This window comes from Ruegeria sp. BHSC043, from assembly GCF_059612985.1.
Genome location: NZ_JBXWRS010000016.1, coordinates 1 through 49,203 on the forward strand (window position 1 = coordinate 1; position 49,203 = coordinate 49,203).

The following is a 49,203-nucleotide window of genomic DNA, read 5'->3' on the forward strand; positions in this document are numbered from 1 at the left end:
TCCACCTCGGCGCCCAGACCCGGCGTTTCACCGTGCTGATAGAATTGCAGCCCGAAGATGTCGTTGCCGTTCTCTTCCAGCGCGATGAAACCATACAGTGTGGACCACAACCCGTAGCCGTGGACCGGCAGGATCACCTTATCCAGCGCGCCGTTCTCGTCGCGCAGCAGGTAAATCACGCGGTATTTCGCCTTGCGGCCGATCCCGGCAGGGTCGTTTTCCAGAGGTTCGCTCAGCTCGGGGTCGCTGGCGGCGGCAATGTCGTCGAACGTGGCCGGGTCGAAACGGTCGTCGACGAATTCACCCGACGCCAGGTCCAGCACGTGCGGCTCGAACGCGGCAAAAGCCTGGGCCACGTCGATGCCGGGTTCATAGATACCCGCGACCTGCAGAACGTTGATCTGTTTGTCCTTCAGCTTGTTCGCTTCTTGCACCGGGCGCAGGCTGACCGCGGCGGCCGACACGATCATCGAGGCCACGAGGCACACGGCGACAGCGATGAAGATCGTCTTGCCCACCGAATCCGGCGAGGCCGCCAGGAACCGCGCGATGGCGCCTTTGGGTTCAGGGGATTGCGTATCAGACATGGCGACGCGCCCTCCGTTTGATGTTTGCCTGCACGACGAAATAGTCGATCAGCGGCGCAAAGACGTTGCCGAACAGGATGGCCAGCATCATGCCTTCGGGGAAGGCCGGGTTCACCACCCGGATCAGCACGACCATGACACCGATCAGCGCGCCATAGATATAGCGGCCCATGTTGGTGTGGCTGGCCGAGACCGGCTCGGTCACCATGAAGGCCAGGCCGAACGCATAACCGCCCAGCACGACGTGCCAGTACCAAGGCATCGCGAACATCGGGTTCGTGTCTGACCCGATCAGGTTCAGCAGCAGGGTAAAGCCGATGGTGCCGGCCAGACAGCCCAAGATCAGACGGTAGTTGGCGATCTTGGTCATCAGCAGGAAGGCCAGGCCGACCATCGCCGCAAGGGTCGAGGTCTCGCCAAAGCTACCCTGGATCGTGCCAAAGAAAGCATCCCACCAGGTGATGCCCTGAGCGGCCAGCGCCTGATACCCGTCAGCCGCCGACACCGCCAGCGCAGTCGCGCCCGAGAAGCCATCTACCGGGGTCCAGACGGCATCGCCCGACATGGATGCGGGATAGGCGAAGTACAGGAAGGCCCGCCCCACCAGCGCAGGGTTGAGGAAGTTCTTGCCGGTGCCACCAAACACTTCCTTGCCGATGACCACGCCGAAGATGATTCCCAGCGCCACCTGCCACAACGGCGCGGTGGCCGGCATGATCAGCGTGTACAGCATCGAGGTGACAAGAAAGCCTTCGTTCACCTCATGCCCACGCACGGTGGCAAAGATCACCTCGAAGGTGCCGCCGGCGACCAGTGTCACGATATAGATCGGCAGGAAATACATCAGCCCGTGCATCACGTTGGCAAAGATGCTGGACGGGTCCAGCGAAATGCCCAAGGCCTGCAGGATGGCGATGCGCCAACCGGTTGCCGACTCCGGGCCCAGCGTCGCGATGGCCGAGTTGGCCTGGAACCCGGTGTTGTACATGCCCCACAGGATGCAGGGGATGGTGGCGATCACGACATAGGTCATGATCCGCTTCATATCCACGTAAGACCGCGCATGCGGCGCCACGGTGGTCACGGTTTTCGGAGTGTAGATGAAGCTTTCCACCATCTCGTAGATGGGGAAGAACTTCTCGTACTTGCCGCCCTTGGTGAATTGCGGCTCGATCCGGTCAAAGAAGTTGCGCAAACCCATGTGGATCAGCCCTCCTTTTCAATCTTGGTCAGGCAGTCGCGCAGCGCCAGCCCGTATTCGTACTTGGCCGGACAGGCAAAGCCCACAAGGCCCATGTCCTCTTCGTCCAGCTCCAGCGCGCCCAAGGCCTGCGCCGTGTCGGTGTCCATCACCAGCAGCGCCCGCAGCAGTTGCGTCGGCAGGTAATCCTGCGGCATCAGTTCTTCGAAGGTGCCGATGGGCACCATGGCGCGGCGACCGCCGTTCAGGTTCGACGTGAAGGCGAACAGCTTTTGGGCAAAGGCCGAGCCCAGAACCGGCTGCACCGCGTATTTCGACGGCATCGGACGGATCCAGCCCATCGGGATCTGGTCGTGATCCTCGCGGATAATGCAAATCTGACGCGCAAAGCGTCCCAGATAGGCGAACGGCCCGGTGGCGTGACGGCCCGACAGAACCGAGCCGGAAATGACGCGGGCTTCGCCGTCTACATTGATCTCGTCGCGTGTCAGATCCTCGGTCGAGGCCCCCATGACGGTGCGGATCAGACGCGGCTGACGCGCGCCGGGACCGGTCAAGGCGACCACCACGTTCGGGTCCAGATGGCCCGATTGCAGCAGCCGCCCGATGGCGATCACGTCATGATAGCCGATGGTCCAGACGGTTTTCTCGGCGGTCACGGGTTCGAGGAAGTGGATATGCGTGCCGGCAAGGCCCGCCGGATGGGGGCCGCTGAAGGCCGCGGCCTCGACGCCCGGCGAATCGGCGCCTGGGATCGTATCGCCATCCTTCTGGCACAGATAGGTCTTGCCTTCGGTCAGCTTGGCCACGGCGGCCAGACCGGCGGAAAAGGCCTCCGCCGCGTCGTTGATGATCAGCGCGGCATCGGCGGCCAGCGGCTCGCTGTCCATGGCGGTTACGAAGATCGCGGCGGGCTGAGTGCCCGGCTGCGGCATCTTGGAATAGGGCCGCGTGCGGAATGCGGTCCACAGGCCGGCGGCGCACAGCTTGGCGGTGAGGCCCTGCGCGGTCTCGGCATCGCCCACGCCCGCGAAATCGATGCCGGGGTCGTTGGGGTCCGACACTTCGATGACGACGCTCTGCAGCACGCGCCGCGCGCCGCGGTTGATGGCCACGACCTTGCCGGTCAGCGGCGCAACCATCATCGCCTCGGGCGCGTCCTTGTGGCAGAACAGCGGCGTGCCGCGCTGGACGAGGTCCCCTTCCTGCACCAGCATGCGGGGTTTCAGACCGATGTAATCGGCACCTAGAACGCCCACGGTTGAATAGTCCGGACCCGGCTGGATGCTTTGCTCGGGCGCGCCCAGAATCGGCAGATCCAGCCCTTTTTTCAGTTTGAAAGTTTGCATGTCGCTACGTTCTTCCAAGCCTTTTTCTTGCGCCCGCCATGCAGGCCCGATGATCCGAGCACTGAACAGCGCGGAGTTCCGCCCGCCCCGTCGCAAAAGCAACGCAGACCGGCCGAAATCCGCAGGCGTCTTTCCGATTACGGCCCCTTTACGCGGCACTGCGTCCAAACGCAAACCTGTTACCGCCAAAATCGCCACCGAAACCAAAAAAATCTGCGAAATCCAGCGCCGAAATACCCAAAACCCGGTACGCGCAAATTCCTGTCGCACGCCCACAAGCGCTGGTGTATGCACCCGGGATGGACACAGCCGAGCTTGAAATCTTTCTGGTGGCCACGCCCGGGTTGGAAAAGCCCTTGCTGGCCGAGACCATCCGCAACGGATTCGCCGGTGCGAAGCAAGTGCCCGGCGGCGTCTTGCTGCGCGGCGGCTGGCCCGAGGTCTGGCGGGCCAACCTGATGCTGCGCGGGGCCAACAAGGTTCTGGTCCGGCTGGGGTCTTTTCCCGCCGTGCATCTGGCCCAGTTGGACAAGCGCGCGCGCAAGTTTCCCTGGGGCGACGTGCTGCGCCCGGACGTGCCCGTCAGGGTCGAGGCCACCAGCCGCAAATCCCGTATCTACCACGCCGGTGCGGCGCGTCAGCGCATCGAACGCGCGATCTCGGACACACTGGGCGCCCCGCTCGCCAAGGATGCGCCGGTGCGGGTGCTGGTGCGCATCGAGAGGGACATCTGCACCCTGTCGGTCGACAGCTCGGGCGATCCGCTGCACAAACGCGGCCACAAGGCGGCGGTGGCCAAGGCGCCAATGCGCGAGACGATGGCAGCCATGTTCCTGCACGAATGCGGTTTTGACGGGTCCGAGCCGGTACTGGACCCGATGTGCGGGTCTGGCACCTTCGTGATCGAGGCGGCCGAAATCGCGCTTGGCCTTCCGCCCGGCCGGTCGCGCGACTTTGCCTTTCAGCATCTTGCGACGTTCGATGCCGCCGAATGGGCCCGGATGCGCCAACCGCACGACGCCGCCGGGACCGGGCTGCGGTTTTACGGCTCTGACCGGAATGCGGGCGCAATCGAAACCGCAACGGCCAACGCGCAACGCGCCGAGGTCGATACGGTCACGCGGTTTCGACAGGCAGCGGTCAGCGACATCAAGCCGCCTGCCGACCAAGCCGGGCTGGTGATCGTGAACCCGCCCTATGGCGCACGGATCGGCGACGAAAAACGCCTTCGGTCGCTCTATGGCAGCCTGGGCAAGGTGCTAATGGCACGGTTTTCGGGCTGGCGGATCGGGATCGTGACCAGCAGCCAGTCGCTGGCGCGGGCGACGCGCCTGCCCTTGGTCGCGCCGGGGCCGGTCGTCGATCACGGCGGCACCAAGATCCGGTTGTACCGAACCGACCCCTTGCCTTGACCACGGCGGTGTCCGGCGAAGAGTTTTGAGCGCATTGCCCCAAGAATCCCTCTTGCACATTCAAATCGCCGGGTATAGATCACGCGCCACGGTCGGAGTGTAGCTCAGCCTGGTAGAGCACTGTCTTCGGGAGGCAGGGGCCGGAGGTTCGAATCCTCTCACTCCGACCAATAATTCAAGGCGCCCTGTGGCGCCTTTTTTGTTGGCAAGACAGAGCTCCAAGGTTCGTTGAACCTCATTGCTATTCGAACTCCAGAACTCTGGCAGCCTTCCGCAGATGCTCGGGACTGAACCGAGCGTAGGTCGACGCCGTGATTCTGGTATCGGTGTGGCCGAGATACTGAGAGCTATCTAATCCATCGCAGTCCTCGTGCACTGCTCCCGAACATTGGGCCGTCGGAAGCTGGAACTTCCCGGCTGTTTCACGATAACGGGCTGGTAACGCCACCGGGATAATGCATGGCAATCGTAAAGGTGCCGACAAGGTCATTCATGCCTCCGCTATCATAGTCCGTGGTCTCAGGTGTGACTCGGCATGCCAGAACAGGGAGGCTGGCGGTCGAGAACGGCATTTTTGTCCGAAGGGCCTAAAAAAATGAGCCCGGCCAGGAAGAAAAGCATGATCCGCCGCGACCAGACCGATCTGAGCATTGCCCAGCAATACCGGTTCGTGAAGCTCACCGGTCAGCCTTCAATTACAAGCCAATTGACGTTGATGTGGCGACGCGGGGGTTGATGAGGCAGATCGGCCGGCTGTTGACCAAATACCTGTTCTACGGCTCACGCCAGATAGCCGCTTCTCGCTGGATGGCCGGTGCCGGTGCATGGGAACCATCTCCATCAAGCGGCTATGGCGGTCAGTCAAGGAGGAGACGGTCGATTTCGAAGAAATCGCCAACAGAGGCCAAGCCTGGCGGAAGATCGGAAATTGGATGGTGTCCTAAAACCCCGAGCGGCCCCATTCTCCCGTTCAGCGCAGAACGACAAGGGCGGCATTTTGGAACCTCATCGCCCGGCATTCGACTATTTGCCGGGATCGCAGGATAGGTGTGCGCGGTAGGTCGCTGGCGCTGGCCGTTCCAAACATTTACGACACAACCCTTGCCGGAGCGTGGCCTCAGACCGCGTCGCCCGCCTCCATTCGGGCAAGGAAGGTTTCAGCCTCGGAAAGGATCTGCGCCCGCGTCGCCGGCGCCCGTTTGTTCCAGCCGCGATAGATCGGCCCCATGCGCGGGTTCTGCGCGAAGCGCTCTCGGTGACGGTCTAGAAAGTGCCAGTAGAGAAGGTTGAAAGGACACGCATTCGGCCCCGTCTTTTCTTTGACGTCATAGGCGCAACCGACGCAATAGTCCGACATCCGGTCAATATAGGCGCCGGACGAGACATATGGTTTTGACGCCACCACGCCGCCATCGGCGAATTGGCTCATGCCTAGGGTATTCGGTGCCTCGACCCATTCAAAAGCATCCGCATAAACCGCAAGATACCATTCATGGACCTCGGCCGGGTCAATCCCGGCCAAAAGCGCAAAGTTGCCCGTCACCATCAGCCGTTGAATGTGATGGGCATAGGCGAATTCGCGGGTCTGCCCGACCACCTCGGCAATGCAGCGCATACGCGTCGGTGCCCCCCAGTAGAATTTGGGCAGGCTGCGTTTATGGGCCAGCACGTTGTTGTGAATGTATCCCGGCCCTTCCAACCACCAGACTCCACGGATGAATTCCCTCCAGCCGATGATCTGTCGGATAAAGCCCTCGACCGCATTGATCGGTGCCCGGCCCGCCCGCCATTCGGCCTCGGCAGCCCGGCAGACCTCTAGCGGAGACAGGAGCCCAAGGTTGAGAGCTGGCGAAAGCAGAGAATGGAACATCGTCGGGGCCCCGGTGACCATGGCGTCCTGAAAATCGCCAAAACGTGGCAGAGCATGGCGCAGAAAATGCTCGAGCAGTTTCTGCGCCTGATCGCCGTCGGTCGGGAGTGAGAAAGGTTCGACCGTACCGAAGTGGCCGGAAAAGCGCTCCCCCACCAGGTCGAGCACCGCGCGCACGGTGGCATCTGGCGCAAATGCGGGCGGATCGGGAAAAGCAAGGCCAGACTTGGGCGGTTTTCGGTTCTCGGCATCGAAGTTCCAGCGCCCCCCGGCGGGTTGCTCACCTTCCATCAAAAGGCCCGTCTTGCGGCGCATCTCGCGATAAAACCACTCCATGCGTAGCGCCTTGCGGCCTTTGGCCCAAGCGGCGAACTCCTTGGTCGAGCAGATGAACCGGTCATCTTCGAGGAGCAGCATCTCCAGCGGAGTCTCTTCCAGCGCGGCTGCAAGCCGCCAGTCGCCCGGTCGGATGGCAATGACCTCGGTTGCACCAGTCTCATCCGCACGACGCAGCAACTCGCCCGGAATCGAGCCGGCATTCTCGGGGTCGTCCAGCCGGCCGTAAGCCACGCGCCAGCCGTCCGCCACCAGCCGCGCGGCAAACTTGCGCATCGCGGCGAAGATCAACGCGATCTTTTTGGGATGGTGGGGCACACTTGTGGCTTCGGCCAATACTTCGGCCATCACCACGATATCGCGGCGCCGATCGGCCGACCGCAGCGCAGCGCCGTCCACGCTCAACTGATCCCCCAAGACCAATACAAGCCGCGGTGTCAACATGGAACGGCCTTGCAGATGACGTCGAACAAGTTACCGGAACGTCCGGCGACACAGGCTCTTGTGCTCATTTCTGTCTCTCCTTTTTCCTGCGTGCACGACGGCACGCATCGGAACAATGGCGTACCTCATCCCAAACCCGCGCCCATTTCCGCCGCCACACGAAAGGCCTGCCACAGGTCGCGCAGGTCTTTGCGGGCAAGTCGCCCTTTCGGCGCATCTTCACAGGCCCAAATCCAGTTTGAGTTGGCGGTCGTCGGCCGTGCCGCGCCCGGCTTTGCGGTGCCGCCGCGCCCCGCGCCTGCTGCCGTGCAGCGCGAGGACCTTCGCCTTCGCCGCTTGAAACCCGGCACCGCGCCGGGCTTCGGCCATCCGCGCCTTTGCCGCCCGCGCCGCTGTGGCAAGATCGACCACCGGTTCGGGGTATTGCCGCCCCAGAACGCGCCCCGCCCCGGCCCAACGCCATGGCTCATGCAAAAAGGCGTCGGGCACCTCGGCAAGCTCAGGAACCCAGCGGTGGATGAAGCGCCCGTCGGGGTCGTGTTCGCGGCCCTGTTTGACGGGGTTGTAGATACGCAGCGCATTGATACCGGTAACCCCCGACTGCATCTGCACTTGCGGCCAATGGATTCCCGGTTCGTAATCCGTGAAAAGCCGCGCAAGGTGTTGCCCTGTCGGGCGCCAGTCCAACCACAGATGATAGCTTGCCACGGCCATCAGCATCGCGCGCATGCGGAAATTGATCCAGCCTGTGGCGGCAAGGCTGCGCATACAGGCATCAAAAAAGGGAAACCCGGTTTCGCCCTGCTTCCAGGCTTGCAACAGTTCTGCCTCGGGCCGGCGCGGGCGAATGTCGTCAAGCGCCGGGTGCATGGCGCGCTCTTCGAGATCGGGCGCATCCTCAAGCTTTTGCATGAAGTGGCTGCGCCAGTGCAACCGTTCCTCAAACGCGGCAAGCCCTGCAGACCAGCCCGCCCGGCCGTGCATCGCCGCGCGCGCCTTGGCTGTACGCGTGGCCTGCACCACTTCGCGCAGGGACAGGGTGCCAAAAGCCAGATGCGCCGACAACCGCGCGCAGGTAAACGGTGCGGTTCGGGGGCTCGATATCCCACGCCTGTATCCCCCCGCGCGCGTCTCCAAGAATGCAGAAAGGTCGCTCAGGGCAGCAGCCCTGCCCCCGCGCTGGCGGCCCGGACAATGGTCAGCCGCGATCCCAATCTCCGCCTCGGTCGGGAGAGCGCCGGCCGCCACGCCGGACAGCGGTACCAGCGCACCCGGCGGGCTGGCCACCGGCGCCGCCATCTCGGCCTCCCAGCGATTGGCCCAGCCATCCCGGGATGCAAGCCTGCGCACGACGCCACCCTGGGGCAGTTCGTGCCACTGAATCCCCTGCGATCGGGCCCACTCGGCAACTTGCTTGTCGCGTCCAAAGCTCCACAGGTTGCCCGTCTCCTCGTGCGACCAGATCGCGGCCAAACCCTGCCTGGCGTTAAGCTCTGCCAGAACGTCGACTGCGGCGCCGGTTCGGATCACAAGCGGCTGACCCTTTGATGCGAGGTCTGCGGACAGTTCAGCAAGGCATTGGCCAAGGAAGGCAAACTGCCGACCCGACGCGTCCGCCGAACGCCATTGATCCGGATCGACGATGTACAGAGGAAGAACCGCCCCCGCTGCCGCCGCCCGAGCAAGCGGAGCGTGATCCTGTATGCGCAGATCTCGCTTGAACCATACGACCTGCAAGGTGGGGCTTCTGGAGCCCGGTCCGGTCCGCACCGCCGGCCTCATGCTGTGGATAGGGTACCGACCGCGTGGAGGGATTCTTCCGCAATGTCGAATTTTGCAAAAACCATACCATCGTTCCCGTTCGTCGGGCCATGTCTGCTGGCGTCTACCACTGTTTTTCTCCGCTTGGCCATGCTCTCATAATCCAGGACCTCGGGGCGACGTCTCGGTGCGTTGGGCGGCCCGGCAAACCGCGCCGCGTAGCCCAAGATCGGGGCATGGATCAACGGACCTGGTCTGGACGCGCCGCATTTGCTCATCCGCTGTCGTATCACCCAAGGATACGGACATGCCCGTCAATCGGATCACGCAACCCGTCTCGACCGCTTCGTTTTCGGCCAGCAGAGATCTGCATGGACCGGGTGCGTAGCGGCAAGCCCTGAGCCCGGGTCTAGGCGATCTCGAGGATAAGCGTCTGGCGATAGGGCCGGTCAGGCGTGCAGACAATCGCCGGAAATGCCGGGACATTCGGCGCATTCGGATAGCCCGAAGGCTCAATGCAGACCCCGGCATACGGCGCGAAAGGCGTGGACAGATGGGCGGCGGAATAGACCTGCGCCCCGGGCTGATCGGACCGAACCGTCATCGTCAGACCCGACGGAGCCGCAAGCGCGGCAACCGGCTGATCCAGCATGCCGCTGGTGCGGAACACGAAGAAATGATCAAGATCCTTGGCGGCCTGTCCAATCCGCCGGGACGACGAGAAATCCAGCCCGACCGATGCGGACTCGACGATCCCGCCGCGTGGAATCCCCTGATCGTCCAACTCCAGGTGACGATGCGACGCCAGTTGCAGGAGGTGTTCGGAAATGCCTTGGGCGGACCCCAATGTGTAGTAGTTGTGCTGCGCGATGCTGATCGGGGTCGGCCTGTCCGGCCAGGCCGAGATCAAATACGTCAAGCGTGGGCAATCCAACCGGACCTGCACCTCGAACCGAACGGCCCCCGGAAACCCACAGGTACCGTCGGGCGAGATATGCACCAGCACCGCCTCGCGTCGGGAAAGCCGCTCGACCTGCCAAGACTGTCGCGACAACCCGTCGGACCCGCCATGCAGCGTGTTTCGCCCTTCGTTGGCACTGAGCGCGTGTCGAGTGCCGTTCAACTCGAAGCCTGCCCCGCCAATCCGGTTGGCGACCCGCCCAACAATCGCGCCCAGATAGAACGGGTCGTCCAGATATTGGGACGGGTCGTCATAGCCAAGGATCAGCGGTTGATCCTTGTACCACCACCCCTGCGTGATCGCGCCATGGCCCAGCATTGACACCCGCATGCTCCCATCCTGCAGGTGGACAACCGGAATTTCAGCCAAGCCCTTCCGTTTTTTGTTCATCATCCGGCCAATGGCGCCAGCGCCTTGTAATACGTTCTGTATCGTCGATAGGCGCTGTCATAGGCTTCGGTCAAACCGCTCTGCGGTTCGATGACGGCGTCGATATTTGGCGGTGTCATCACCGTTTCGGGTGTTGCGTCCCCGGCAGCGCACATGGCCAACCGCGCCGCACCCAGTGCTGCGCCAAACGCGCTGCCTTCAGGCAGGGCCAGCGGCACGTTCAACGAGGTTGAGATCGTCTGCAGCCAAAAGCGGGATCGCGCCCCACCACCCACGGCAACCAATTGCGCCGGCTCGGTGCCCGTGGCCCTCAGTGCCGCAAGACAATCGCGCATCGCAAAACCGACCCCCTCCATCACGGCCTGCACCAGATCCGTCGACCCGGTTGCGATGTCGAGGCCCAAAAAAGCCCCGCGGATGGCGCTGTCATTGTGCGGGGTCCGCTCGCCAGAGAGATAGGGCAGAAAAGTCACCGGTGACGGCCCACAAGGCTCAGCAGCCAGCGCCCCGGCCAGCACCTCGACCGGTTGACCCAGATTGCTTGACAGCCAGTTCAAGCTGTTGGTCGCAGAAAGAATGACGCCCATCTGTATCCAACGCCGGGGGACCGCGTGGCAAAAACAATGAACCGCCGTCTCAGGCGCCGGTGCATAGCTGTTCCGGGCCATCAGAAGCACACCCGAAGTGCCAAGAGACAGAAACCCGGACCCTTCGTCGATGCTGCCGATCCCGCAGGCTGCGGCTGCATTGTCGCCTGCACCTCCGGCGACGACGACCGGGCCAGACAGCCCGAATTCGCGGCACAGATCCTGCCGCAGCTCGCCGCCGGGTTCGGTGCCTTCGACCAGACGGGGCATCTGGTCGGACCGCATGTGGCCCAGCTCGAGCGCCAAGTCCGACCAGTCCCGCGCGCCGACGTTCAGCCAGGACGTTCCCGCGCTGTCGGACAGGTCACTGACATAATCTCCAGTCAACCAGAACCGCAGATAATCCTTCGGCAGCAACACCATGGCCGTACGGGCAAACAGGTCGGGTTCATGGGTGCGGACCCATTCGAGTTTGGGCGCTGTAAAACCGGGAAACACGATATTGCCCGTGGTCTGGCGCATCCCAGGGCTTTCGTCCAGCGCTTTGGCCTCTTGCGCCGACCGTGTGTCGTTCCACAGGATGCATGGCCGCAGCACTGCACCGTCCCGGTCCAGCAGCGTCGCGCCGTGCATGTGCCCGCTCAACCCGATCGCTCGTACGGCGTCCCAAGACCGCCCGTCGGCGTCCCGAAGCCGGCCCATGACGGTCCTGCAGGCCTTGATCCAGTCCTGCGGGTTTTGTTCAGACCAGCCCGGATTCGGGGTGGATGTGGCAACCCCGGCCTCGGCTTCCGCAACAACCTGCCCGGCCCCGTCCACAAGAATGCCCCTGAGACCCGATGTCCCCAGATCCAGACCCAGATACATGTGATGTGACCCCGCCCGTCCAGTTAGCGAGCGCAAATTGTTTCTTGAGCCGCAAGAATGTCAACACTGAACACCGCCCCTCGAGATGATCCAATTGGATTGTTGGTGAACGACCGGCCTTTGGACTGAAGTTGTCCCACCTTTTCGGACAACTTGGCAGCCTTTCCGAGGTGTATGCGCTTTGTCGCTAAAACCGGGTGAAGGGTAGACTTCCCCTTTCCCCGAACGGATTTACACCATGGCCCGTATGACCGGAGTGGCAAGCGCGGTGTAGCGGTTGAGCACGGCGACGCGGACCTGGATGTCCGCGACCTGCCCGTCGAAGCCCCTTTCCATGAGGCGTTGGCCCATCAGTTTCACGCAATGCATCTTGGGCTCGACGCGGCTTTGGCGGTGATATCCGCACTTTTCATTGCCGGCAGGCGCACCCGCAGGATACTGCCAAGAGGGGTCGCCAAAGCACGCGACCCGGGGATCGTGACGCGTTGGCCGCTTCTTTTCGGGCGATGCCCCGGCGCTGGCAGGCTTCCACGGGCTGGCTTTCGTGCGCCGCGGGTCGGATTGCCGTTCTGTGCCCCGTCGCCGGTCAACGCCGCGATGGCGTTCATGACCTGTACCGCATGGTCGGGGTTGGCCGCCGCCGGGTGCGGGTAGACAAAACGGCCGCTGTCATTGTCGAAAAAACGCCCCGAAGCCTCGGCGAATTCGTCCGACAGCGCCGCGCGGCGCAGGGTGTCGGCGCCGATGGCCAGGTCGTTGCCGACCACGCCAAAGCCTTCGCGCACCATTTTCGACGCCAGCAGCGAACCGGGATTGACCGCAACGAAAACCGGCCGCTGCGGATGCGCCCGTGCCATCTCCTGCGACCAGATGGTGAAGACCAGCTTGCTTTGTGCATAGGCCTCCATGTCCGAAAGCGGCCGCTTGCCGTGCATCGCCCCCACGTCCACCGGCGCCTGCGCGGCCGATGATAGGTTCACCACACGGCCCCCGGCCAGGATGATCGGCAAGAGCCTTCGGGTCAGAAGATGGGGCGCCAGCGTGTTGACTACGAAACGCACGTCCAGCTCCTTGGGCGTCAGCGGCTGCGGGGTCTTGTAGACACCAGCATTGTTGATCAGCACACCCAGCCGGTCATGGCGGACGCGCACGGCCTCGGCCAGCGCGGCGGCCCCGTCGAGGCGGGACAGATCGGCACGGAAGGTTTCAGACGCCCCGCCCACCGCCCGCGTGGCGGCGGCGCGCTTTTCGGAGCAGCACGCGGTGGCCGTCCGGGACATCGATTTCGTCTACACCGATGTATGGGTGTCCATGGGCGAGTCGGATGAGGTTTGGTCACAGCGTATGAAACTGCTGCACCCGTACCAGGTGAACGTCGCCCTCATGGCCAAGACCCGAAATCCGCAAGCGCGTTTCGTGCACTGCCTGCCGACTTTTCACAGTGCCGAATCCTCGGTCGGTGCAGAAATCCAGAGCAAATTCAGGCTGGACGCGATGGAAGTAACCGAGGAGGTGTTCGAAGACCTGGCCTCGATCGTTTTCGACCAGGCCGAAAACCGGCTGCACTCCATCAAGGCCGTTCTGGTCGCCACTCTGGGGGCCTGAGATGCTGGTTGGCGCGGCCTTGGGCGGGAACGCGCTGTTGCGGAGGGGCCAGCCGCTGACCGCGGAGGTTCAGCGCGCCAACGTGCGTCGGGCGGCCAAGGCGCTGGCGGACATCGTCGGGGCCGGGCTTCGGCTGGTGATCACGCATGGCAACGGCCCGCAAGTTGGGTTGCTGGCGCTTCAAGGGGCAGCCAGCGGACCGGATGGCGCATTCCCTCTGGACGTTTTGGGGGCCGAAACCGAAGGCATGATCGGCTACATGATCGAACAGGAGCTGGAAAACGCGCTGGCCCATGTGCACCCGGTGGCGACCCTTCTGACCCAGGTTCTGGTCGACCGCAACGATCCGGCTTTTCGCAAACCGACCAAGTTCGTCGGCCCAGTCTATGACCGCGCCGAAGCCCAGGCGCGCGCCCGCGCAGCTTGTTGGACCATAGCGCAGGACGGGGACAAATGGCGGCGCGTCATACCATCGCCCCGCCCAGTCGAGATTCCAGATTTTCGGGTTCTGAACCTGTTGTTGGACCAGGGCGTGATCACGATCTGCGCAGGCGGCGGCGGCATACTCGTCATCCGCAAGGATGACAGCAGCCTGATCGGAATCGAAGCGGTGATCGACAAGGATGCGGCCAGCGCCCTGCTGGCGCGTCAATTGCGGGCGGACGCATTGTTGTTGCTGACGGATGTCGACGCGGTCTATCATGATTTCGGAACCGACGCGGCCAGGCCGGTTCCAAGACTGACGCCCGACGAGGCGCGCGCATTGGATGCCCCCGCCGGTTCCATGGGGCCCAAGCTGGCAGCGGCGGCGGATTTTGCCCAATCCGGCGATCTCAGCGCGATCGGACGGCTAGAAGATGCGCTAGCGCTTCTGGCCGGCAGGGCCGGGAGCCGGATCGTTTCCAAGGAACTACCATGACCCAATCCGCCGATCTTCAAAACCGTGCCACCGGCCAAATCGTCGCAATCCGCGGCGGTGTGGTCGAGGCGGCATTTCCAGACCCCATACCCCGCGTCAAGGAATTGCTTTACGCCGGGAGGATCCCGCTCGAAGTGGAGTCGCTGGCAGAAGGCGGCGTGGTGCGGACAATTGCCTTGGCCTCGGTTCACGGGCTGGGGCTGGGTATCCCGGTGCGCGCAACCGGCGCACCGATTACAGTGCCGGTGGGGGATGCGGTTCTGGGCAGAATGTTGGATGTATTCGGCCAACCGCTGGACGGGTTGCCGGAACCGGCGACCGACTTGACCCGACCCGTTCACCGCCCGCCGCCTGCCCTAGCGGATCGCACCGTTCGGGCCGAAGTCCTGGAAACGGGCATCAAGGTGATCGACCTGCTGTCCCCGATCGAGCGGGGCGGCAAGACCGGCCTATTCGGGGGTGCCGGTGTCGGAAAAACGGTACTGATCACCGAATTGATCAACAACACGGTCCAAAGCCACGAGGGCGTCAGCCTATTCTGCGGAATCGGCGAACGCTCGCGAGAAGCCGAAGAACTTTACCGGGAAATGGGCGCTGCCGGCGTGCGGGACAAAACCGTGATGCTGTTCGGCCAGATGAACGAAGCCCCCGGCGTGCGGTTTCTTGTCGGCAACACCGCCTTGACGATGGCCGAGTATTTCCGCGACGACGCGCACAGGGACGTTCTGCTGCTGATCGACAATATCTTTCGTTTCGTGCAGGCCGGATCAGAGGTTTCGGGCATGCTGGGCCGGATGCCGTCCAGCGTGGGCTACCAGCCGACGCTTGCTACTGAACTGGCGGCACTGCAAGAGCGTATCGCCTCGACCAGACGTGGGGCGATCACCTCGATTCAGGCGGTTTATGTGCCCGCCGACGACTTTACCGATCCGGCCGCAGCGCACATCTTTTCGCACCTCTCCGCCTCGGTCGTGCTGTCGCGAAAACGCGCCAGCGAGGGGCTGTATCCGGCGGTGGATCCGCTGGCCTCAACCTCGGTCATGTTGTCTGCGTCGGTCGTGGGCCAGCGCCACTATGATGTTGCGCGCGCCGTGCGCAGGACGCTGGCCGAGTACGAGGAACTGCGCGACATCATCGCGATGCTGGGACTTGAGGAACTGTCTGCAGCGGATCGAACCACAGTCGCCCGCGCCCGCAGACTGGAGCGGTTTCTGACCCAGCCGTTCTTTACCACCCATGCATTTACAGGCACCCAGGGTCGGCGCGTGACGATCGACCAGACGCTAGACGGGTGCGAGGCGATCCTGAACCAGGATCGGTTCGATCTGCCGGAAAGCGCCTACTACATGATTGGTGCGCTGGACGAAGTGAAGGAGCAGGCCGCATGACGATGGCCCGCGACATGCATGTGACGCTGAGGCTCCCGACCCGAACACTGTTCGACGGCAAAGCCACCGCCTTGACCGCCGTCGCGCCCAATGGCAGCTTTGGCCTTCTTCCCAACCATGTCGATTTCGTCACAGCGTTGGTACCATCGGTTCTGACCCTGAAAACCCCTGAAGGCGCTGAGTGTTTTTTTGGGATCGACGAGGGTGTATTGGTCAAGAAGGGCCATGATGTCAGCCTGGCGATCAGGCGCGGCGTGAAAGGGGACGATCTGGACAGTCTGCGCGCCACGATCAAGGCAACGTTTCTGCACATGGACGAGGACGAACGCGTCGCGCGCTCGGCGTTGTCGGGGCTTGAGGCCAATCTGGTCCGTCGCTTCGCCGAATTCAGAAAGAACGCGCCATGACCCAGAAGACCGACAGATCCGCCGAAGAGATTTCCCGCCGGGCCGAACGCATGAAGGCCGCGCGCGACAACCCCGGACCCAGCCCGTTGCGCGGGATTGGAACCTTCGGAATGATCGGTTGGTCGATCGCGGTTCCAACTGTCGGCGGCGCATTGCTGGGGTTGTGGCTGGATCGGATCGCTCCACAGGATTTCTCGTGGACCCTGGCGCTGATCCTGGGAGGGGTGGCAATAGGTGGAATGATCGCATGGGCCTGGGTGAACAAGGAAGGAAGTGAGAAATGATCGATTGGAACTGGGTCAGTTTTCTGACTGGCTTCGCATCAGGAGCCGCTGTCGGGGTCTTGTACTTCGCAGGTTTGGCGATGAGTGTTCGCTTGGCGCTGCGTGCGGCGCGACCCACCGGCCTGCTGCTGATCAGTTCGGCACTTCGGATCGCGACGGTCCTGGGGTTCGGCTGGCTGGCCGCGCAGGCCGGGCCGGCACCCCTCGCCGGCTTTGCCTTGGCCTTTATGCTTGCACGAGTGACGGCGATTACACTGGCACGCTCGGCAAACGGAGCGGCCTGATGGAGCTGACACCGGACTCGATCATTGTTTTCACTGTCTGGGGCATCCCGATCAATGCCACCATCTTCAACACGTGGATCGTCATGGGGTTGTTGACGGGCCTGTCGGTCGTGGTCACACGAAACCTCCGACCAGACACGCCACCCAATCGCTGGCGCACGACGCTCGAGGTGATCATCCAGGGCATTCAGCATCAGATACAGGAAATCACCCGGCGCCCGCCCGGCAGCCTGATCTATTTCGTCAGCACCCTGTTTCTGTTCATTGCCACGTGCAACCTGTTCGAAGTCGTTCCGGGCTTTCACGCCCCTACCGCTTCGTTGTCCACGACCACGGCGCTGGCGCTGTCGGTGCTGATCGCCGTGCCCATGTTCGGAATTTCAAGGCGCGGTCTGCGTGGCTATCTGAAGACATATCTTGAGCCATCGCCCATCATGCTGCCCTTCAATATCATCGGAGAGATCTCGCATGGGGTGTCATTGGCGATCCGCCTCTATGGCAACATCATGAGCGGCGCGGTAATAGCCGTGATTCTACTGAGCGTGGCGCCGTTCTTCTTTCCCGTATTGATGGATCTGCTGGGCCTGCTGACCGGGCTGATCCAAGCCTACATCTTCGCAATTCTGGCCACCGTCTACATCTCGGCCGCGATTTCGGATTCCGATGAGACGCAAAACGAAAAGGAACAGACATGACCGACCTAGCAATCATCGCCGCGGTTTCGATCTTTACGGCGGGACTGACGGTTTCATTCGGCGCCATCGGTCCAGCATTGGGCGAAGGCCGTGCGGCAGCCCAGGCTCTGGCGGCGATCGCCCAGCAGCCCGATGCCGCCCCCACCCTGTCGCGCACACTTTTCGTCAGTCTGGCCATGATCGAATCCACCGCGATCTACTGTTTCGTCGTCGCGATGATCCTGATTTTCGCCAACCCGTTCTGGGACACCGCTCTGGAACTGGTTCGGACATCGGGTCAATAGAGCATGTCTGTCGATTGGCTGACCGTTGCGGCGCAGATCGCCAATTTCCTGGTTCTGCTGTGGTTGCTCAAACGGTTTCTCTATCGTCCAATCCTTGATGGCATCGACGCCCGCGAAAAGGAGATCTCGGATCGAATGTCGGAAGCCCATCGTCTGATGGAAGATGCCCGGGCGGAGATCTCGGCCTATGATGCCAAGTTGTCTGAACTGGAAAACAGCCAGGCCAGAATGGCGGAAGACCTGCGGCGCGAGGCCGCCCGCGAACGCGACGCCATGATTACCGAGGCCCGCCATCGGATCGATCAAGAGCGGCGTGATTTCGAAAGACATCTGGCGGTCGAGAAGCAAAAGTTCCTCCGTCAACTCAGCGAAACCGGTGCCCGGGTTCTGGTTCATCTGACGCGAAAGGCGCTGTCGGATCTTGCGGACGAGACTTTGGAAGAACGAATTGCGGCCCACGCGGTGAAAAAGCTGCAGCCCATGGCCGACGAGATACGGAAGACGATCGCAGACGACAGGCCGGTCACCGTGACGACTCATTCAGCGCTGCCCGAAGGTTTGAGACGGAAAGTGTCCGACGACCTTCAGAAACTGGCGCCGGAAACCAGTTGTATTTTTGAGGTCGACTCCACCCAGCCCTTCGGTTTGGTCCTCAAGGTTGGAGCGACCAGCATCGAATGGACACTCGACAGTTATCTAGGTGAACTGGAGACGATTATGATCGAGGGACTACGCCAGACGCAGGCGGGCAAGGCTGCACAATGACCCAGACGCCCCCGGCTTTCCCGGCTTCCGAGCCGACCGTTTCGCTGGCCGACCAGCTTGTGGCGACCCTGCAAACGGTATCGCCTCGGCCCGTCGTTAGCGAGATCGGTCAGGTCGTCGAAGTCGGAGACGGCATTGCCGTTGTCCGCGGCATGAGCCACGCGCTGGCCAATGAGCTTTTGCAGTTCTCCTCGGGCGCAACGGGAATTGTTCTGGACCTGGAAACAGACCGCCTCGGGGTGGTTCTGTTCGGTGGTTCGGACAAGGTCTCGGTCGGTGAGGCCGTGCGCCGCACCCGCAGCGTGCTGACGGTTCCAGTGGGTTCCGCGCTTCTGGGTCGGGTGGTGGATGCGTTGGGTGCCCCGCTGGACGATGGCCCGCCGGTCGATTCCGATTTCAGATTGCCCGTCGAAGCGGATGCTCCGTCAATTCTTGACCGCGAGGCGGTCCGGCGGCCGTTGGCAACGGGCCTCAAGGTGATCGACGCCGCCGTCCCGATTGGCCTGGGGCAGCGGCAACTTATCATCGGGGATCGCCAGACCGGCAAGACCTCGATCGCCATCGACACGATCCTGAACCAGAAACAACACGGGGTGCTCAGCGTCTACTGCGCGATTGGACAACGCGGGGATGCGGTGGCCAAGGTCATCGGTGCGCTGAAAGATGGTGGCTCGATGGCGCACACGATCATCATTGCCGCCGGAGACGAAGATCCTCCCGGACTTGCTTATGTGGCCCCGTACACCGCCATGACCATGGCGCAACATTTCTCGGAGCAAGGGCATGATGTGCTGATCGTGATGGATGACCTGACCCATCATGCCCGCGCCTATCGCGAACTTTCACTTTTGTTGCGCAGGCCGCCAGGCCGCGAAGCCTTTCCCGGCGACATTTTCTATTTGCATGCCCGTCTGCTGGAACGCGCAGGCAACTTTGCCGACACCGCGGGGGGCGGGTCGATCACGGTTCTGCCGGTCGTTGAAACGCAGGCCGAAAACCTGTCGGCCTACATTCCGACCAACCTGATTTCGATCACCGATGGCCAGATTTACTTGTCGCCACGCCAGGTCCGCAAAAATCAGTTTCCGGCCGTCGATCTGGGTATTTCAGTGTCCCGTGTTGGCGGCAAGGCACAGTCTGCCGCCTTTCGCGACGTGGCCGGAAATCTGCGGGTCACGCTGTCCCAGTTCGAAGAGCTCGAAGATTTCGTCCGTTTCGGAACGCGGCTTGACGACGCCACGCGCGCCCGGCTGGCCCGAGGCGCGGCTGTCCGCAGGGCCCTCAGACAACCCGAACGCGACCCGGTTTCGGCGTTGGAGCAGGTTGCAGTTCTTTTGGCGGCACTGGAGGGCGTGTACGATCATCTGACCGACCCGGAGGCATTTGCCGCGATAGACCGGCTGAGGCTGTTCCTGCGGCAATCGCCGCACGATCTGTCGAAACGCATCGCCATCGACCAACCGCTGAACGAGGCCGACCGAGCCGCGTTGCTGAATCTGGCCAGGCAAGCCTGTACATCAAAGGGGTCTTCGGATGCCGCAGACTCTTGAAACCCTGCTTCATAGGACCGAAACGCTGAGCAACATTCGCAGCATCGTCCATATCATGAAGACGTTGTCGGTTTTGAACTCGGCGCCTTATGAGCAGGCCGCAAAATCCATCGACGCCTACCACCGAACCGTCCTTGACGGAATCGCTGCCCTGTTGCACCGCACGGGTCGCATGGATCTGACATCGCCGCCCCAGCAGAACATGGCCATCGTCGTTTTCGGATCTGACCATGGTTTGTGTGGTGCCTACAACGAAAGGGTGGCTGCGGAACTGGCCAGGCATCTCGCCCTTGGGGGGGATACTCAAGCCGCACCTTATATCTTGTGCATTGGCGCCCAGATGAACGACGCCCTGAATGGCTGGGGCATTCGGGCCGACGATGTCATGCTGACACCAGCTTCAACTGACGGAATCGGGCGGCTTGCCAGCGCCATCGTCGAGCGCTTCGACCACATCATGCGACATGGCGAAGCGGACGGCCTTGCCGTGAAACTGGCCTATACACGGCGCAGTGACCATGGGCAGCAAGATCCCATAGTCGAGCATTTCATGCCGTTTTCCACCGAGATGATTGACCAATTGATGAAACGGCCATGGCAATCCCGCAGCCTGCCGACCTACACCATTCCACCGGACGATTTGTTTGCCGCCCTGATCCGCAGCCACATTTTTTCAGGCGTATTTCGCGCCTCGGCAGAAGCTTTGGTGACTGAAAACGCGACCCGCCTGGCGGCTATGCACCGGGCCGAACAATCCATCGGCGATCGGCTCGAAGAGCTGAAGGCGGATACCCGAACGCTTCGGCAGGCTGAGATCACCTCCGAGCTCATGGACGTGGTGATCGGCTTTGAGGCACGCAACCGAAAGCGGCGCAAGATACCGACCGATCCAGCTTGATGCGCAATAACGGAAGGCGAGGCACCTCGCCGGCCTATATTCCCGGCTTCCGCATCCAGTTGACGAATCTTGCCCGCCATCGGAACACCCATTGTAACCAAAGTTGTGACCTTCAAACGGTCACACGGCCTTGTTTGCAAGGCTTTTCTTTGATTTCAAAGGGATAGTATGGTGCGGGTGGAGGGACTTGAACCCCCACGCCTTGCGGCGCCAGAACCTAAATCTGGTGCGTCTACCAATTTCGCCACACCCGCATGCCAGCACCTGCCGTGCCGGGCTGTTGGGCTGATAACAAAGCTTCCCGGCAAGTGCGAGAGGGAATTTTTCGCATCGCGCCGAGCTTGGCCCGCGGCCGGGAAACCTGCGCGTCAGGCAGGGCCTGATTTTGGCCATCGTGCGCGGGATCGTGACCGTATCGCAAGAACCTCCATACGTTGTGCCGCAAGACAAAGGCATGTCAGGCGCTCTCTCGCCAGCCAACAAACGCCCGCGCCTGGGTTTACGTCGGGGCGAGCATTGCCGGGGCGACGAAGGCCTTCCGGGTGAATCCAAAAGTTGAAGACTTCTCGGAACCTTAGCTTCCTGCCGGGCCCTGCGCGCGTTCCCGCTCAGACCGTCTGGCGATCTTCCGGTTCGGCCGTGCCGGGGCGTCTCGGCCAATTTCGCAATTCTTCTATAAGTTGCAACACCTTACCAGAGGCTACCCACAATTGCGCCACATTTCAGGCGCTAAAAGAACGCAATCGCGCCCAACAAAGACCGCCTTGAAGGTAATTCTGTTCAGCAAGGAGTTAATGAGTCTTTTCGCCGCCCGGCAATTTACCAGTGTGTCTCGCAACTCCAGAACAAGGGTCTCAGCCGTGACCAAACACATGAGCTCATACGCCACCGAGGAAGACACCGTCTTTCTTGCCCGACAGAATTTTGCCGGCGAACTCAGAACTCTGAACCGGCGCTTTCCGAACACCGGATTCGGCATCGCCCTGCAGACCCAGGCGGGCGACGAATACCTGCTGGCCAACGCCCGCATGCCGCTTCCCACAGAAGGCGCGCGCGGGTTTCCGAGCGGCCGCCGCGTCGCGCGGCTGGAGAACGGGAACCGCTTCAGGTCCATCGAGATTCTGGCCGATGCCGAAAGCCTGAAGTCAGTCTCGCCCAGCACCGAGGCGGAGATTCTCGGCAATGCGCTGGAAATCATCGCCCGCATCGACAATTTCGGCGACTCGGTAGCCGCCCGCCCACAACCCGACGTCGCCGCAACAGGAACCGGAGGCTGAAAATGGCCCGAAACGACCACCTTCTGTCCGTAGGAAACGAGGCATTGGCACCGATGACCGAGGCCATGTCCGCGCTGACGACCCAGATCGACCAGCTGACAGAGGTGGCCGATGCGCGCTCGACCGCGCGCCTGTCCACGCTTCGGACCCGGCTCGAGAACTTCACTGCCAGCGTCACCTTCGTGGGTCAGGTCAAGGCAGGGAAATCCTCGATCGTGAACATTCTGGCAGGTCGCCCGAACCTGCTGCCGTCGGACGTGAACCCGTGGACCTCGGTGGTGACGACGCTGAACATCAACACCCGCGCGCCGGGTGACTACAAATCGAAATTCACCTTCTTCGAGCAGGAAGAATGGGACAATCTGATGGTGGGTGGCGGCCGTCTGGGCGAACTGGCCAACCGCGCCGGCGCCGATGACGAGATGGAGGACATCCGCCGTCAGATCGCCCAGATGAAGGCCAAGTCCGAAGAGCGGCTGGGCAAGCATTTCGACCTGATCCTGGGCCAGAGCCACCAGTACGACTATTTCGACGAGGAACTGGTCCAGCGCTATGTCTGCCTGGGCGACGAGGATGATCCCGACATCAATCCCAAGACCGGTCGCTTTGCCGACGTGACGAAATCGGCGGAACTGTACATGGACATTCCGCAATATCCGATCGCGCTGAAACTGTGCGACACGCCGGGCGTCAACGACACCTTCATGGTACGCGAGCAGATCACCCTGCGCAGCCTGCGCGGGTCCGAGGTCTGCGTCGTGGTGCTGGCGGCCAGCCAGGCTCTGACGACGATGGACATGGCCTTGATGCGGATCATCGCCCAGTTCGAGAACCGCCAGATCATCCTGTTCGTCAACCGCATCGACGAACTGACCGACCCGGTCAGCCAGGTGCCCGAGATCCGCGACCGGATTCTGGACACGCTGAAACAGAACGGCGTCGACACCAATACCAGCGTCGTGTTCGGCAGCGCCCTGTGGGCCGAGGCCGCCCTGACCGGCAATCCTGACATTCTGACCGAGGATTCGCGCCGGGCGCTGAACACGTTCTATCTGGCCGCTGGGTTCGGCGATCAGGCGGCCTCGCTGGACAAGATCTGGGCGCTGTCGGGACTGCCCGATCTGCTGCTGGCCATGAACGAACGCATCGCCGAAGGCGCGGGCCACCGCCTGCTTGACCGGGTGCGCCACCGTGCACGCAACATCGCCAGCCAGATTCAGGCGACGTCGGTGGCCAAATCCCTGTCGGACAGTGACGGGCTGGCGCGCGACCTGGATGGCGTCGCGCCCGAAGAGGCGATCGCCAAGCTGAGCGAGGACTACGAACAGAGGGCCGCCGAGCTGACTACGAAACTGCGCGACAAGGTGCTGGAACGGCTGGCCTCGGCCGAGGCGAATTTCGTCAAACGCGCCACGGATTCGCTGATCGCCCATCTGGAACAGAACGGCGAGCAGGGCACCTGGCAATATGACCCGGCCGGCCTGCGCACCCTGCAGAAGGCGGCCTATTTCAGCTTTGCCCGGTCGATGCGCAAAGAGGCTGGCGCGCTGTATTCCGCCGCTGCCGCCGATGTCGAGGCGCTGTACCACAAGATTCTGGGCAACCACCTGGGCGAATTCAACATCGAGGCCCCGATCGTGCCGCGCGTGCCGCCCCCATTGGGCATCGGGCGCACCATCGCGCTGGATCTTCAAAGCACCTGGTGGCGCAGGTGGTGGCAACGGCGCAAGGGGTTCGAAGCCTACGCCGCCGACTATACCCGCCTGATTGCGTCCGAGGCGAACTCGATCACCAAGGACCTGGAAGAGACCCAGATCGCTGCGGTTCTGGAAAACGTCCGGGCGACGCTGACCGATTTCATGCGCGAGCAGAAGGAAACCCTGCTGAGCATCTCGCCATCCGCGACCAAGGGCGACAACCCCAACGCCGCCCTGCTGGCCGGAATCGAGCCGAAAAAGTCCCGCGATGAAATCCTGGGCGACATCCTCAAGAACCTCAGCAACGAAGCAGCGTAAGAAAAATGGCCAAAGATACACAGATCCGCTTCGTCTCTCCGAAGGCATGGGAACGCATCGAGCAGTGGTCCCGCCGCAAACCGGTGTTTGCCTTGATGGGAGAATTCAGCGCCGGAAAGTCGACGCTGATGAACTTTCTTCTGCGCAAGCAAACCTTGCCCACGCAGGTCACCGCCACCCAGCTGCCGCCGGTCTGGTTCAGCTGGGGCAACCGTCCGGCCTATGTGCACGGCCACGACGGCAGCAAGACGCAAATCGGCCTGGATCAACTGAACCAGGTCGGCGTCAATGACGCGCAGTTCATCCGGATCTTTCTCGAGGCCGACATCCTCGAGGCGGTCGACCTGATCGACACGCCCGGCATTTCCGACCCCAAGATCGACACCGATGTCTGGCGCCGTGCCGTGGGTCAGGCCAACGGGGTTCTGTGGTGCACGCATTCAACCCAGGCCTGGCGTGAAACCGAACGGGCTACCTGGGTGTCGCTGCCTGAACGCCTGCAGCACAACTCGCTGCTGCTGGTCACGCGCGCTGATGCCCTGAGCCAGAAAGACCGCCAGAAGGTGCTGCGCCGCGTCAACCGCGAAGCCGGTCACCTGTTCAATCGCACCGTCCTGTTTTCGGCCAAGGACGCCATCATCGCGCGCGACAAGACCGGCGATGCCGAGCTGTGGGCCCGCAGCGGCGGCGGCAAGATGATCGACAGCTTCCTCGAAATCACCGAGCAGATCATGGATCAGCGCGCCGAAATGCTAACCCGCTACCAGATCGACAGGACACTGGCCCCGGCCAGCGAGCCCCGGACGGCCGCGACTGCGGCGCCGGAGATGCCCGCCCCCGAGGCTCCGCTGAAACTGGGCGACCCGCTGCGGGCCGAGGACGGATTCGATGCAGTTCGCAACTCGGACGACGTGATTGCGACCTTCCCGGTCCGGCCCACCCGGGTTGAGCGCCGCAAGGAAGACGGCGAGCGCGCCCGCATCGACGCCGAGGATGCCGAGCGGATGCGAGCCGAGATGACGCCCATGGGCGAAGACGACGATGACCTGCGCTCGTTGTTCCGTGAACCCGAGGACTCGCGTGCGGACATCACCGGCCGCCATCTCGAGCCGTCCCGCCTTGAGGGGTTCGAACTCGAGGACGAATTCGATCTGAGCGACGGAGCGTCGGACTTGTCCGACGAGGACGACTCGGGAGAGGACCCCGACCAAGTGGTGACGACCCTGTCGGAAAAGCTACGCGCGGACGCACCGGCCGATGCCGCCCCGACCGAAGATTCCGACTCGGCACCTGCGGATATCGAGGTTTCGGTTTCCTCGATCACCGCCCTGCTGTCCGAACAACAGGCCGCCGACCCGGACTGTTACGAGCCCGAGCCCGAATCGAATGCCCTGACCAATGGCGATACCACGGACGACCCGCAGCCGGCCCGAACGTTTGATCATTTGCTGGACGTCCCGGCCGGAACGCCGCTGAGCGCGTCCGCCATGTGGCGCGAGATTTCCGACGGCACCGAACTACCGTCGGATCCCGCTGGGTTGCGCGCCGTATTTCAGGCTTTTCTGGAGGAATTCGACCAGATCGCGCGCGAACACAGTGGCCAGCAGAGCCCACCAGCGGTGATGAGCGAACCCAAGGACAGGGCTGAATGGCAGGTCTCGTGACGCGACCCCGCGAACCGGGCGGATCGGAAAAGCCGTTTCCCGCCCGGACGATGAATGCTATCGGTTGCGCGACGGGAAGACCCCGTTGCGCATCGGTTTTTTGAAAGGTTGACAGGACGTTAGATGAGCATAGAGGCCGCCCTGACCAGCGCCATGGAGACTATCCCCGACTGTATCGCAGCCGGATATATCGATATGGAAACGGGCATGTTGCTGGGCGCATCAACGACGGATGATGCCGATGCCGAGGTTCTGAACAATCTGGCCATCGCCGTTGCCAACCTGTTTCAGGGGCGCGGTGTACAGGCCTTCCAGGACCTGCTCGAATCGGCCGGCCTGCAAGACAACGACACCCCCGGGTTCGGAGAAATCGCCGTATTCTCAGAAGATCGGCTGCACATCTTTCTGCGGACGCGCGAGTACCCCGAACACGTGGTCTGCTACATCTGTCACGCCAGCGCCAATACCGGCCTGGCCCTGACCAAATCGCACCTGAGCCTCGGGCCGGTGGCGGCGGCGGTCTAGCAAGGATATCAAGGACGGATGCAATGACGGCGACAGAGATCATCGACATGCTCGAAAACATCGGGCGCAGGGCGACTCCACGGCTGTCGCCCGCGGTCGACCTGACGGCGGAAACACCGGCCGCGCGGCGCAGTCTGATCCTGCAGGCGATCCGGGGTACCGTACTGCCCCGCCGCGCCGAGTTCACCGCCCCTGACGGAACGCGTCTGGCGCTTGAACTGAACAGTTCGCGCATTACCGATGTCTACCGGACCAGCACCGGCGAGCTTCCCGATTTCGCGACCGAAGCGCGTGAAACCATCGTGCGGAAGCTGGCACGACTGGTGTCGGACCTCGCCCTTGCGGGCGATCCGATTCAGATGGTGTCCCTTCAACCCGACGGTCCGACCGAAGCCGACGATGTCGGGATCACTTTCACCGAGATGAAGACGGCCTGCGCGGCGATCGAGTTGCCGGAAGACGAGCCTAGGCTGACCGTCTTGCAGACACCCGCCCCCGAACCCGTCGCGGACGACCCATACCCGGCCCCTGAGAGCGAAGGGCTTGCAGCCGCCTTTTTCAAAGGTTCCGGGCGGTTTGCGATGGGACGCTTTCTAAGCGGCCCGGCATCCACGCATCAGCATGACGGCCTTTGCGCGGATGGCCAGCCCCTGCACCCGTCGGCCGGCTTGCTGGACCGGTTCGCAAAGGACCTGGCCGGCTGGGATGCCGATGCAAGCGGGCAACTGCCTCATCCGCAACTGATCGTCATGCGCCCATCGGGCGGCAAGGGGGCCGCGCTGGCCCTGTTGCGTGACGGTCAGGACAATGCCGCCGCCATTCACGACGCGCGCAAGCTGGGGGCCGTCGTCGCGCTATGGAAATCGCTTCGGGGGACGGATCCGTGACGACCCGGCCCTTTTTTGCAAATAAATCCTTACCGTCACGCGTTTTTGCCAGTTTTCAAGGTTAGTGTCATGAGTGAATCCAACCGCCGGGACTTGATCCGGATCGCCAACGAATTGAACGAAATGAGCAATGACGAGACCCGTCATTTCATTTCACGGATCATTGATGACCTGACCAACCTGAAACCCTCGATCGCCTTTGTCGGGCAGATCAAGGCAGGGAAATCCCGGCTGATCAACGGATTCACCGGACAGGCCGAATTTCTGCCCTCGGACGTCAATCCCTGGACGACGGTGATTACCGACATGCATTTCGGGCACCCGTCGGGGCGGACCCAAGGGGCGCAGTTCCACTTTTTCGACGACCGTCAGTGGCGCGCCCTGATCGCCGAAGGCGAAGAATTGCGCAACATGTTCCCCGATGACGAGGACAGCTACAAACGCGAGATGATCGAAGAGCAGGTCGAGGCGATGAAAACCCGCGCCCGGCTGCGGCTGGGCGACAGCTACGAGCAGTTGCTGGGCCAGCACCACGACCTCGAAGAGCTGACCTCCGAGGATCTTGCCCGCTATGTCTGCGCCGGCGAGGATCCGACCGAGGCGACCGAACATGATCCGGGTTCGGACCGGGGTCTGTACAGTGACATCACCCGCAAGGCCGATGTCTATTTCGAACGGGGCCATTTCCCGTTTCCGCTGACCGTGACCGACACGCCTGGGGTGAACGACCCGCTGCTGATCCGCGAGGAGATCTCGCGTCAGTATCTCAAGGAAAGCGATTTCTTCGTGGTGGTGTTGTCGGCGCATCAGGCACTGTCGCGTGCCGATCTGAAACTGTTCCGCCTGATGCAGGCGCTGGAACTGGGTCAGATCGTGGTATTCATCAACCGCGTCGACGAATTGAACGGCGGTGCCGAAGATGCCGCGAAGGTTCGCGCTGACGTGCTGGACGGCCTGCAAAAGGCGTTGGGAAAGACCAATATCGACGTGCTGATGGGCAGCGCCCAATGGGCGCATTATGCGCTGACCGGCGACGAATCCCAGGTGAACCATGACAAGGTTCTGGCCTGGCTGCGCGCCCATCCCGATCAGATGCAGCAGTATCTGGAAGGCGTTCAGAAGCTGAAGCAGGCCCCCGCCCCGATCAGCCGCGAAGCGGTCCTGCGCTATGCCGCGATGATCGCGTCGGGCCTGCCGGATCTGCGTCGCCACGTTACCACCGCGCTGGCCGAAGGCAAGCGCGAGGAACAGCTGCGCATGGCGTGGCAGCATCTCAACAGTTTTGCCGAAGGGGCGCTTGAACGCGGCAAGGCGCGCTTGCGCGCGCTGGACGAAGACGGCCGGTGCCAGTCCGAAAGCGCCGCGGAGAACGACAAGACACTGACCCATCTGCGCAAAACCGTGGCGGACCGCATCGTCGAAATTACCCGCGAGATGGACGACATTCTGGCCAATCTGCGTGGGGTGATGGACGACACCGTGGCCGAAGCGGTCGCAGACGTTGTATACGGCCCCAACGGGCAATCCCCGCTGTTGGCCAAGGGCGACGCGACCGAATTGAACTTTGTCCCCCTGCGCGAACGGATGCGCGAGCTGGTCCAGGGTGCGACCCAGGTGATCCGCCAGCGCATGCTCAGCGAACTCTATTCGATCGACATGCAGGCGAATGGCGCGCTGCGCGCCCTGCCCGGCTGGCAGGAGCCGGCCGACAGCCGCATGAACACCAGCGCGGTGCGCTGGTACCGACCCGACACCTCGGCCCTGACCCGCGGGATCACGGTCGAGCTGCGGGTGAACTGGCTGTCGCGGCTGATTTCCCGCAAATCGGTCGTGTCCCGGGCCGAGCGCATGATCGTGCAGGAATTCCAGCTGATCGGCGACGACCTGATCGACACCGCCCGCGACGATCTGCTGGAGCGGTTGAACACGGTACTAGATCATTTTCTGGCCTTGCTGGCGGGTCATCTTGAAAACCGCGCCGCATCGGGCAAAAACTCGGAACGCGGTCAGGCCCAGATCGAGCTGGACCGCGCGCGGGCCATCGCGGACCAGCTGCAATTGGTCTTTGACATCGAACACGGCAACGAACGACAACCGGAGGCCGCAGAGTGATCGAATTTCCCTCAACCGAACACGAGGTCCGACAGCTCGAGCGGTTTCTCGGCGCCACCGAGTCGCTGCCCGCGACGGACCGGCTCGAGGATATGCGCGCACGCGCGCAGGCCCATGCCGAACGGTTGTCGACCGCGGTGTCGATCGGGTTCGCCGGAGAATTCGGCGCCGGCAAATCCAGCTTGGCCAACATGCTGGCCGGGGCCGACATTCTGCCCACCGGCCCGCAGCATCTGAAACTGCCGCTGGTGATCGTGGCCTATGCCGACGCGCCGGAAACCACCGTCGGCTGGTGGGACAAGGAACCCAAGACCTACTCCGGCATCGTCCTTGAAAAGGCGGCAGCCGACAACCCCGATTTCATATCGGTCGGGCTGAACACCCCGGCCCTGCGCGAAATCTCGTTGTTCGACCTGCCCGGATCGGGTTCCCTGGATGACAGCTACAAGCAAACGCTGGACCTGCTAAAGTTCGTCGATTGCGCGATCTGGTGCACCAACGGCACCAACGCCTGGCGCGAGACCGAACACCACCTGTGGGCACAGGTGCCGGAAAACCTGCGGGCGAACAGCCTGCTGGCCGTGACCCATGCCGACCTGCCGCCGGTGCGCGACGCCCTGGACCGCGTGTTGGCCCGGCTGGAAAAACAGAAGACCGGCATGTTTCGGGCCATCGTCCCGATCGGAACACCGGTCGCCGTGCGCGCCATGGCCCAAGAGCCCGAACCCGATTTCGCCTTGTGGGAGACCTGCGGCGGCCAGAAACTGGCTGAACAGATGCTGGAAATCGCCTCGGACCGGCGCAAATCCGACTTGGAGGCCGCACGCCGCGACCTGAAACATGATTTTCTGCCGTTTCTGGAGACCCTCAAGGGAGACGAACCAGAAACCCCCGACTCGCGCACCGTCCAGCCCAGCCTGGAGTCGGCGCTGCCGCCGCTGTCCAATCCGATCCTCGAAGACTGGCTGGCCGCCATCGCCAGCATCTACGAGGACCTGCGCGACAGCTCGGACATCGACCCCGGTGCCTTCCTGGAAAGCTGCCGGGAAATCGTCGAAGATTTTGCCGAACGCCTGGACTCCGGGTCCGAGATCGACCCCGAGGCCGACTGGATCCCGGCCGAGTTCGAAAAGGCCACGGACCTGTTGCTGCTGCTTCAGTTCGAAACCGGCGAGACCCGGCTGAAGGATGCGGTCAGCATACTGGCGCAGCTCAGCGACAATCTGGCCTGGGCCGGCAGCAAGGTCGCCACGGCCGCGCCCCGCACCGGCACCTGAACTCTTCGCGCCCGGATTGCGCCGCTCAGCGGCGAATCGAGCGCCTGGACTCTGCCAACCATTGTTTCGAATCCGTCGACCATGCCGGTCGCGACCAGCGGACTGACAATGGTCAGACTACACCATTTTCCAATATATAGCATATTTCCTCAGATAACACACAAGATACAGATCGCCCTGCGGGTCGATCCATAGTGAAGCCATGCGGCGGCCCCAATAAAGTCAAATTTGAACCGTCTAACCGTTCTCAAGTGTCCTGCGGTTGTTTTTGGTTGTGAGTGCAAGGGCAGTTTGTCCGGTTTTTGTAGGCCGCAAGAATTGAACTCATGGGCGGGAAAAATGAATCACAACCACGCGGTCGGCGCCTCGCACGACGAACCACAGATCCAAGGGCTGCAACCCGGCGCGAAGCTGCTGCGCGGCCAGTATGAAATACTGGAATTTCTCAGCAATGGCGGGTTCGGGATTACCTACCTGGCCCGTGACAGCCTGGATCGCGACGTGGTCATCAAGGAATGCTATCCGGGGGCGCTGTGCCGCCGGAACGGCGATCTGGTCGAACCCAACGACCCCGCCTTCAAGGACGATCTGCGCGCCATCATCGATCTGTTCATCCAAGAGGCCCGCAACCACGCGCGGCTGGTGCACCCGAACATCGTGGATGTTCATCAGGTGTTCGAGGACAACGACACCGCCTATATCGCGATGGACCTGATCCGCGGCTGCGACCTGCTGGATTACATCGAAGACCCCAAGACCGAGAGCGGCCCAGATTTTATCGTGCAGGTCACCGAGAAGATGCTGTCGGCGGTGTCGTTCATTCACCAAAGCGGCATGCTGCACCGCGACATCTCGCCCGACAACATCCTGATCGACGAACATGGCGAACCGATCCTGATCGATTTCGGGGCCGCGCGGGAACAGGCCGCCAACAAGTCCGCCGCCCTGCTGACCCTGCGGGTCATCAAGGACGGCTATTCCCCGCATGAATTCTATGTACGCGGATCGGAACAGGGACCTAGCAGCGATCTGTATGTGCTGGGCGCCACGCTGTACCACGCGATCAGCGGCGAACGGCCCATCGACGGACAGACCCGCCTGAACGCCTTCAACAACGGCCAGCCGGACCCGTATGTCCCGCTGACCGGCCGGTTCCAGGGCTATCCCGAAGGGTTCCTCGAGGCGATCGACAAAGCGATGGAGCTTCACGCCACCGATCGCCTGCAATCAGCTCTGGACTGGCTGCGCATGTTCCGCGGTCCCAGCGTCGTGTTCGACAACTTCGATTATCGTCCGGTCTCGGTCATCGTCGCGCTGGACCGCGAAGATGACGAGGCAGAAAAGGCCCGCATCAAGGCCGAGGCCGACAATGCCGAAGCGGTCGTGACCGCTCTGCTGGCCGGCAATTCCGATCTGGCTCTTGGCCCGACCAAGAACGACGAGGCGGCTGCCTCGGGGTCCGTGGGTGATACGGCCCCGACGGTCGACACCGTCGTTCAGAAAAGCTCGAGCGGCAGCGGCAAACTGATCGTCGGCCTGGCGGTTCTGGCAGCCCTGGCTGCCGGCGGCGGCTATGTCTGGATGAACAAGGACGGCACGGCACCCGACGGTGCCGTATCCGCCGTTCAGGCGGATACGACCGTCGCGGCGGCGACACCCGAAATCACGCCGGAAGCACCCGCACCCATCGAATCAGACCCCGAACCGGACACCGCCCTCGAAACCCCGCCGACCGACGGTGTGGGAAATCGCGGGCCGGAAGAAACCGCGGCAACACCAGAAGCGCAGGACCAGCCTGTCGAGCAGCCCCTGGCCGAGCCAGCCCAAACGGCAGATCCAGTCGTCGAAAAACTCACGGCTGCGGCGCCCGAGACCCCTGCCCCGACCGCACCGGTCAAGCTGGCCCAGAACCAGTTCGGCTTTGCCCATTGGGATGTCGAAGTCCCGTTCTCAACCGCCACGCGGCGCGGTTCTACCGGCAGCGCGATCGCGATCACCGGTGTTGAACAGGGCCGGGACCTGTCGGTCATTGGCGATTGGGTCGCACGCGGCGCGGTCATCTACACCCTGAACGGCGAGCCTATTCAGGACGACGCACCCCTGGCGACGCAGGTGCTGAACAACCTTCAGATCGACCCCGACGGCTATGTCCGCGTGGCCGCCCGGTACCGGGCACCAGGCAAGACCCGGCCCGAGAACGGCCTGCTGGCCCTACCCGCGATCCGCAACTTCGGGTTGATCAACGGGTATGGTTTCACCGCCCGTGCCGGTGGCGACACGGGTTGGCAGACCATCGTGAGCGAAGCGCCGATCGAAGGGGCTGGATCCTTGCAGGAAGGCGACATCCTGCTGCGCGAAATCCACACCGGCACCGAGATCACCGAGTCCGACAGCCTGGACCGGATGATTTCCGAACTGGTGGCCGATGGCCAGCCCGAGGCAAAGCTGACGGTATCGCGCAACGGCGCCGAGACCACCGCCCTGATGCCCTTGACACAGGAGCAGGCGAAATGACCTGACCGACAAGTCCCGAACCCGCCAGCGTGTTTGGCTGAGGGTGGCATCGGTTTTGCGCCACCCTAACGGGATCCGGCCCGTCGCGGAGCGTAAAGATTTTCTGGTTTCCCCGATCATCAGTGCCCTGCCCGTGCGCAGAGGTTTTTCGCAGCCCCACGGACCCATCCAGTCCGTGCAAGAAGTCAAAAGGTGTCGACACCATGTTCAAATACAAAAGCCCCCTCAGCCGGCTTCTCGAAGGTGCCGGCAAGACCAAGGAAGCCGAGGCCACCGATACGGCCGAAGCCACGCAGACAGAACCCGAGGCTGCGCCCGACGAGAAACCTCAGCCGATCGCGGATTTCAACGCGCTTCGGCAGGCTCTGGGTGGCGGCAGCCTGAACACCGAAGGCTTCGAGGAAAGCGACGAGCTGCTCCCCGAGGACAAGATGCCCGAGTTTGACGACGAGGAAGAACCGGTCACCGAGGCGGCCGAGGAAGCCCCGTCGCAGCCCGAAGCGGCCGAGCCCGAACCCGAGCCGGTCGTGACCCTGCGTTTGGCTCAGCCCGAGCCTGAACCCGAGACAGCTTCGATCGAGGCGGACAGCGCCGAGGAAGCGGTTGCCGAGGCGCCCGAGCCAGAGACGTCGGCGCTGGAAGAGTCCCCCGAACCGCCCGTCGCAGCGCCCGAGCCTGCTACGATCGCGGCCACCGCAACCGCAGCTATGACGGCGGCACCCGACGTAGCCCAACAGGACCGCCGCGCGCGGGTTAAGACCACCTTCCTTGGCTTCGAGCGGCCGGACACCCATGTTCAGGATCTGATCGAAACCGCCGAACCGATCCGCAAGGCCGAGACTGCCGCCGAGACCTTCCCGGTTGGCTGGCTGGTCGTCACTGGCGGCCCAGGCCGTGGCGCCAGCATCACCCTGAAGGAAGGGCTGATGCAGATCGGCCGCAACGACGATCAGGCGATCCAGCTCGATTTCGGCGACACCGGCATTTCGCGCTCGAACCATGCGTTCATCGCCTATGATCCGGAAGACCGGAAATGCTATATGGGCCATGGAGGCAAGGCCAACCTGGTGCGCCTGAACGGCAAGCCGGTTCTGAGTACCGTACCGCTGGCCAGCGGCGACCTGATCCGCATCAGCGAAACGTCCCTGCGGTTCGTCGCCTTCTGCGACGAAAACTTCGACTGGCGGGACGCATAACGAATGCTGGCGACTCCGTCATATGACATTGCGCTGATCCTGGATCAGGGCCAGCGCGACTCGCAGGAGGACGCGATCGCGGCACGTGTCTTTGACGCGGCCAATGCCGGCTACGTGGTGGTGGCCGACGGCATGGGCGGTCACGCGGCCGGCGAGGTCGCCTCGGACCTCGTGATCAAGGCCTGGCGCTCGGTTCTGGATGCCGTTCTGGACAGTCGCGAACCGACCGAAAGCGAATTGCAAGACGCCCTGCCCCTGGCCGCCATGCAGGCCAATGCGACGGTGGCGGGCTACGGCGAAGATCAGCCGGCAGGCTTCAACATGGGGTCGACCCTTCTGGGCGTTCTGCTGCTGCGCAACCGGCTGTTCTGGATCTCGATCGGCGACAGCCCACTCTACCTGTTCCGCGACGGGGCCCTGACCCAGATCAACGAAGATCACTCGATGGCGCCCGAAATCGACGCCCGCGTCGCACAGGGGCATCTGTCGCCGGCAGAAGCCCAGGCCCACCCCGACCGCAACCAGCTGACCTCGGTCATCATGGGCGCGGCGATCCCCAAGGTGGACTGCCCCGAACAGGCGCTGGAACTGGACCCCGAGGATATCGTGGTTCTGGGCAGCGACGGGCTGCAGTACCTGACCGACGACGAAATCCGCGCGACTCTGCAGGACAACGCCGACGCGCCTTCCCAGGACATCGCCGACAGCCTTCTGCAGGCCCTGATCGCCAAGGCCGATCCCGACCAGGACAACATTTCGATCGCCGTCGTGAAAGCGACCGGACAATAACAAGAGCAACCCAACAGGACCCATGAAAAAGACATTCCTAATATCCAGCCTGGCCCTTGCGGCAGCCGCAGGAGCAGCCTCGGCGCAAGAGGCCTGCTCGGACTACGAGATCCAGCGCGGCGACAGCCTGCGGGCACTGGCGATCGAAGTCTATGCAACCGAAGACTTCCGCATCATCTATGACGCCAACCGCGAGGTGATCGGCTCGAATCCGAACATCATCCGCGTGGGTGACATTCTCAAGATGCCCTGTCTCGAAGATGTCGGCCGGGCCGCACCCCAGCCCGAGACCGAGGCCGAGCGCATGGCCGCCGAGATGGCCGCCGAACTGGTCAAGGCCGCCGAAGAGCGCGCTGCCAAGGCCATCGCCGAGGCCGAGGCCCGCGTCGCCGCCGCTGAGGCCGAAGCCAAAAAGGCCAGCGAAGAGGCGGTGATTGCCGCCAAGACAGCCGCGAAACAAGAAATTGAAGCCGCCCGCGCCGAGGCTGCCGCTCTGATCCGCGACGCCGGCACGGCCGAGCGCCCGGCCATCCGCGACCGTCAGCTGCTGCTGATCACCGGCGGCAACTATGCGCCCTTCACCGACGAGTCCCTGCCCTATCGCGGGTTATACACGCATCTGGTCGAAACCGCCTTCCTGCGAGCCGCGCCTGAACAGGCCTACAAGATCCAGTTCGTGAACGACTGGGCTTCGCATCTCGACCTGCTGATGCCGACCCTCGCCTTCGACGCCACCTTCCCCTGGTCGCGCCCCAACTGCGACGAGGCCGAAGCCCTGTCGGAAAGCGACAGGAACCGGTGCGAGACCTACAACTTCTCGAACCCGTTCTACGAGGTGGTGGACACGTTCTTTGCCAAGGATGGCTCCGGCTACGAGACCACGCTCAGCTATGCCGATTTCGCGGGCGCAACGATCTGCCGTCCTGAAGGATGGTCAACGACCCACATGGATGCGGTGGGCCTGTATGAACCCGCGATCACCCTGATGCGCCCGGTCGACCCAGATGACTGTTTCCGCGCCGCCATGGACGGAAGCGCCGATATCGTAGCCATCGAGGCGCACCTGGCCACCGATGCGATCAAACGGCTCGGGTACGAACATCAACTTGTCGAAAACCCCAACCTTGCGGCGATCAAGCCGCTCAATGTCATGACCCACAAGGACAACCCGGATGGGGAAGCGATCCTCGAGACTCTGAATCAGGGTCTGGCGATCATGCAGCAATCGGGCGAATGGCGCGACATCGTGTCCGAGGCCCTGCGGTACCAAATGGAAAACGGATAAGGCCCCGAACAGGCCTGAAAAAACAAAAGTCTGGAGGAAGTGGACATGTTTGAAATCAATCTGAAGAAACTGGTGGTTGCGGCCACCGCAATTACCGCCCTGAGCGCCGGCGCCGCCGCAGCTCAGGAAGCCTGCTCGAACTATACGGTTCAGGATGGCGACACGCTGGCAACCATCTCGATCGCGGCCTACGGCACGTCGAACTACCAGCCGATCTTCAACGCAAACCGCAACATCATCTCGAACCCCTCGAACCTTGAGCCGGGCGTCGTGCTGGCCCTGCCCTGTGAGGACGGCAGCCTGCCCAACGGCCTGAGCGCACAGGACCTGATCGCCGCCGAGGAAGCCCGCAACGCGAACAACAAGGCGTCGAACGTCTATGAACCCCCCGTCAAGATTCTTGCCGGCGGCAACTATGCACCCTTCTCTGACGAGAGCTTGTCGGGCGGTGGCATTCTGGTGCGTCTGGCCTCGACCGCGCTCAGCCGTGGCGGCAACAGTCGCGAGCATTCGGTAAGCTTCGTGAACGATTGGGGTTCGCACCTGGACACGCTGCTGCCGCTGGGCGCGTTCGACGTAGGTCTTGGCTGGTACATCCCGGACTGCTCGAACCGCAGCTATGAATGGTCGGCGGAGACAACCCGTCGCTGTAATGAGTTCGACTCGACCGTCAGCGTGTATGACGTGGTTATCGGTTTCTACACCCTGCCCGACAGCAAATACGCCGAGGCCCGTTCTTTCGAAGACTTCAAAGGCGCGCGGCTGTGCCGGATGGATGCCTGGTTCACCCACGACCTCGAAGAACAGGGCGTTTTCGAGCCGAACATCACAATGGTCCGCCCGATCAGCGCCGCTGAGTGCCTGGACGCCGTTCTGACCGGTACCGCCGACGTTGCATCCTTCGAGGTTCAGCTGGCGGCGGATGCCATGAGCGAAATGGGCCTGACACCTAAGGATATCGTGGAAAACCCCTTCGTGAACACCATTGCCAGCCAGCGCATCATCGCGCATCGCAGCAACCCGTTCGGCAAACAATACATCGCGATGCTGAACAAGGGCCTGAATGAAATGCGCGAGTCGGGCGAATGGTACGCCATCGTTTCGGACACGCTGCGCGAGCACAACGAAGAGATGAACGCCGCGTCGAACTGATCCCTCGGTTGCGCGAAAATCTTGGGGCCGGTCTTGCGACCGGCCCTCTTTTTTTGTCGGCGCCCGTCACAGGCCATATCGACAAGAAAAACGGCCAGCACCCCAAATGCTGGCCGTTTTATGAGTGAGTGGTGCAGCCCCGACGGGCCTCACCGGTATTTGTCCGAGGTTGTTTTCAGGATAGCCCCGCGCAGTGCGGCTGAATATTGGGGGAATCCCGTAGAATCTCGGTCAATTCAACCAAAATAATTTGGAATACTCCGCCAGACTGCCGAACTGGCGCGTTTGCCCCGACGCATTTGTCTGCGCAATTGATGGCGTTTACCCACGACGCCGTCGGTCAGGCGTCAGGGTGGCAGGCCCGCGCGATGGCGCGGGCCTGTTCGTTTATCAGCCGATGATGGCGTTCAGCGTGGCGCTGGGGCGCATCACCGCCGCAACCTTGGCCCGGTCGGGGTGATAGTACCCGCCCAGATCCACCGGTTTACCCTGCACGGCAGCCAATTCGGCCAGGATCTGCGGCTCTTTCTCGGCCAGTTCCTTGGCGATCGGTGCAAACGTCGCGGCCAAATCGGCATCGTCGGACTGCGCGGCCAGGGCCTCGGCCCAATAGCGGGCAAACCAATAGTGGCTGTCGCGGTTGTCCGGCTCGCCAACCTTGCGGCTGGGTGAGCGGTCATGGTCCAAGATACCTTGCGTCGCGGCCTCGGCCGCAGCGCCCAAAACGGCGGCCTTGGCGTTGCCGCGGCTGTCGGCCAGGAAATTCAGCGATTCACCCAGTGCGCAGAATTCGCCCATCGAATCCCAACGCAGGTGGTTTTCCTCGACCAGCTGCTGCACGTGCTTGGGCGCCGAGCCACCTGCACCGGTTTCGAACAGGCCGCCACCGTTCATCAGCTTGACGATCGACAGCATCTTGGCCGAGGTGCCCAGTTCGAGGATCGGGAACAGATCGGTCAGATAATCGCGCAGCACGTTGCCGGTGATTGCGATGCTGTCCTTGCCGGCGGTGATGGTTTCCAGCGTCTTGCGGGTCGCCTCGCGCGGGGCCAGAATCAGGAACTTGTCGGCCACGCCCGCAGCTTCCAGCGCCGGCTTGACGTATTTGATCAGTTCGGCGTCATGGGCGCGGTTCGCATCCAGCCAGAAAATCGCCTCGGAGCCGGTTAGGCGCTGACGATCCATCGCCAGCTGGATCCAGTTCTCGATCGGGGCCTTCTTGGCGGTGCAAGCGCGCCAGATGTCGCCCTGTTCGACCTCATGCGAATGCAGGACCTCGCCATTGGCCAGAACGATGCGGATCGTGCCGTCCGCAGGCGCTTCGAAGGTGGTCGGGTGGCTGCCGTATTCTTCGGCCTTCTGCGCCATCAGGCCCACATTGGCGACCGAACCGGCGGTGGCCGGGTTCAGCGCACCGTTGGCTTTGAAGAAGTTGATGGTCTCGTCATAGACCGGCGCATAGCAGCGGTCGGGGATCACGCAGTTGGTGTCTCCCTTCTTGCCGTTCTCGTCCCAGCCCTTGCCGCCTGCGCGGATCACGGCGGGCATCGAGGCGTCGATGATCACGTCCGACGGCACGTGCAGGTTGGTGATGCCTTTGTCGCTGTCCACCATGTACATCGAGGGACGGTCGGCCTTGACCGCTTCGATCGCGGCCATGATCTCGGCATCGTCCTTGACACGGTTTAGCAAGTCCCCCAGCCCCGAGTTCGGGTTGACGCCCAGCTGTGCCATGCGGTCACCGAATTTCTCGAACACCGGCGCCAGCCACGACTTGACCGCATAGCCAAAGATGATCGGGTCGCTGACCTTCATCATCGTCGCCTTCATGTGCAGCGAGAACATGGTGCCGTCTTTCTTGGTGTCCTCGATCGCGGCATCCAGGAACTCCGACAGCGCCTTGACCGACATGAAGGTAGCATCCGCAACGGTGCCTTCCTCCAGCGTCCAGCCGTCTTTCAGAACGGTCACGCCGCCATCCTTGCCCACGAATTCGATCCGCGCATCACCGGCTTGATCGGCGGTGATGGTGGCCGATTTCTCGTTGCCGTAGAAATCGTTGCCCGGCATCGACGACACCTTTGTTTTGCTGTCGGCCGTCCATTCGCCCATCGAATGCGGATGCTGCTGCGCATAGCACTTGACCGCCTTGGCGGCGCGGCGGTCGCTGTTGCCCTCGCGCAGGACCGGGTTCACGGCCGAGCCTTTGATCACGTCATAGCGGGCGCGGATCTCTTTCTCGGCGTCGGTCTTGGGATCCTCCGGGTAGTTCGGGATGTCATAGCCCTGCCCCTGCAGTTCCTTGATGGCAGCGACCAGCTGCGGAACCGAGGCTGAAATGTTCGGCAGCTTGATCACGTTGGCCTCGGGGGTTTTCACCAGCTCGCCCAAGGCGGCCAGATCGTCGGGCTGACGCTGTTCTTCGGTCAGGTTTTCGGGGAAGGCCGCGATGATGCGCCCGGCCAGCGAAATGTCCTTGGTGCCGACGCTGACGCCAGCAGCCGACGCGAATTTACGGATGATGGGCAGGAACGAGGCACTGGCCAGCTCCGGCGCTTCGTCTACGATGGTATACAATATGTCGAAGTTCGATTTTTCTGCCATGTTCCCTTACCTTTTTTAAGCCTTTCAGGGGCGTGCGATCCGAGAGTTGTGCCGCGTGCGGCGCGGCGTGCGAGGAGCGTGAATGCTGTTCCGCTCCGGGGTGACTCTGATTTGACAGGGCTTCCCTTAAATCACCCGGGCCATGGGATCAATCGCATACGAACGCGCATTTTGACCCAGTTTGCGCAAAACCGCGCAAATGCCTGGATTTTGTGCTCGCCGACGATGCCCGACGCCTTTTCCTTGACGCGGACGCTGGCTAAGACGGTCCTCCAACCAAAGATCAAGGAGGCCCCGTTGGACCGCATCGCCCGCACCATCGCCACGGAAATCAATGCCCGCCCCGAACAGGTGGACGCGGCGGTCAAGCTGCTGGACGAAGGCGCCACCGTGCCCTTCGTGGCGCGCTATCGCAAAGAGGTTACGGGCGGGCTGGACGACAGCCAGCTGCGCACCCTGTCCGACCGGCTAGCCTATCTGCGCGAGCTCGAAGCGCGGCGCGAGACGATCCTGAACTCGATCAAGGATCAGGGCAAGCTGACCGACGAGCTGGCCAAATCCATCGCCCAGGCCGAAACCAAGGCGCAGCTGGAAGACATCTACCTGCCCTACAAACCCAAGCGCCGCACCAAGGCGATGATCGCGCGGGAAAACGGGCTGGAGCCGCTGGCCGACGCGATCCTGGCCGACCGCAGCGCCGACCCCGAGGCGCTGGCCCAGGCCTATGTGACCGAGGCCGTGCCCACCACCAAGGATGCGCTGAACGGCGCGCGCGACATCATCACCGAGCGTCTGACCGAAAACGCGGCCCTTCTGGGCGAGCTGCGCACTTTCATGCAGGCCGAGTCGCTGCTGACCTCGAAGGTGATCGAGGGCAAGGAACAGGACGGCGCCAAGTTCAGCGACTATTTCGACCATGCCGAGCCCTGGGCCAAGGTGCCCTCGCACCGGGCGTTGGCGATGCTGCGCGCATCGAAAGAAGGGATCGTGACGCTGGACATTGCCCCCGACCCCGAAACCGGCGCTGCCCGGGCCGAGGCGATCGTAGCCGCCCATCTGCAGACGCGCGGTGACGGGCCGGGCGACGTGTGGCTGCGCAAGGTCGCGGGCTGGACCTGGCGGGTGAAGCTGTCGCTGTCGATGATGGTCGAGCTGATGGCCGATCTGCGAAGCCGCGCGCAGGAGGAGGCCATTCAGGTTTTTGCACGCAATCTCAAGGACTTGCTGTTTGCCGCCCCGGCGGGCCCCCGCCCCACCCTGGGGCTGGACCCGGGCATCCGCACCGGCGTCAAGGCCGCGGTGGTGGACGCGACGGGCAAGCTGGTGGCGACCGACACGCTGTATCCGTTCCAACCCAAGAACGATTTGCGCGGCGCACAGGCCACCATCCTGAACCTGATCGCCACCCACAGGGTCGAACTGATCGCTATTGGCAACGGAACAGCCAGCCGCGAGACCGAGCGGCTGGTGGCCGACACGCTGAAACTGCTGCCCAAAGGGGTGCGGGCCCCCACCAAGGTCGTGGTGTCCGAGGCCGGGGCCTCGGTCTATTCCGCCTCGGAATTGGCCGCGCGCGAGTTTCCCGATCTGGACGTCTCGCTTCGTGGCGCGGTGTCGATCGCCCGCCGCCTGCAGGACCCGCTGGCCGAGTTGGTCAAGATCGAACCCAAAAGCATCGGCGTCGGCCAGTATCAACACGACGTAGATCAACACCGGCTGAGCCAGTCTCTGGAAGCGGTGATCGAAGACGTGGTGAACGCTGTTGGCGTCGATCTGAACACCGCCTCGGCGCCGCTGCTGACCCATGTCTCCGGCCTGGGCCCCGGTCTGGCCGAAGCCATCGTGGCGCATCGCGACCTCAATGGGGCGTTCCGGTCGCGGCAGGATCTGCTGAAGGTCGCGCGCCTCGGCCCCCGCGCTTTTGAACAGTGCGCGGGCTTCCTCCGCATCCGCGGCGGCGACGAGCCGCTGGACGCCTCGGCCGTCCACCCCGAGGCCTACGACGTGGCCCGCCGCATCGTGCAGGCCTGCGGCCGCGACATCCGTCAGATCATGGGCCATGACGGTGCGCTGCGTGGTCTGCGCGTCGAACAGTTCGTGGATGACCGGTTCGGCCTGCCCACGGTGCGCGACATCTTTGCCGAGCTGGAAAAACCCGGTCGCGACCCGCGCCCCAGCTTCGTGACCGCCAGTTTTAAAGAGGGCGTCGAGGAGATCACCGACCTCAAACCCGGCATGGTTCTGGAAGGCACCGTGACCAATGTGGCGGCCTTTGGCGCCTTCGTCGATATCGGTGTGCATCAGGACGGCCTGATACATGTCAGCCAGCTGGCCGACCGCTTCGTCAAGGACCCGCACGAGGTGGTCAAGGCCGGTCAGGTCGTACGCGTCCGTGTGGTCGAAGTTGACGTGCCGCGCAAGCGGATCGGGCTGAGCATGCGCAAGGATGGCGGAGCTTCTGCCCGGCAAGATCGCGCCCCAAAAGGGCATAACGCACGAGGAAAGAATTCAGGCGCTCAGAAATCACAACGCGCAAAAAATAAACAAAATGCGCAGCACGGCGCGCTTGGGGATGCTTTGCAAAATGCTCTCAAAAACCGATAACCTCCCTTGCCCTGCCTGAGCATCAGGCGGGCGTTTCCGTCTGGAACGCGTCGGGCTCCAACTCTTCCCAAAAAGCAAAGATGGCGTTGGCGTTCAAACCCGACCGCCAGCCGTGCTGCCGGAAGTGTTCGCGGTCCAACTCGTCCGACAGGGTCGACATGAACAGGCGCTTGTCAGCATCCCGCTGGGTTGGGTTTCGCCGCGAAACCAGTTCTTCGACGATGGCCAGTTTGCGGGCCCGTTCGGCACGTTCCGCCGCCCGCGCGGCATAGGCCTGATCCTCGCGCGCCTTCTCTTCTTCTCGCTGCCTGGCCGCGGCCAGCGCCTCGGGACTGGGTGGCGCCGGGGTCTCTTTCACTGGGGCCTTGTAATCTTCCTTGAGAGCGGCCGAAAGGTAGCCCACAGTGGATTTCACATCCCCCTGCCCTTTCACATAGTCCAGCTTCTGCTGAACGTATTCCTCACCGTGCTCGGAAATCCACTGCCGTGCCAGCCTGTCCGAGACCCCCTGTTTGCGCAGGGTCTTGTAGACGGGAAGATTGCGCACGCCATCGCTGTCGTCGATCTCGAACATCGCTTTCTGGGGGTTGCGCTGGATCAGGAACCTTATGTCAGTGACGCTGCGGCCCTTCTTACGGAACTCTGGCTCGATCAGGATATCCGAGCTTTTGTTCACCTCGCAAACGGCAGGCTTGATGATCTTGGCGTTTAGGTGCTTGAAACTGGTGTAGTAGTCGCTGCCGTCCACCCCCATCAGTTTACGGAATACCTCGAGCGTCCACCAGCCCGTCGAGCCGGTCCGTACGAAGCGATAGCAGTTTTCATACAAGGCCAACCCGTGACCCGAACTGAAATTGCGCTGAATGTGCACGTTGATCAGCGCATAGATCTTGGGATCATACAGCTTTTGCGCCAAAGCCGGGGAATAAGCATATTCGCACACCCCGTTTTTGAGTTTGGCAAAGCTCAGCAACGACGACACGCCCCATTCCTGGCGCCCCTGCTCATCCAACATGTCCCACTCGGCTACGGTTTCGGCCAAAGCGCGAAGGCTGGCACGCAACGTGTCAAAGTCGTTCGAATTGTATCCGACCATCATCGCCAGGGTCCGGGCGTCGATCGTGTGGGTCTGTGCAGTGGTCAGCGCGTCATAGGCATTGAGCAGAAGAACATTGGACAGCTTTCGCTGCAACAAGGTGAGCTTGCCGCTGATGTGGATCGCGGCAACATTTTTTTTCACCGTTTCCCGTCGCAGCGCGCCCGAGAGGTGATCCATGTCCAATTCTGTATCCGGCATGATTCTGCCTGGCTGCTCGTTTGCAGATTCTGTTGCACGAAAGGTACCCGGCAATCAACCTATTTTGGGTCCCCATATACGGGAGGACTGCCATCCCGCAGACAGGTACCTTTCCGAATCGCCCCCTTGAGTTATCCACAGCGAACCCGCTTAGTCACACCGCACCCGGCGTTCCGAAGCCATCCTTACGCTGATTACCAGCACGTTCCGAAGTCTAAACTGCTCGATTTAGTGTCTTACCGGGAATCGGTACCATTCCAACCGGATTCTGGGACCTTACATCCCGTATATGGGTCCCCTTGATCCTGAACACTGGTCCGTTCCGTCCTGAAAATGGGCACCCAAAAACCCCTAAGTTATTGTTTTAAATGGTAAAACCGATTGCTAAAGAATCTAAAACTATTAAAGGAATCAAACTTTTTGTTGCCTGTTTTCTGATTATTTCATTTGGTTTCGCGACGAAACACCCGGATCATCCCAAATCTTGTGGAAAAATCTGTTTAACAGGATAGCGCAGGAAGAAAATGTTCGGTACATTTTGCGATATACGCCGCAAAGGCGAACATTTATCGAGGCACCGACAGTGAGCAAAACCAACCAACCTTCTCTGCCACCTTATTTCAACCTGGACCCGGCCAAGGCGGCGTCAAAGCTGCCTGATCCTATCGGGACATCCCGATTCGCGAAAGCAGCGGCGTTTTGCGCGAAAGGACGCGAGGATCTGGCAAGACGTGGCTATGCTCCGGATGGCGAAAAGCGGCTGCGCCGATTCTCGATCTGGGAAATCACGAAATACCTGATTCCGGTTGCTCCGGCCCATCTGCGCCGTGTGCTTAAGGCCAATCCGGATCTCCCTCAGGGCGAAGGAGAGGCCGGGTCGAAGTGGTTTACGCTCGAAGAAGTCCTGGCGCTGCGCCACTATTTCGCCGCAGAGGGTGTCAGCACCAAGGAGTACCTGCCGTACAGGCCCAAGGGACTGCCCGCCAAAGTCGTGGCAGTGGCGAATTTCAAGGGCGGCGTTGGAAAAACATCGACTGCGGCACATCTGGCAATGTCGGCCGCCTTGGACGGGTACAAAGTACTCGTGATCGACCTGGACAGCCAGGGGTCGATGACGTCGATCCTCGGCGGTCGCGTCGCCGATGAGTGGCAAACGGTGTTTCCGTTGATCGCCAAGGACTATGCTCGGGCCGTTCAGGAAGAAAACCGCGTGCGCGCGGCGGCCGGTCAACCTGAAATTCCTCTGGACGAAACGCTTCAGGAAGCTCTGACGACTCTTCCCCGAGACGTGATCCAGAAAACGCATTGGCCCAATATCGACCTGATCGGCGCGCAGTTGAATCTGTATTGGGCTGAATTCCAGATCCCGGTCTGGCGCATGGGGCTGCGCAGTTGGCCCTTGTGGGATGGTCTGACAAACTTCCTGCAGGATGAAGGTGTGTTGAACGATTATGACATCGTTTTCCTCGATACGCCTCCTGCACTTGGGTACCTTACGATCAACGCACTGGCTGCGGCGGATATTCTGCTTGTGCCGCTGGGGGCTTCGTTTCTGGAATTTGATTCCACAGGCCGGTTCTTCGACATGCTCTATACGACCTTTGCTAGCATCGAGGACGGTGAAAACGCGGCCCAACGGGCGGCGGGATTGCCCGAGCTCAAATTCGAATGGGATGTTGTCCGCGCGATCATCACGCGGTTCGATGCCAGCCAGCAGACCGACATGGCGAACGTGATCCAAGCCTATTTTGGTGACTTCATGAATGCCTATCGGCAGGATTACACTGCTCTGGTCGGGCAGGCCGGTGAGCAGGTGAACGGGATCTATGAGGCGGACTACCGGGATTTCAACCGAGACACATACGTGCGCGGCCGAGAAACTTTCGACCGGACCTACGCGGAGTTCAAGGAAGTTCTGATCGGCTGCTGGTGGCGCGACGCACAGATGGGAGGAGAGGCAGATGGCTAAACGCAGAAGACTGACGGCGCCGGACGCGGCTGAGTTGGAGCAACTCGAGGCGGGTTTCGCCACGAAACCCTCGATCGGCCCGTTTGAAACCAAATCGGTTGTGCCTCCAATCGCACAAGTCGCGGCCGAAGCCGCCACATTGAATGGAATGGCCGCCGTGACCGATCGCGAAGCTTTGGCCCGCGACCAGGGTGATGCGGCCCGTTGGCGCGATGCGCAGGATGCGGGGCTGGTGGCCCAAAAGCTGCCGATTGACGAGATCGACGCGGACTATATTCGTCGCGACCGGATGGTCGAGGACGAAGAAGCGATGGCCGAGTTGCTGGAGTCGTTGCGCGTCAACGGTTTGCGCACGCCGATCGAGGTGACGCCGACGGCCGACGGTTACGGGCTGATCTCGGGTTATCGGCGCCTGGACGCTTTTCGCCGTCTCGCCAGAACGGATCCTGCATTCGCGCAGATTCCGGCCTTTGTCCGCCAGGCCGGGGCAGGGCAGGGGGCGTATGTCTCGATGGTCGAGGAAAACGAGCTGCGCGCCAATCTCAGCCCCTACGAACGTGGACGCATTGCGGTTCTAGCGGCAGGGCAGGGGGTGTTCCCTTCGACCGAAGCCGCAGTGGACGCCTTGTTTGCGGCGGCGTCCAAGGCGAAACGGTCAAAGGTGCGCAGCTTTGCGATGGTACACGAGGCTTTGGGCGACCTGTTGCGGTACCCGGTATCCCTGTCGGAAAAGGCGGGGCTGCGATTGGCTGCAGCCCTGCGGGAGGGCGCTCAAGCCAAACTGCGCGCAGCATTGGCCGGAGCGGACGCGCCCGATGCCAAGAGCGAGTGGGCTTTGATCGAGGCTGCGCTGAAAGAGGCTCCCGAGCCGTCGCGTGAAAAGGCTCGAGGCGGACGTCCAAAGCAGGTTCAACGCATTCCGCCGCAACCGTTGCCCGGAGGAGGCGACATCCGTGCCGAAGTCGCGGCGGGTGAATTACGAATCCGCCTGCGGCGGCAAGATTTGTCGGCCGAAGACGCCCAGGACCTTCTGGATGCGATCGCCGCACATCTAGGCTAGTTTCGCCACGAAACACCTGCCTGGCCGGTCGAAACAGGATGGGCCGGGCAGATCCCGTAAATGGGTACTTTAAGCAAAAATGCGTAACTCGTGCCTTGCGCGCATTTTGGTCAAATAATGCGCGTTATTTTGACTGCGTCTTTGTCTGCCAGCGCTTTTAGGTTCGGTCCTGTTTTCTAGCCGGCGGCACGTCTTGAGGCTCTGTTTTTTGGACGGTGGTTAAGCATCGTTGAAATTGGACGTGAGTTTGGCCCGCCAGTCCGGCGAATTGCTGAAAGGTGTGGAGCGTCCTGAGACCTGTTCGCCAATGCAGGGCTGATGAACGAGTTGAAGGTCAAGCTCTTGGAGCGGATGCCGGGGGCGAAGTTGGCGATGTACATTGGCTACGAGGAAGGCAACGACGCCTCGGCCGGGCAGGCCAGTCGCTGGAATGGCAGGTCGACCAAGTTGGCGAAGGGCTGGAAGACAGGTCGCTGACCGATACCGATGGCGAAAAGGTTATGCATGCGCTGGCCGACCTGACCATCGCTATGCAACGGGACATTCTGCAAGAGGTAGGCCTGACGGGACAGGCCGATGCACTCGGCGCCATCCGGCGAAACTCAAGGCGGATGGAACCGCTCGACGATCTTGATTCCATCTAGCGACAGTTTCTTCCGAACCACTGATTGGCGCGCTGCTTTTGGCGGCCTGTGCCCCGGCGCGGCCAAACGGCTGGCGCCGCTTTCCGTCAAAACTGTCAAGAACGGCCTTTTTAATGTACCATGCGGTTAATCCGCGTTTAGTTCATTTCATTTTCTCATTTCCGGAAGGACCGGAACCATGCCTTGGAAAACCCCCAAATGGCCCAACGTCCCCTACAGCCAACCTAACTGGCCCGAAACATGGTTGCGGTTCGAACAGGAATACTCGAACGCCCATCAACCATCGCGATTGGTATCTCATCCCGGTGTCCCTTATGTTGCAACGCAAACCTTGAATTCTCGTCCCACGGAAGCAGAGTTGGGGCAGGTGGGGTTGGACTACCTGAAGAAGCTCCACGATTTCCTGTTGGCTCGGGGGAACACGCCGGTCTATTTGAAATATGCCGTGGACAGCCTGTCCGGAAAATTCGTTAATGCTTTCAAGTGGTTGCCGTTGTGGCCCAAATTCGGCACGCCCATAGGTTATTCGCCCGTGCCGCGTCTGGCTTCGTGGAACCTGTCGCGGGCTGCGGATCACGATGTACCGGCATCGGTCATCATGGTCGCGGCCGAAGTCTATGGCGGTGACAACCAGATTTCCCCGCAAGCCGGGATCCGCGTCCCTATGACCGTCGAGGCCGACGGAAACACCTATACCGTGCGGATCCGGTCGGCGACGGTCGAGTTTCCGGCAGGAGAAGATGCCTTTTTGACCGACCTTGCCGCGCGGGCCGGTCCTTCTTCCGGGCCCGGCATGCTTCTCGCGGTGTCCGCGGCTTTGGAGCGGTTGTACAAGGGCGATGACGTCACGTCTGAGATCGCCAACAAGGCCGGGGTTACGCAAGAGTCGGTGACAATCAACGACATCCAGTTCCACCCGCAGGACCTCAAGAACTGGCGGAGCTCACCCTGGGAGTTCACTATTCAGGCGACGGCCCACAATGCCAATCCGACCCGCGTCCCAAGCCCGTTGGGCTATGCGGTGTACGGCATTTTTCGCTTCGACAGGATCGGAGAGCCGACGCCCGGCGGCGTGGCCAAACAATCCGACCCGGTTCTGGTCTCTGTCGAGCGGACGCCGCTGGTGACCCATGCTGCCCCGCAAGGCAACGCGTTCGTATTCGCCCAGACCCCTCCGGGCTGGGCCGCGCCTGCCGGTGAGGCGTATGATTGGTCAGAGCGCAGACCAACCCGTGATGACGGTGTTCTGGACAGGTTCCGCAGCTTGTTCCAACTGGATCCATCAGCGCATGTTGACCTAAAAAGCGACGGTTTTCGCGTTTGCGTCTGCCCCGGATACGCGCCCGAGGACGCCGGTTTGCCGCCCCTGACCACCAAGACGGTCCACCTGCCGAACGGTCACGATCTGCAGCCGCGCCGGGACACGTTCAGCGCGGTCAGCGCCTATTTCAACTGTTTCCGCCTGTTCCGCCTGATGAAGCGGTTCGG

At 62.2% G+C, this 49,203-nt stretch carries 39 protein-coding genes, 2 tRNA genes and 2 pseudogenes; 30 read left to right on the plus strand and 13 right to left on the minus strand.

Features of this window, described 5'->3' with window-relative positions:
- From nqrC to AC2FMM_RS16265, 3 genes are all read right to left on the minus strand, one after another.
- Window positions 1-587 (minus strand): NADH:ubiquinone reductase (Na(+)-transporting) subunit C (gene nqrC, locus AC2FMM_RS16255; protein ID WP_496797114.1); only part of this gene is annotated, 587 nt, incomplete at its 3' end.
- A complete protein-coding gene (locus AC2FMM_RS16260; RefSeq protein WP_496682672.1) occupies window positions 580-1,788 on the minus strand; it encodes an NADH:ubiquinone reductase (Na(+)-transporting) subunit B in 1,209 nt (402 codons plus the stop codon). The genes nqrC and AC2FMM_RS16260, both read right to left, overlap by 8 nt.
- A gap of 5 nt (window positions 1,789-1,793) precedes the next feature.
- Window positions 1,794-3,137 (minus strand): Na(+)-translocating NADH-quinone reductase subunit A, encoded by a 1,344-nt coding sequence (locus AC2FMM_RS16265; protein ID WP_496797115.1) that lies wholly within the window; start codon window positions 3,135-3,137, stop codon window positions 1,794-1,796.
- 299 nt (window positions 3,138-3,436) lie between these two features.
- Here AC2FMM_RS16265 and AC2FMM_RS16270 point away from each other — a divergent pair, with 299 nt between their 5' ends.
- Window positions 3,437-4,549 carry a THUMP domain-containing class I SAM-dependent RNA methyltransferase gene (locus AC2FMM_RS16270; RefSeq protein ID WP_496797116.1) on the plus strand — a complete coding sequence of 371 codons (1,113 nt, stop codon included), beginning with the start codon at window positions 3,437-3,439 and terminating at the stop codon, window positions 4,547-4,549.
- Between the two features lie 93 nt (window positions 4,550-4,642).
- Window positions 4,643-4,719 (plus strand) — tRNA-Pro (locus AC2FMM_RS16275).
- A 947-nt stretch (window positions 4,720-5,666) separates the two neighbouring features.
- Here the strand turns inward: AC2FMM_RS16275 and AC2FMM_RS16280 are convergent.
- From AC2FMM_RS16280 to AC2FMM_RS16310, 7 genes and pseudogenes are all read right to left on the minus strand, one after another.
- Complete coding sequence (locus tag AC2FMM_RS16280; RefSeq protein ID WP_496685452.1) at window positions 5,667-7,199, minus strand: cryptochrome/photolyase family protein; 1,533 nt, start codon at window positions 7,197-7,199, stop codon at window positions 5,667-5,669.
- 64 nt (window positions 7,200-7,263) lie between these two features.
- The gene (locus tag AC2FMM_RS16285; protein WP_496682710.1) at window positions 7,264-7,416 is read right to left on the minus strand and encodes a DUF2256 domain-containing protein; all 153 of its coding nucleotides are present in this window, start codon (window positions 7,414-7,416) and stop codon (window positions 7,264-7,266) included.
- Between the two features lie 2 nt (window positions 7,417-7,418).
- Window positions 7,419-8,981, minus strand: coding sequence for an FAD-binding domain-containing protein (locus AC2FMM_RS16290; RefSeq protein ID WP_496797117.1), 1,563 nt, complete (start codon window positions 8,979-8,981; stop codon window positions 7,419-7,421).
- A gap of 388 nt (window positions 8,982-9,369) precedes the next feature.
- Window positions 9,370-10,314, minus strand: a complete 945-nt coding sequence (locus tag AC2FMM_RS16295; protein WP_496797118.1) for an aldose epimerase family protein — start codon at window positions 10,312-10,314, stop codon at window positions 9,370-9,372.
- Window positions 10,311-11,765 carry a xylulokinase gene (gene xylB / locus AC2FMM_RS16300; RefSeq protein ID WP_496797119.1) on the minus strand — a complete coding sequence of 485 codons (1,455 nt, stop codon included), beginning with the start codon at window positions 11,763-11,765 and terminating at the stop codon, window positions 10,311-10,313. The genes AC2FMM_RS16295 and xylB overlap by 4 nt, the downstream gene beginning before the upstream one ends.
- A 231-nt stretch (window positions 11,766-11,996) precedes the next feature.
- A pseudogene (locus AC2FMM_RS16305) lies at window positions 11,997-12,320 on the minus strand (hypothetical protein); the annotation flags it as partial.
- Window positions 12,321-12,607: 287 nt separating this feature from the next.
- Window positions 12,608-13,045 (minus strand): annotated as a pseudogene (locus tag AC2FMM_RS16310) (SDR family NAD(P)-dependent oxidoreductase); the annotation flags it as partial.
- On the opposite strand from AC2FMM_RS16310, the gene AC2FMM_RS16315 reads away from it, so the two are divergent.
- Genes AC2FMM_RS16315 through AC2FMM_RS16365 form a run of 11 tightly spaced genes read left to right on the plus strand, consistent with a single transcriptional unit; the run spans window position 13,029 to window position 20,844 of the window.
- Window positions 13,029-13,370, plus strand: a complete 342-nt coding sequence (locus tag AC2FMM_RS16315) for a hypothetical protein (RefSeq protein ID WP_496797120.1) — start codon at window positions 13,029-13,031, stop codon at window positions 13,368-13,370. The pseudogene AC2FMM_RS16310 and the gene AC2FMM_RS16315 sit on opposite strands and share 17 nt — an antisense overlap.
- A 1-nt stretch (window position 13,371) precedes the next feature.
- Complete coding sequence (locus AC2FMM_RS16320) at window positions 13,372-14,289, plus strand: carbamate kinase (RefSeq protein ID WP_496797121.1); 918 nt, start codon at window positions 13,372-13,374, stop codon at window positions 14,287-14,289.
- A complete protein-coding gene (atpD, locus tag AC2FMM_RS16325; protein ID WP_496797122.1) occupies window positions 14,286-15,677 on the plus strand; it encodes a F0F1 ATP synthase subunit beta in 1,392 nt (463 codons plus the stop codon). Before AC2FMM_RS16320 ends, atpD begins: the two co-directional genes overlap by 4 nt.
- Window positions 15,674-16,084, plus strand: coding sequence for an ATPase (locus tag AC2FMM_RS16330; RefSeq protein WP_496685439.1), 411 nt, complete (start codon window positions 15,674-15,676; stop codon window positions 16,082-16,084). Before atpD ends, AC2FMM_RS16330 begins: the two co-directional genes overlap by 4 nt.
- Window positions 16,081-16,368, plus strand: coding sequence for an AtpZ/AtpI family protein (locus tag AC2FMM_RS16335; RefSeq protein WP_496682697.1), 288 nt, complete (start codon window positions 16,081-16,083; stop codon window positions 16,366-16,368). Before AC2FMM_RS16330 ends, AC2FMM_RS16335 begins: the two co-directional genes overlap by 4 nt.
- Window positions 16,365-16,652 carry an N-ATPase subunit AtpR gene (locus tag AC2FMM_RS16340; protein ID WP_496797123.1) on the plus strand — a complete coding sequence of 96 codons (288 nt, stop codon included), beginning with the start codon at window positions 16,365-16,367 and terminating at the stop codon, window positions 16,650-16,652. The genes AC2FMM_RS16335 and AC2FMM_RS16340 overlap by 4 nt, the downstream gene beginning before the upstream one ends.
- Complete coding sequence (locus AC2FMM_RS16345; protein ID WP_496797124.1) at window positions 16,652-17,347, plus strand: F0F1 ATP synthase subunit A; 696 nt, start codon at window positions 16,652-16,654, stop codon at window positions 17,345-17,347. The genes AC2FMM_RS16340 and AC2FMM_RS16345 overlap by 1 nt, the downstream gene beginning before the upstream one ends.
- Window positions 17,344-17,631 carry a F0F1 ATP synthase subunit C gene (locus tag AC2FMM_RS16350; protein ID WP_490362510.1) on the plus strand — a complete coding sequence of 96 codons (288 nt, stop codon included), beginning with the start codon at window positions 17,344-17,346 and terminating at the stop codon, window positions 17,629-17,631. The genes AC2FMM_RS16345 and AC2FMM_RS16350 overlap by 4 nt, the downstream gene beginning before the upstream one ends.
- A 3-nt stretch (window positions 17,632-17,634) precedes the next feature.
- Window positions 17,635-18,396 carry a F0F1 ATP synthase subunit B family protein gene (locus AC2FMM_RS16355; RefSeq protein ID WP_496797125.1) on the plus strand — a complete coding sequence of 254 codons (762 nt, stop codon included), beginning with the start codon at window positions 17,635-17,637 and terminating at the stop codon, window positions 18,394-18,396.
- Complete coding sequence (locus AC2FMM_RS16360; RefSeq protein WP_496797126.1) at window positions 18,393-19,946, plus strand: F0F1 ATP synthase subunit alpha; 1,554 nt, start codon at window positions 18,393-18,395, stop codon at window positions 19,944-19,946. The genes AC2FMM_RS16355 and AC2FMM_RS16360 overlap by 4 nt, the downstream gene beginning before the upstream one ends.
- The gene (locus AC2FMM_RS16365) at window positions 19,930-20,844 is read left to right on the plus strand and encodes a F0F1 ATP synthase subunit gamma (protein WP_496797127.1); all 915 of its coding nucleotides are present in this window, start codon (window positions 19,930-19,932) and stop codon (window positions 20,842-20,844) included. The genes AC2FMM_RS16360 and AC2FMM_RS16365 overlap by 17 nt, the downstream gene beginning before the upstream one ends.
- 169 nt (window positions 20,845-21,013) lie before the next feature.
- Here AC2FMM_RS16365 and AC2FMM_RS16370 read toward each other — a convergent pair.
- Window positions 21,014-21,098, minus strand: a tRNA-Leu gene (locus tag AC2FMM_RS16370).
- A gap of 510 nt (window positions 21,099-21,608) precedes the next feature.
- Between AC2FMM_RS16370 and AC2FMM_RS16375 the strand changes: the two genes are divergently transcribed.
- The 12 genes from AC2FMM_RS16375 to AC2FMM_RS16430 all read left to right on the plus strand — a co-directional run bounded on the left by AC2FMM_RS16375 (window position 21,609) and on the right by AC2FMM_RS16430 (window position 37,537).
- Window positions 21,609-22,121, plus strand: coding sequence for a hypothetical protein (locus AC2FMM_RS16375; RefSeq protein WP_496713022.1), 513 nt, complete (start codon window positions 21,609-21,611; stop codon window positions 22,119-22,121).
- A gap of 2 nt (window positions 22,122-22,123) precedes the next feature.
- Window positions 22,124-24,136 carry a dynamin family protein gene (locus AC2FMM_RS16380; RefSeq protein ID WP_496797128.1) on the plus strand — a complete coding sequence of 671 codons (2,013 nt, stop codon included), beginning with the start codon at window positions 22,124-22,126 and terminating at the stop codon, window positions 24,134-24,136.
- Window positions 24,137-24,141: 5 nt separating this feature from the next.
- Window positions 24,142-25,800: a dynamin family protein gene (locus AC2FMM_RS16385; RefSeq protein WP_496797129.1), complete on the plus strand. Its 1,659-nt coding sequence runs from the start codon at window positions 24,142-24,144 to the stop codon at window positions 25,798-25,800.
- Window positions 25,801-25,923: 123 nt separating this feature from the next.
- Window positions 25,924-26,325, plus strand: a complete 402-nt coding sequence (locus AC2FMM_RS16390) for a hypothetical protein (RefSeq protein ID WP_496684595.1) — start codon at window positions 25,924-25,926, stop codon at window positions 26,323-26,325.
- Between the two features lie 23 nt (window positions 26,326-26,348).
- Entirely contained in the window at window positions 26,349-27,212 is an 864-nt protein-coding gene (locus AC2FMM_RS16395; protein WP_496797130.1) for a hypothetical protein, read from the plus strand.
- 69 nt (window positions 27,213-27,281) lie between these two features.
- On the plus strand, window positions 27,282-29,324 hold the full coding sequence (locus tag AC2FMM_RS16400; protein WP_496797131.1) for a dynamin family protein: 2,043 nt from the start codon (window positions 27,282-27,284) through the stop codon (window positions 29,322-29,324).
- Window positions 29,321-30,601 (plus strand): dynamin family protein, encoded by a 1,281-nt coding sequence (locus AC2FMM_RS16405; RefSeq protein WP_496797132.1) that lies wholly within the window; start codon window positions 29,321-29,323, stop codon window positions 30,599-30,601. Before AC2FMM_RS16400 ends, AC2FMM_RS16405 begins: the two co-directional genes overlap by 4 nt.
- A gap of 339 nt (window positions 30,602-30,940) precedes the next feature.
- Window positions 30,941-33,115, plus strand: a complete 2,175-nt coding sequence (locus AC2FMM_RS16410; protein ID WP_496797133.1) for a serine/threonine protein kinase — start codon at window positions 30,941-30,943, stop codon at window positions 33,113-33,115.
- Between the two features lie 203 nt (window positions 33,116-33,318).
- On the plus strand, window positions 33,319-34,311 hold the full coding sequence (locus AC2FMM_RS16415; RefSeq protein WP_496797134.1) for an FHA domain-containing protein: 993 nt from the start codon (window positions 33,319-33,321) through the stop codon (window positions 34,309-34,311).
- Window positions 34,312-34,314: 3 nt separating this feature from the next.
- On the plus strand, window positions 34,315-35,100 hold the full coding sequence (locus AC2FMM_RS16420) for a PP2C family protein-serine/threonine phosphatase (RefSeq protein WP_496797135.1): 786 nt from the start codon (window positions 34,315-34,317) through the stop codon (window positions 35,098-35,100).
- A 22-nt stretch (window positions 35,101-35,122) separates the two neighbouring features.
- A complete protein-coding gene (locus AC2FMM_RS16425) occupies window positions 35,123-36,385 on the plus strand; it encodes a substrate-binding periplasmic protein (RefSeq protein WP_496797136.1) in 1,263 nt (420 codons plus the stop codon).
- A gap of 45 nt (window positions 36,386-36,430) precedes the next feature.
- A complete protein-coding gene (locus AC2FMM_RS16430) occupies window positions 36,431-37,537 on the plus strand; it encodes a peptidoglycan-binding protein LysM (RefSeq protein ID WP_496797137.1) in 1,107 nt (368 codons plus the stop codon).
- 390 nt (window positions 37,538-37,927) lie between these two features.
- Here AC2FMM_RS16430 and AC2FMM_RS16435 read toward each other — a convergent pair whose 3' ends face one another.
- Entirely contained in the window at window positions 37,928-40,141 is a 2,214-nt protein-coding gene (locus AC2FMM_RS16435; RefSeq protein ID WP_496797138.1) for an NADP-dependent isocitrate dehydrogenase, read from the minus strand.
- Window positions 40,142-40,438: 297 nt separating this feature from the next.
- On the opposite strand from AC2FMM_RS16435, the gene AC2FMM_RS16440 reads away from it, so the two are divergent.
- Window positions 40,439-42,745: a Tex family protein gene (locus AC2FMM_RS16440; RefSeq protein ID WP_496797139.1), complete on the plus strand. Its 2,307-nt coding sequence runs from the start codon at window positions 40,439-40,441 to the stop codon at window positions 42,743-42,745.
- A 22-nt stretch (window positions 42,746-42,767) separates the two neighbouring features.
- Here the strand turns inward: AC2FMM_RS16440 and AC2FMM_RS16445 are convergent, their stop codons facing one another.
- Window positions 42,768-44,042: a replication initiation protein gene (locus tag AC2FMM_RS16445; protein ID WP_496797140.1), complete on the minus strand. Its 1,275-nt coding sequence runs from the start codon at window positions 44,040-44,042 to the stop codon at window positions 42,768-42,770.
- A gap of 583 nt (window positions 44,043-44,625) precedes the next feature.
- Here AC2FMM_RS16445 and AC2FMM_RS16450 point away from each other — a divergent pair.
- From AC2FMM_RS16450 to AC2FMM_RS16465, 4 genes are all read left to right on the plus strand, one after another.
- Window positions 44,626-46,011 carry an AAA family ATPase gene (locus AC2FMM_RS16450; protein WP_496683622.1) on the plus strand — a complete coding sequence of 462 codons (1,386 nt, stop codon included), beginning with the start codon at window positions 44,626-44,628 and terminating at the stop codon, window positions 46,009-46,011.
- A complete protein-coding gene (locus AC2FMM_RS16455; RefSeq protein WP_496685396.1) occupies window positions 46,004-47,071 on the plus strand; it encodes a ParB/RepB/Spo0J family partition protein in 1,068 nt (355 codons plus the stop codon). Before AC2FMM_RS16450 ends, AC2FMM_RS16455 begins: the two co-directional genes overlap by 8 nt.
- A gap of 318 nt (window positions 47,072-47,389) precedes the next feature.
- A complete protein-coding gene (locus AC2FMM_RS16460) occupies window positions 47,390-47,548 on the plus strand; it encodes a hypothetical protein (RefSeq protein WP_496797141.1) in 159 nt (52 codons plus the stop codon).
- Between the two features lie 534 nt (window positions 47,549-48,082).
- On the plus strand, window positions 48,083-49,203 hold a 1,121-nt coding region (locus AC2FMM_RS16465; protein WP_496797142.1), incomplete at its 3' end, for a hypothetical protein.

Excerpts from the sequence above, each read along its gene's own strand:
- AC2FMM_RS16445 (WP_496797140.1), bottom strand. The coding sequence starts at position 44,042 with ATGCCGGATACAGAATTGGACATGGATCACCTCTCGGGCGCGCTGCGA.
- AC2FMM_RS16350 (WP_490362510.1), top strand. The coding sequence starts at position 17,344 with ATGACCGACCTAGCAATCATCGCCGCGGTTTCGATCTTTACGGCGGGA.
- AC2FMM_RS16415 (WP_496797134.1), top strand. The coding sequence starts at position 33,319 with ATGTTCAAATACAAAAGCCCCCTCAGCCGGCTTCTCGAAGGTGCCGGC.
- AC2FMM_RS16355 (WP_496797125.1), top strand. The coding sequence starts at position 17,635 with ATGTCTGTCGATTGGCTGACCGTTGCGGCGCAGATCGCCAATTTCCTG.
- AC2FMM_RS16410 (WP_496797133.1), top strand. The coding sequence starts at position 30,941 with ATGAATCACAACCACGCGGTCGGCGCCTCGCACGACGAACCACAGATC.
- AC2FMM_RS16270 (WP_496797116.1), top strand. The coding sequence starts at position 3,437 with ATGGACACAGCCGAGCTTGAAATCTTTCTGGTGGCCACGCCCGGGTTG.
- AC2FMM_RS16340 (WP_496797123.1), top strand. The coding sequence starts at position 16,365 with ATGATCGATTGGAACTGGGTCAGTTTTCTGACTGGCTTCGCATCAGGA.
- AC2FMM_RS16345 (WP_496797124.1), top strand. The coding sequence starts at position 16,652 with ATGGAGCTGACACCGGACTCGATCATTGTTTTCACTGTCTGGGGCATC.
- AC2FMM_RS16285 (WP_496682710.1), bottom strand. The coding sequence starts at position 7,416 with ATGCGCCGAAAGGGCGACTTGCCCGCAAAGACCTGCGCGACCTGTGGC.
- AC2FMM_RS16260 (WP_496682672.1), bottom strand. The coding sequence starts at position 1,788 with ATGGGTTTGCGCAACTTCTTTGACCGGATCGAGCCGCAATTCACCAAG.
- AC2FMM_RS16430 (WP_496797137.1), top strand. The coding sequence starts at position 36,431 with ATGTTTGAAATCAATCTGAAGAAACTGGTGGTTGCGGCCACCGCAATT.
- AC2FMM_RS16320 (WP_496797121.1), top strand. The coding sequence starts at position 13,372 with ATGCTGGTTGGCGCGGCCTTGGGCGGGAACGCGCTGTTGCGGAGGGGC.
- AC2FMM_RS16420 (WP_496797135.1), top strand. The coding sequence starts at position 34,315 with ATGCTGGCGACTCCGTCATATGACATTGCGCTGATCCTGGATCAGGGC.
- AC2FMM_RS16295 (WP_496797118.1), bottom strand. The coding sequence starts at position 10,314 with ATGATGAACAAAAAACGGAAGGGCTTGGCTGAAATTCCGGTTGTCCAC.
- AC2FMM_RS16280 (WP_496685452.1), bottom strand. The coding sequence starts at position 7,199 with ATGTTGACACCGCGGCTTGTATTGGTCTTGGGGGATCAGTTGAGCGTG.
- AC2FMM_RS16455 (WP_496685396.1), top strand. The coding sequence starts at position 46,004 with ATGGCTAAACGCAGAAGACTGACGGCGCCGGACGCGGCTGAGTTGGAG.
- AC2FMM_RS16335 (WP_496682697.1), top strand. The coding sequence starts at position 16,081 with ATGACCCAGAAGACCGACAGATCCGCCGAAGAGATTTCCCGCCGGGCC.
- AC2FMM_RS16385 (WP_496797129.1), top strand. The coding sequence starts at position 24,142 with ATGGCCAAAGATACACAGATCCGCTTCGTCTCTCCGAAGGCATGGGAA.
- AC2FMM_RS16390 (WP_496684595.1), top strand. The coding sequence starts at position 25,924 with ATGAGCATAGAGGCCGCCCTGACCAGCGCCATGGAGACTATCCCCGAC.
- AC2FMM_RS16460 (WP_496797141.1), top strand. The coding sequence starts at position 47,390 with ATGAACGAGTTGAAGGTCAAGCTCTTGGAGCGGATGCCGGGGGCGAAG.
- AC2FMM_RS16265 (WP_496797115.1), bottom strand. The coding sequence starts at position 3,137 with ATGCAAACTTTCAAACTGAAAAAAGGGCTGGATCTGCCGATTCTGGGC.
- atpD (WP_496797122.1), top strand. The coding sequence starts at position 14,286 with ATGACCCAATCCGCCGATCTTCAAAACCGTGCCACCGGCCAAATCGTC.
- AC2FMM_RS16290 (WP_496797117.1), bottom strand. The coding sequence starts at position 8,981 with ATGAGGCCGGCGGTGCGGACCGGACCGGGCTCCAGAAGCCCCACCTTG.
- AC2FMM_RS16425 (WP_496797136.1), top strand. The coding sequence starts at position 35,123 with ATGAAAAAGACATTCCTAATATCCAGCCTGGCCCTTGCGGCAGCCGCA.
- AC2FMM_RS16435 (WP_496797138.1), bottom strand. The coding sequence starts at position 40,141 with ATGGCAGAAAAATCGAACTTCGACATATTGTATACCATCGTAGACGAA.
- AC2FMM_RS16330 (WP_496685439.1), top strand. The coding sequence starts at position 15,674 with ATGACGATGGCCCGCGACATGCATGTGACGCTGAGGCTCCCGACCCGA.
- xylB (WP_496797119.1), bottom strand. The coding sequence starts at position 11,765 with ATGTATCTGGGTCTGGATCTGGGGACATCGGGTCTCAGGGGCATTCTT.
- AC2FMM_RS16395 (WP_496797130.1), top strand. The coding sequence starts at position 26,349 with ATGACGGCGACAGAGATCATCGACATGCTCGAAAACATCGGGCGCAGG.
- AC2FMM_RS16365 (WP_496797127.1), top strand. The coding sequence starts at position 19,930 with ATGCCGCAGACTCTTGAAACCCTGCTTCATAGGACCGAAACGCTGAGC.
- AC2FMM_RS16360 (WP_496797126.1), top strand. The coding sequence starts at position 18,393 with ATGACCCAGACGCCCCCGGCTTTCCCGGCTTCCGAGCCGACCGTTTCG.
- AC2FMM_RS16380 (WP_496797128.1), top strand. The coding sequence starts at position 22,124 with ATGGCCCGAAACGACCACCTTCTGTCCGTAGGAAACGAGGCATTGGCA.
- AC2FMM_RS16400 (WP_496797131.1), top strand. The coding sequence starts at position 27,282 with ATGAGTGAATCCAACCGCCGGGACTTGATCCGGATCGCCAACGAATTG.